We start from the raw sequence: 42334 nt of genomic DNA, 5'->3' as shown, positions 1-42334 counted from the left end.
ATATTATACAGGAACAGAACTTAAACCTACCAAAGAAGAGCTTGGAAAACTTGTAATTTCTAATGTAAACCTTGCAGTTGGTTCTGAAACCTTAAAAGATGACGAATGGGAAATTACAGGATATTCAAATAATGTTGAAGCTTCCAAATATGACAAAAATGGTGACATTACAACCTACGGATATGTCGAAATTAAAGTAAAAGGTGATTCTTCCTACGCAGGTCAGACTTATAAAGTTCCATTTGAAATTAAGCCATTAATTGTATCTGCTGATTCTGTGACTGTACCAAAAACAGTTACATACAATAAAGGAAATGGTCCGGCAAGTGATTACAAAGTTCAGTTAGTTGTAACAGCAAAAGATAGAACCGGAAAAATCGTTAAAGGCTTAAGTGCGGATGATTATTCTATAAAATATGAATATGAAGATGGTTATAGCGATGTTCCTAAAAACAACGTCGGTCAGAACGAACTTCATGATTTTATTAAAGCTACTATTACTATTAAAAATCCTAACTTTGCCGGTGATAAGGGTGCTAATACAGTAGTTGAAATGCCTCAAACAACTAGCGCTGATAAATGGACAGAGATTGTTGAAAAAGCAGTTACAAATGATATGATCAAGATCAATCCATCCAGCTATGTATATACCGGCGGTAATATCACCCCTACATATACAGTACTCGATGGAGCAATTGCTCTGTATGATAAAGTTGATTATGGTGATAAAGGTGAATACGAGCAGGTAAGCATCACAAATAATAAAGAAGTCGGAACTGGTACAGTAACTGTAAAAGGTGTTACAGGAAAATATTCCGGAACTGCATCTGCTAACTTTACAATCACACCTGCAAATACATCTGATGTAAAAGTTACATTTTATAAAGATGATGAATGCCAGTACACTGGAAGACAGGTTAGACCGCGTACATTCAAAGCTACATTAAATGGCAATGATGTCACCAACCAGTTTGAGATTGTAAGCTACGGTGAAAATGTTTCCGGAAAAGGAACTGTTGTATTAAAACCGGTTGATGGAAATAAGAATTTCACAGGTTCCAACATTACAGTAGACTTTAACATCATCAAAGAATATGTAAACGCAGACTTAAATGTATTTAATTCCAATGGTGTAAATGTTACTGTAGCTAATTCAGTATCTAATGTAAAGGGCTATAAAGTAACTGATGAAAAAGCAATAAACTATTCCGGAGATTCCTTTGACTTTGATGGAACCGCTAAGACATTTGCAAGTGAAGTACTGAAAAATATTTCCAAGACAGATGCCAATGGTAGCACAACAGCAGTTTCAAAAGCAAAAGAGTCTGATTTCGAAATTAAATATGTAGATAATATTTCTGGTAAAAATACAGGAATGAAAGACAGCAGTAATAATAGTTATAATATTGCATATGTATATGTTGTTGCAAAAGATGGTACTGGTTATACAGGAACAAAGTCTTTCACAACAGCTGATGGAACAACCATTAAAGGTGTTGTTGATTATGTAGCATTTGCCATTAAGAATGTAAAATTCGTAAAGCAGAACGTCTATGTTCAGAATGCAACTTATGCAGGAGGACTTCCGGTTAAGCCAAGCGTACTCGTTCAGATTAACGGAAATACTCTTGTTGAAGGTAAAGATTATACCCTTACCTTAAAGGCAAATGGTCATAATGATCCAAGTGGTGTTAATTTTGTAAATGTTACAGACGGTAAAGTTTACAAAGTAGAAGTTACCGGTATCAATGGATATACTGGTTCTTCAGAAACTGATCTCGCATGGGGCATTGACAAGAAAGATATCAAAGACTGCGATGTTAAGGTTACAAATGGTGTCGTAACTGTCATGAACGGATATATTCCTGTTCCAACCACAGAATATACATCTAAGAACAACGGAGACGGAACCTACACAGTAACAGCTAACAGCACTTCTAAAAACTACACAGGTTCTAAGTCTGTTAAAGCTGATGGAAAAGCCGCAGACGAAAAACCAGATGCTCCAATGATCAGCAGCGTTAAAGTTGTTGGAAACAAAGCAACAGCAATCCTTTCCGGTGATTCCGAAGGTGCTGGCAGGTTATGACTATGTAATCTCTACAGATCGTGACTGCATCACAAACAAAGACTACGATTCCGTAAACAAGAACCAGGTTCAGACTTCTACTACATTCAAATATGTACAGCAGGGAACCTACTATGCATACTGCCACGCTTGGAAACGTGACGCAAACGGTAAGAAAGTATTCAGCGACTGGTCTAATGCATATCCATTCGTTGTATCCGCAATCACACCGGACGCTCCAGTTATCACAAACGTAACAGTAAGCGGATCTACTATTAAAGTAACATACAAAGCAGCTGCAAATGCAACTGGTTACGACGTAGTACTTGGAACAGATTCCAAGAAAGAAAACGGTGAGACACGTCCATACCACTATGGCGATCACAAAGTACTGAACCTCAAAGAAGGTACAGTAACAGCAACATTCAAGAACGTACCAAAGGGAACATGGGTAGTTGGAATGCATGCATTCAACAGAACATCCGAAGACGGAAAGAAAGTCTTCAGCCCATGGTCAAACCTGAAAAAGGCTACTGTTAAATAATCCATTTGGGTAATTAATACAGATTCCTAAAAAGAAGGCTCCGGTCATTGCGACCGGAGTCTTTCTTTATCGGCAATTTTGCACGCTAAATCAACATAATCTGTCATGGACGCTGTGAAAGTTGTGTGCTATATTGAGTATATAGGAATGCTCCAGACAGCTGTTCCTGTCTGAATCGTTCAGTTAACACTAACATACACTTTTAGGAGGGAAAAAGAATGAAGAAAACAAGCAAAAAATTACTCTCTTTTTTACTGGCGTTTGGAATGATCATTGCCATGTTTGCAGTGACCTCTGCTACAGGTTGGGCGGCAGATGAACATGTTCCTGCATCGGCAACCTTAGTTGCCTATCCGAAGCCGGCAACAGAATCCCTGGCTTCCTTATCGTCCAAAGTTTCCGGACTAAAATCAAGTAATAAGGCAGTTGTCACTGTCAAACTGTCAAAATCCACCTACGGCACTTCACAGACATACTATACGATTCTGGCAGTCCCAAAGAAAGCCGGTACAGCTACTGTTTCTTTTAAATGTCAGGGTAAAACATATAAAATAAAGGTAACTGTTAAAAAATATGTAAATCCTGTTAAATCAGTAAAGATCGGCGCAACTACTGTTCCAGGTTCCAGATTTAAATCTTCTTCTGAAACAAGTCTCAGCTACGCAAAATTTGCCGGAAAGAAAGTAAAAACAACGGTTACTCTTGCAAAAGGATGGAAGCTTGACAAACTGTACATATATAGTGGAAATAATCCTGTGAATGGCAGTATGAAACCAGCGATCGAATACCTGCAAAAAGGATGGATGCGCAGTGAATCCGTGGCAAACGGAAGCAAGATCCCGGTAGCGGGAGGCAAAGGTTTCAGGATCATGTTTACTGCAGTTAATTCTAAAACCGGTATCAAAGAACGTATAACTATCGAACTTAGATAAAGGGGAAAAGAGGGCTCTGACAGATGAAAAAGAAATTATTAGTTTTATTGCTGACTTCTTCCATGATTTTAATGAATTTTGCTCCTGCATATGGTGCAGGTGATTTTACTGACTCGGATAATGTAACAGCTGTAGAAAATCCAGGTTCATCTGATGTTGATGCGATTCCTGACATGGGTAATGCGGTAAACGACGAGATGAGTTTTTCTCCTGAGGAATTCGATAACAATGGAGAGTTCAATGACACTGAAGATGAGTTTACTTCGGAACAGACAGACGATGATTTCTTTTCGGATGAAAAGGAAATGCCTTCTGTTCAGGAGGGGGACACGTTGGTTGCAAATGCAGGTCAGGGAATAACAGCTGGTACTTCCACATATTCCTCAAAGTCTTCCTTTGGCCGAAGAAAGGCTCTTTCCCAGCTTCAGGGTATGGGAATCAACAGCGGATCTTACAGCTGGAACTGGGCAAATCCTGAATATACTTCCTATTATACAGATGAGGCAGGAAATCTTCACATTGTTGCCTGGAAAGATCAGACTTTATACGATGCTGTCTGCAATTCCGATCTTAATGTTACCAATGTAACAACAGTAAAGCTTCCGCTTCCATTGTGGGGAGGATTCTATGCTGCACCAGACGGGAACTTTTATGTTGCAGCAGGGCAGAAGAATCTGAACGAAGACAACAGCATAACGGCTGTCCGAATCCTTAAATACAGCCGTGCCTGGAAACTGCTTGGTGCAACGGACATTGGTGGCGGATATACAAATATGTTTGAAGGAATCTACATTCCTTTTGACGCTGCTTCCCTGCGCATGACCCAGATCGGTTCTACCCTGATCGTCCATACAGGACGGGAAATGTATGGGATGGAAGGGATACATCATCAGAGTGATATCACTTTTGTCATTAACACTCAGGATATGACACTTATTAATTCAGATATGCCTTATTGCAGCCATTCCTTTAACCAGTTTGTTGTAAATGACGGCTCTCATGTGTATTTTCTGGATCATGGGGATGCCTATTACAGAGGTCTGATCCTGTCCTCCTTCTCCGCATATTCCGGTGGATATATTGCCCAGGATCATGCTGTAAATATCTTTCCTTTTATGGGGGCTACAGGTGATAATTATACCGGATGCGAGGTAACCGGATTTTCTCTGGCAGGAAATAATCTGATCACAGTAGGCAAGTCTGTTCCCCATGGTTTTGCTGTGAATGGACAGACCGGATATGAGAATCTTAACAAAAATATCTTTATGATAATCACAGATAAGAACAGTATGGCTTCCAGATTTATCTGGCTCACTCAGTATTCACCGTCAGGAGCAGAAATAACTCTGACAGAACCAAAACTTATCCCCGTAGGAAATAATCAGTACGCAGTCCTTTTCTCAGAGGAAACCTCAGAACAGAGTATTCTGCATTATCTCCTTATGGATGCTTCCGAAAACGTAATATTATCCAAGTTATACAAGAATGTAACGATCCAGACGGATTCACAGCCGATCTTATGGGGACGTAATATTGTATGGGTATCCGGAAATTATGATAACGGCAACTATGACAGTTCCCGCACATACCTGTATGAAATCCCCGTAGTGACAACTCCACTTAATGGAATTGCTCTGAACCAGACAAATCTGACAATTGACGAAGGAAATACACAAAAACTCACACCTTCCTTTACACCATCTAACTCTGATGATGTAAAAGATGTGGTCTGGACAAGCAGTAATCCTGGGGTTGCGTCTGTCTCAGAGGATGGAACCATTCAGGGGAACGGTTATGGTCAGGCAGTAATCACTGCTTCTGCCGGAGATTTTCAGACCCAGTGTCAGGTGACGGTAAAGGTATCTGAGAACAACACACCACTGACAAAACCTGTGCTGAAACTTTCCCAGAAATCTGCAGATCAAATACATTTAACCTGGAAAAAGGTTCCGGGTGCCAAAGGATACCAGATTTACTGCAAGACAGATTCCCAGTCTTCTTATAAGCGGATAAAAACCCTGAAAACAGGAGCTGTCAGTTTCGATGCAGCTGTAGTACCGGGCGTAACCTATTCATTTAAAGTCCGTGCTTATGGAACCAACGCAAGTGGAAAAAACAAATATTCTAAATTTTCAGCGGTGAAATCAAGAAAAGCTGCTGTCCCGGCTCCATCTAAAGTTTCATGTAAAATGAGTAACGGTGGTACAGAGGTTTCCTGGACAAAAGTAGCCGGTGCTTCCGGATATGTAATTTACCGCAATGGTTCTGCAGCCAAAACAGTGAAATCCTCTGTCTCAACCTGGAAAGACACAAAAGCTTATGATTCCCAGACAGGCATGTACTGGGTTTATAACTATTATGTAAAAGCTTTTAAGACAGTAAACGGTAAGCGAATATACAGTAAGCCCACAAAAACGATAAATCTTTACTCGTAAATTATAAAACTACAAAAAGCACTATCACTTTAGTAAATAAAGTATAAAACAGGGCAGTCTCATCGGCAAAATCTTTGCCGGGAGGCTGCCCTGAGTATTTGTCTTATTTCACTTCTACTAATTCAATCTTGAAGTTAAGTTCTTTTCCAGCCATTTCGTGGTTTGCATCAAATGTAATGTTTTTCTCATCTTTAGCTGTCACTTTAACAGGGAATGGCTGACCGAACTGATTTGACAGATATACCTGCTGGCCAACTGTCAGATCTTCGGAACCTGGAAGCTGGGCGATTTCCATAGTGAAGATAGCGTTTGGATCTGCCATACCGTATGCTTCTTCAGGCATAAGGTGAACATCAATGATCTGACCAACTTCCATGTCAGCTACAGCAGCATCAAACCCTCTGATCATCTGGCCTGCACCGCAGATGAATTCCAGCGGTTCGCCACGGTCGTAAGAAGAATCAAACTGTGTTCCGTCATTGAAAGTTCCTCTGTAATGTGTGCGGCAGGTTTTTCCTACATTGCGTCCTGTAAGCTGTGGCTGTGATCCGCCACATCCACCGCATCCGCCACCGCAGCTGTCTCCACAGGAGTGTCCCTCCTCATGGCTGCCACAGGAATGACCTTCTTCATGATGGTGATGGTCGCAGTTAGCTCCGGAAGACACTAATTCACCTTTTAAATAGCTTTCAACTGCCTGATCAGTATTTCCCTGGGCTCCGGCGCATAATTCGATTCCTGCCTCTGTGAGAGCTGTCTGAGCACCACCGCCGATGCCACCGCAGATCAGAACATTTACACCCTGCTCAGCAAGCAGACCTGCAAGTGCACCATGTCCTGTACCGTTAGAACCGATCACTTCACTGGAAACTACTTTGTTGTCTTCCACTTCATAAACTTTAAAAGACTCTGTTTTTCCAAAATGCTGAAAAATCTCTCCATTATCATATGTTACTGCAATTTTCATTTGAAAAATCCTCCAAATTATTTTTTATACCCATTCAGTCCAGTATAAACTGTCTGCGACACAAAAGCAAGGCTATTTGATCAGGTAATTCTCAATTCCATTTGCAATTCCCCGTACCATTTTTTTCTGATAAGAACTCTGTTGCATACGGCGGTCTTCGGAAGGATTACTCATATATCCCATCTCGATAATCGTTGTCGGAACTTTGCTCCAGTTATTTCCGGTCATAGAGTCTGTTTCCCAGACGTATTCTTTTCTGCATCCTGTAGCTGACACATATGCATTGAGCACAGCCTCAGAAAGAGCTTTGTTTTTTCTGTACATAGATGAAATATAAGGACTGTTTCTGGTTGTACAGATAGTCAGTGCTCCACTGATAGAGGAATTATCACTTCCATTGGCATGGATACGGATATACGCATTCGCGTTTGCCTTATTTGCCACTTTTGCGCGGTCAATACAGCTGAGAGCTACTTTACTGTTGGTTCGGGTCATTATTACCTTAAAACCTCTTTTCTGAAGAAGGGTTCTTAGCTGAAGACCAATGCTCAGGTTGAGCTTATATTCCTCCACACCTGTAGCAACACCCTGGGTTCCGGACGTATCTTTCTCTTTCAGCTGGCTGGAATCAGGCCCAAGAGGTTCATAGCCACCGGCAACAACAGCAGAATGCCCCGGATCCAGTACAATAACAGGAGTCCAGACACCTTTACTGTTGATCTTTCGTCTATTTACAGTCTGATTGATACGCATTCTTCCAGTCTGTTTGCCAAAATATCTGAAACGATTATGAATACGGTGCCATCCTGTAAGCATGGTACCGTCTGCTGCAAAACAGTAATAATACTTGCCGATTTTGTGCAGGTCTGTCAGCTTTTTGCCATTCTTATAATAGTATTTTTTTCCACCGAAGGTTTTCCATCCGGTGAAAGTACTGCTGACAGATGCTGCCTGGACATCTGTAAAATTTACAGAAGGTAAGGCTGTGACCAGGAGAAGAATGCACAAGAGCCAGATAAAACATGATTTTCTTTTCTTCATACGTGACTTCCTTTCATATAGAGATGTTTTGAGTAATGGTTTTCTGTATGTTGATTATATCATGTAATTGTCTGGGAGTGTGGAAAAAAGTTCCTAAAAAGAAAGACTCCGGTCGCAATGACCGGGCCTTCTTTTTAGGAATCTGTATTAATTACCCAAATGGATTATTTAACAGTAGCCTTTTTCAGGTTTGACCATGGGCTGAAGACTTTCTTTCCGTCTTCGGATGTTCTGTTGAATGCATGCATTCCAACTACCCATGTTCCCTTTGGTACGTTCTTGAATGTTGCTGTTACTGTACCTTCTTTGAGGTTCAGTTTCTTGTGATTGCCATACTGGTATGGACGTGTCTCACCGTTTTCTTTCTTGGAGCCAGTTCCCAGTACTACATCGTAACCAGTTGCATTTGCAGCTGCTTTGTATGTTACTTTGATAGTAGATCCGCTTACTTTAACGTTTGTGATAACTGGAGCATCCGGTGTGATTGCGGATACAACGAATGGGTATGCGTTTGACCAGTCGCTGAATACTTTCTTACCGTTCTCATCACGTTTCCAAGCGTGGCAGTATGCGTAGTAGGTTCCCTGCTGTACATATTTGAATGTAGTAGAGGTCTGAACCTGATTCTTGTTTACGGAATCATAATCTTTGTTTGTGATGCAGTCGCGGTCTGTAGAGATTACTTAGTCGTAACCTGCAGCACCTTCGGAAGCACCAGAAAGGATTACAGTCGCTTTGTTGCCAACAACTTTAACACTGCTGATCATTAGAGCATCTGGTTTTTTATTTTCAGCTTTACCTTCTGCCTGTACAGTCTTTGAACCAGTATAGTTCTTAGATGTAGATTTGGCAGCTACTGTATAAGTATCATCACTATTCTTTGTAACTGTATATTCAGATACTGGAACTTTGATAGTATCATTAATTACAGTTGCTACACCATCTTTAATAGTAACATCATAATTAGCAATTGTCTGTTTGTCAATACCCCATTTATCCAGATCACTTGCATTAATTGTACCAGAAACGGATACAATACCAGTAAATTCGGCAGATTCAGAAACTGAAACATCAACACTGAGATCATCAGATTCAACAACTGCCTGAGCCATTGGAGCTTCTGTTGTTTCTTCTTCAATAGCTGGAGTTTCTATTGTATTATCGCTAAATTCAGTAACCGGAGCTTCAGTAGCTACAGCAGCATCAAAATCATCACTGAACTCAGCAGCCCATACCGGCACATTAGAAGTAGCAAGCATTGCAACAACAAGTGACATACTTAATGTCTTTTTTGCCACGCCCTTCTTTGTGTTTTTAATCTTTGTCATGATTATAGTTCCCCTTTGGGTAGTGGATAGGTTAATTTTTGATTAAAAAGCACATTCTCTGATTAGAAATTCATGCACGACCCTGAAAAAATAGTTATTTATAACTGCCTTTTTTACGTATTAGAGCGGTATTTTTGTAGTTATATGCTCTTTTACAGCTGACGAAATAAAAAAAAGAACAAATTAAACAAATCGACTCTGCACTTTTCAGATTTTTAATAATTTTTATAGTTCCTTTCGTGGAAACAAGGTAATAATTATGCTATATTGATAACAGAAATAAATCAACGGGAGGTGCTGGATACGGCGGAAAAAAATAAGATCAAACCAGATACCATACTGAAGAACTTCTGGAGAGACAACAGACATTTTGCGGATCTGTTCAATGCAGTATTTTTTAACGGGGAACAGGTGCTGAAGCCGCAGGATCTTACAGAAGCAGATACGGATGTTTCCTCCATGCTGAAATTTAATGGTCATGCGGAAACAGTACAGAAGATCCTGGATGTTGTAAAGAAGACGGCATATGGTGTGGACTTTGTTCTCTGGGGACTGGAAAATCAGGCAAAGATCCACTATGCGATGCCGCTGCGCCATATGGTTGGAGATGCATTTTCTTACATGAAAGAATATGATGAGATTGCAGCAGTAAATAAGAAAAACGGGGATTTCCATTCAGCGGATGAATTCCTGTCAGGTTTTAAGAAGACCGACCGGCTGCATCCGGTGATTAGTCTGTGTGTATATTATGGAGAAAGTGAATGGGATGGTCCGTTTTCCCTGAAGGATATGCTGGAGATCCCCGAAAAGATAGAATCACTGGTATCTGATTACCGTATGAACCTGGTACAGGTAAGATCAAGTGGAGAACTATGTTTCAGCGATCCGGACGTAAATATGGTGTTTGACGTGAGCCGCTTGATCTATGCCAGGGATTATACGAAGATCAATGAAGTTTACAGGGATCATAATATTCCGGCAGATCTTGGACTTGTGATAGGAGCCATTACAGAATCACAGAAACTGATTGACCATGCTTTGGAATCGGAGCAGAAAGGGGGACAGATCAATATGTGTAATGCATTGGAAGAGTTAAGACAGGAAGGTGTTGAAGAAGGTCGACAGGAAGGTCGACAGGAAGGCCGTCAGGAAGGCAGATGGGAAGGTATCCTTGAAGGCATTCGTGCGACTGTAAGGACCTGCAGGAATTTTAATATAAGTGAGACAGATACAGTCAGAAACATCATGAATGAATTTTCCCTGTCACAGGAAGAGGCTGTTAATTATGTAAAAAAATACTGGTAAATGGAAAACTCTATCAGGAAGAGCCTTAACAATGCGTAAAAAGTTTTCAGCCATATCAGAGAGATATGGCTGAAGATGTTTTTTCTTCGTTTCCGAAGATGTGAAAGCGAGAAGAACTATCGGCCGGAGTCTGCTTTTGCCTGTTGTATCTGCCACGTTCTATATGCAAAATACCGCATATAAAGGCACGATCTGATAAGCTTCTTTTTGCCTGAAGTCTTCGGCAGAGATTAAATACATTTGCGTGGGTGCAGGAGAGAGAGAAGATTTATTCAGCTGCATAAGGTTCCTGCATTTCTGATGTGGGGTGGTGCGGTAGTCTATGGCAATAAAATGACTGTTTTTGGACAGTAAAAAGGGAACTTCCGCCTGGTTGCCGCTGGACCAGTAGGAGAGGGCATAGCCATTCCGGATAAAGTGCTGTGCCAGAAAGGTTTCGATACAGGCTGTACCGGCGGTGGTTTCTTCTCCTGACAGAAGCTGGAAGGCAGGGATTTTCAGTATGCATGAGCATAATCCGGTGTCAACAGGATACAGATGTAAGGAGCTTTTGCTAGGTGTCAGGTACCAGCAGGAGCTTCTTTTCTTTTTTGTATTCCATAATGGCAGCAGGCATTCCGCCGATGATCAGATAGAGACGGAACTGTGACAGGGCTTTTTCGTGGAGTTTCTTTCCCATTGAGCTGAAATCGGAGAAATGATTGCGGATTTCTCTTGTAAGGGCAAACTCAGCATTGGCCCACAGAAATTCTTCAAAATCCAGTGGATACAGAGTCAGGATATCAAAGTCGTGGACGGAGAAAGAATCAGAGTTAACCACACCTTTATAGATAGAGGCAATGTTAAATATCTGCATTGTGTTTGCGCAGCTGGAACGTGAGACTATTCAGAAGCGTGTCAGCGACGCATATTATTCCAGAAGTCAGAAAGGTTTTCGCATGGGCGGCAAGCCTCCTTATGGTTATCGGCTTGAGGAGATTCTGATGGAGGGAATCCATACAAAGAAGCTTGTGGAAGAACCCGGGGAAGCGGCAATTGTGCGGGAAATTTTTGATATGTACGAACAACCGGACACTTCTTATGGGGATATCACCAGATATTATGCAGAAAAGGGGGTGCAGTTCTACGGAAAGGAACTGATACGTTCCATGCTGGCCCAGCTTTTGAGAAATCCGGTATATGTGCGGGCTGATATGGATGTGTACCGTTTTTTCAGGAGCCATGGAACCAATATAGTAAGCAGTCCGGAGCAGTTTGACGGGATTCATGGATGTTATCTTTATCAGGGGCGGGATGCGCAGACAGATAAGCTGCAGAATCTTAAGGGACATATGCTGGTGGTGGCACCTCATGAGGGGCTTGTGTCTTCGGAGCAGTGGCTGAACTGCAGGATCAAGCTTATGAGAAATAAAACGATTCAGGCCAACCGGAAAGCTGTGAATACATGGCTGGCAGGGAAAGTGAAATGTGGCAATTGCGGATACGCACTTATGAGTATTAAAATACAGTCCGGTAAACAGTACCTGAGATGTACGAAGCGTCTGAACAACAAAGCCTGCCCGGGGTGCGGGAAGGTTTATACTGAAGATGTGGAGAATTATGTATATAAAGAGATGGTACGTAAGCTGCGCGAAGGACAGTCTCCTGCCGCTTATACGAAGTTAAATGAAAATCCGCAGGTAAAGCAGATTTACAGGGAGATTGAGGAAATGGAAAAGGAGATTTCTCTGCTTGTGGATTCTCTGGCAGGTGCCGGAGAAACACTGACAGATTATATTAATCAGAGAGTGGAAGAAATAGACCAGATGCATCAGTTAAAGCTGGAGAAATTATCGGTGCTTGCGGAGAATCATGCGACACCGGAGCAGATGGAAAAGGTAGCATCTAATATAAGTCTGTGGGGAGAGATTGATTTTGAGGAGAAGAGGTTTACAGTTGATAAGATGATCAGGTCACTTAAGGTATTTCCCGGATCAGTCCAGATACAATGGAAATTCTGATATATAACAGTCCGGCAGAGCGTAAATTTTTGTTTCTACGCTCTGTCGGACTATTGATGGTCTTATTATTTTTCAGTCAGTGGTTTGTTCTTTATAAGCATTTCGCGAATTACGTTTTGCGTATATTCTCCGACATGCCTCTTATCTTCTTTGCTCAGTTCATCCGGATAGATCGGCTTACCGTATTCTACTACAACTTTTGCAGGAGATATCTTCGGGAAGTGTGCCTCGAAAATGTTGGCTGAATTGCTGATCGCAATTGGGATGATCGGGCAATTGGCCTTGGTAGCGATTTTGAAGCTTCCTTCATGGAAGGGAAGCATGTCCAGCTCATCTTTATTTCTGTTTCGGGTTCCTTCCGGGAAAATACAGATGGAAATTCCGGATTTTACTTTGTCTACTGCGGTCAGGATCGTTTTGAGTCCCTGTTTGATGTCTTTCCTGTCAAGGAAGAGACAGTGGAGATAACGCATCCATGTGGAAAGAAGAGGAATTTTCTCCATCTCTTTTTTGGCAATGTAGCCTGTACGGATCGGACAGCGGGAGTAAGTAAGAAGTATGTCGAAGTAGCTTCTGTGGTTGCCGATATAAAGTACAGGTGTGTCCTTTGGCACATTTTCTTCTCCGATCACAGTAATCTTTGCACCGGTGATCTTAAGGATAAATCGGAATACTGCCTGGATGATCCTAAGGGAGCTGATATCCTTCTTTTCAGGAGAAAATCTGCCGATGATCCATTCGACCAGCAGGATGGGGATGGACAGGATCAGGTATCCGATCACAACAATACAGACGAGGATAAATCGTATCATTCGTTAATTCCTTTCCGGGCATTATATAATGCTGATGCCCATATATAAGTATAGAAGTTATTATAAGGAATTATGAGATATCCTGCAAGAAATAAATCATAGTATAATGATTTTTTGGCATTAAATAAAGCACTCAGGACAGGATTCTTTCCTGCAGAAAAGCAGTTATTGTCGGATATATAGCATGGAGTATGGTAATAACAGGGCTGTATCCGGCATAGAATATTTAGCGAAGAATGAGCAGGGGTGCATTATGGGCAAAAGGACAGGAGGACTGCTCTGTGTGTTGCTGTTGGCTCTTTTGCCGGCGGGCTGTCAGTTTATCAGGATTGAGGAGGGCGAACGTACACCTCTGGAATATACGATCGTAAAGCAGGAGGAAATTCCGGAAGAGATTTCAGAACTGATGGAACAGAAGAAAAAAGAAAGTATTTCAGATGACCTATCAGGTGGGAGATATAAGGTATCTGATGAAGGGATATGGAGAGCAGCTTACAGGAGGGTACAGTATTCAGGTGGAGGAGGTTTCCGAATCAGAGAACGCAGTATTCTGCAAGACAAGGCTGATAGGTCCGGAGAAAGCGGATGCAGGCAGTGAACCGTCTTATCCCTGTATTGTCCTGAAAATCAGAGAAACAGAGAAACCGATAGAATTTTTGGGTTTTATTATAAAGTAAACAGAGAAAGGAAGGAAGCAGGTTGGAATTAAAAAAAGAAAGTATTCAGATGCTGCGGATCAAAAATAAAGCGGCAGCGCAGGCGACTTTTGACGAGGACTATAATGTGCCCGATGTGAAACCGGATATCGGGAGACTGGTGCAGAGCAAAGCGGATGTTTCCATGGAGGAGGTGCGGCTGAGTGAAGGAAGAGCGCTTCTTAAAGGGACATTAAATGCAGATTTGCTTTATGTGGGGGAAAAAGAGGGCAGGATTTACAGCCTTTCTGCGAAGCTTCCGCTGGATGAGATGATTAATCTGGAGGGAATCGAAGGGGGAGATAAGCTGTGTCTGAAATGGGAGATTGAGGATCTCAGTGTTCATATGATCCATTCCAGAAAACTGAATATTAAAGCAATTGTAACTTTTTATGCAGTGGTAGATGAACTGGCAGTCGTTGAACTTCCGGTTTCCGCAGAGGATCAGGAAGTCTCTGTGAAAACGGAGAAAGTCCGGCTTATGAGTCTTCGTGTACATAAAAAAGATACCCTGCGCATTAAGGATGATATTACTCTTGCGTCAAACAGACCGAATGTAGAAAACCTTCTGTGGTATATGGCTGAACCGAGGAATCTGGACCTGCGGCCGGGAGAGAACAAACTCCGGGTGAAAGGAGAGCTTGCAGTTTTTCTTCTGTATACAGGGTATGAAGAGGAGAATCCACCTCAGTGGTTGGAGTATACCATGCCTTTTTCCAATGAGATGGAATGCAGTGGCTGTATGGAAGATCTGATCCCACATATTGAGGTGTCTCTTCTTCATCAGGGGATAGAGGTAAAGCCTGATCCGGATGGTGAAGAACGTATCCTGCAGGTGGATGTGGTACTGGAATTAAATATGAAAATGTACAGGGAAGAGGAGCATGAACTTCTTCTTGATGCATACAGCCCACACAAAGAATGTGTTCTTCATCGGAAAAAGGAAATGTTGGAAAGTCTTCTGGTACGGAATTTTTCCAGGTGTCGTCTGACAGACCGGATAGAAGTTAAGGAGAGTCAGGGAAAAGTTTTGCAGCTTTGCCACAGCAGCGGTAAGGTAAAAGTAGATAAGACCAGGATTACGGATAAGGGAATTGTGGCAGAAGGAATTGTGGCACTCAAGATCCTGTATATTATTGGAAATGATGAAATGCCGTTTTATTCTATGGATGCCATGCTTCCGTTTACCCATCTGATCGAGGCAGAAGAGATCGGGAAGGATTGCACATATTTACTTCAGGCTGACCTTGAACAGCTTTCCACTGCAATGGCAGATGGGGATGAGATTGAAGTCAAGGCGGCGGTGGGACTGAATGTGCTTGTGTTCAGACAGTGGGAAGAGCAGCTTATTGAATCTGTGGAAGAACAGCCGCTGGATCGTAAGAAACTGGAAAGTATGCCGGGAATTACGGTCTATATTGTAAAGGCCGGAGATACTCTGTGGGATATTGCAAAGAAATTTTATACAACTGTGGATGAGATTTCGGGTGTGAACAGTCTTACGGAAAAAGAGGTAAAGCCGGGGCAGTCGTTAATTCTTGTCAGGCAGGGATGATAATGAAAAAAATTTCCAGAAAAAATGAAAACTCCTATATTGAAAACTAAAAAAAAATGATTTAAAATATGCACAAAGAGTTTTATTGTATACAAAGTACAAATATAATTGCGAAAGTACAGTTATATACGGATGATATTGCTGGAAACGGAGGATTTTATGCGTTTACGTGCATTGGCGAAGATAAATCTGGGACTGGATATTCTCAGAAAGAGAGAGGATGGCTATCATGAAGTCCGGATGATCATGCAGACGATACAGATGTATGATGTTCTGGAGATGAAGAGGGTGAGGAAGCCGGGGATTTCCCTGTCTGTCAATTATTCCTATATTCCGAATGATGAACGAAATCTGGTGTATAAGGCGGCGAAGCTTCTGATGGATGAATTTCAGGTTAAGGGTGGTGTGGATATCCATCTTGAGAAATTTATTCCTGTGGCAGCAGGTATGGCAGGCGGAAGCTCGGATGCGGCAGCTGCACTGGTGGGGATCAACCGGCTTTTTAAACTGGGACTGAGCCAGAAGGAGCTGATGGATCGTGCTGTGAATATCGGGGCAGATGTTCCGTACTGTGTGATGAGAGGAACTGCCCTGGCAGAGGGAATCGGGGAGAAACTGACCAGAATCACTCAGGTGCCGGATTGTTTTGTACTGATCGGTAAGCCCGGAATCAATGTTTCCACCAAAGCTGCCTATGAGAGCCTTCAGCTGGATAAGATTTCTTCTCATCCGGATATTGACGGGATGATGGGAGATATAGAACGTGGAGATCTTCTGGCAATGACACAGAAGATGGGAAATGTTTTTGAGCCGGGAATTATAGAGAAATATCCTGTAATTGGCGAAATCAAAGCACTGATGGAGAGTCATGGTGCGTTAAAGGCGATGATGAGTGGAAGTGGTCCTACAGTGTTCGGAATCTTTGATGATCGTGAGAAGATGGAGGCGGCAGCAGAGGTTCTCAGAGAGAGCCGGCTGGCGAAGACGGTTTTTGCCACAGAAGTAACGAAAGCAGGAGGGAATACAAATGACAAGTGATTTTTCAGTAAATATGAATGAATATCTTCCATTAAGGGATGTGGTTTTTAATACGCTGCGTCAGGCAATCCTGAAGGGCGAACTGAAACCTGGTGAGAGACTGATGGAGATTGCGCTGGCAGAGAGACTTGGCGTGAGCAGAACTCCTATCAGAGAGGCAATGCGTAAGCTGGAGCAGGAAGGTCTGGTAGTGATGATCCCGAGACGTGGTGCCCAGGTTGCCAATATCACAGAGAAGGATCTGAATGATGTTCTGGAGGTTCGTATTGCTCTTGAGAATGTAGCTATTGAGAAAGCATGTGCCCGTATGACTGAAGAAGAAATGAGGAGACTCTGGCTTGCTGCCAAGGAGTTTGAACATACGATCGCAGAGGGAAATCTTGTTAAGCTTGCGGAGGCTGACGTTGCATTCCATGAGGTTATTTATCAGGCTTCTGATAATAAGAGGCTGATCCAGGTACTCAACAATATGCGTGAGCAGATTTATCGTTATCGTGTAGAATATCTGAAAGAAGGTGAAACACGAGATGTTCTGGTGAAGGAACATGAGGAACTGACAAAGGCGATCAGAGAGCGCGACGTGGAACGCGCGAAACAGCTTTCTTTCCAGCATATCGAGAATCAGAGAATGGCTATCATGCGTTCTATTGAGGCTGAGGATGCAGAACGTGAGCGCGTAGAGAAAGAGAAATCCAGGGGACACAGATAAGAATGGTATAATATCTGAATATCGGGAAATTCTAAGAGAGGTAGGATGCCTCTCTTTTTTTGCGCATCCATGTATGTAAGTGGGTTTATGAATATTGCCGACTGGCAACAGATCTGTCTGGTACATCGAAAACGATGTACCGGTATGAAACGAGGTGGGAAATTATTGAAGAAGCTGGAAGAATCCCGGAAAGTATCTGCAAATCTGAGGGAGAATGAGAAATATCTGCGAAGCAGGCTGGAAAATTGCAGTGATATTCTGATCCGTCCCATGCGGCTGGGAGATAAACATAAGGTGGACTGCCTTATGGTCTATATAGAAGTTGCGGTTTCCAACATGATGCTGGATGATTCTGCTCTTGGAAAGATGATCAATCATTTCTGGGAGATTTCGCCGGAGGATATTCAGGAATTTGTCAGGCATAACAGTCTTGGGATCGCAGATGTAAAGAAACTGGAGAATCTTGACGAGTCCATAGATGCCATGCTTGCAGGGAATGCAGTGTTTTTCATAGATGGATATGACAAGGCGATGAAAATCTCCAGCAAAGGTTATCCATCCACAGGTGTGATGGAGGCAGAATCGGAAAAGGTGCTGCGGGGTTCCAGGGAAGGATTTTCGGACAGTGTGAAAAGTAACAGTGCACTGATAAGAAAAAGGCTTCGTGATACCAGACTCAAGGTGGAAGAATATAAAATCGGTGTGCGCTCTCATACCTTAACGCAGGTGTTATACATGGATGACCTGGTACATGAGGGACTTCTGGAAGAAGTGAAGGAACGGCTGGAAGAATTTCAGATTGACGGAATCCTTGACAGCGGTATGCTTGAACAGCTGACAGAAGATGTGTGGTATTCTCCTTTTCCTCAGTATCAGACAACGGAACGTCCGGATCGTGCTGTGCAGGAAATCCTGAAAGGTAAGGTTGTGATTCTGTGTGATAATTCTCCGGAAGCATTGATCCTTCCGGGAAATTTTAGCAGTTTCATGGAGAGCAGCGAGGACTGGTATCACAGGTTCGAGATGGCTTCCTTTCTCAGAATACTGCGATATCTGGCTGTGATCATGGCGACTGTTCTGCCGGGACTTTACCTGGCAGTGATACGTTTCCATACACAGATTCTGCCATCTGCACTGATACTGTCTTTTGCGGAGGCGAGGGAAGGAGTGCCCTTTTCCAGTGTGGTGGAACTGATTTTTCTGGAACTGGCTTTTGAACTGATTCGGGAGGCTGGGGTGAGAGTTCCGGGATCTCTGGGAAATGCTATTGGCATTGTTGGCGGATTGGTGATCGGACAGGCAGCGGTAGAGGCAAATCTTGTGAGTCCGATCGTGGTGATGATCGTGGCGTTGACTGCGCTTGGCTCTATGACTGTTCCAAATGAAGAGTTTGCAGCAGCATTTCGGCTGGTGAAGTATGGGTTTCTGATCCTGGGAGGTTATCTGGGAATTTACGGAATCGTGCTGGGAGTATATCTGGTTATAGGGCACCTGGCAGGCCTGATAAGTTTTGGTATTCCTTATCTGGTTCCTTTTATAAAGAAAGAACAGAAGGGCAGCAGAGGAGAAGGGGTTCTGAGAGTTCCGCTGCGCAAGAGGGTATTACGACCGCTTTATGCAAGAGAGGAGCAGAAGATCCGTTTGAAGAGAAAGGAGTCCGGTTCATGAGATTTGCAGAGAATAACAGAATTTCCCACAGGCAGCTGTACAGGCAGATGATACTGGCATTACTGGCACCATTTATGCTCTGCGTTTTCGGAAAGGGTGGAATGAACGGAATCAGTGCAGTGGCGGGAATGATTTTTGCGCTGATACTGCTTGGATTTTATGTAATCTGGCTGATACGACTGACACCTTCATTTGAAGATCCGGTAAAGTCTGCAGGTGTTTTTGCGGGAAGGCTGATCGGGATTTTTTTTCTGATCTATGTGTTGATGGCGGGAGGATATCTGCTGGCACTTCTCAGGAGGCTGGTTCCTGTAAAGCTGATTACAGGAGTATCCGGCCGATGGATTGCATTCTGGGCGGTTCTGGTATGTTCTGTCGGAACCTGCAAAGGTGTACAGAGAAGAGGAAGAATGGCGGAAGTATCAGGTGGTCTGCTTCTTGGTGGGATTATGATAATGATGATACTTTGTGTGCCACAGGCAAAAACGGAATATCTCATGGGAGAAATCCGGTGGGAGGAGCTTACAGTGAGAAGTGTCAGTCAGTCTTTTTATGGAACTCTGTGTGCTTTTTCGCCGGTTGCATTGCTGCCATTTCTGTTGGGAAATGTGGAGAAATACGGAAGTGCGGGAAAGACGGTGGCAGGAGGGATCCTGACACTTGGCGGGATTCTTATTGGAATGGAGCTTCTGCTTCCGGCAGTTCTGGGATATGACAGGGTAGCGGCGGAAAGTTATCCGGTCCTGCCTCTGCTGGCAGGCGCAGATCTTCCGGGAAATGTACTGGCCAGATTTGACATCCTGTGGATGGGATTTCTGCTTTACAGCCTACTTTTTGCAATAGGGAGTCTGCTGTATTATGGAAATCAGATTATCGGGAAATCTCATCCTGGTAGGGGGAGGTTCTGGCTTCCGGCACTGGTTTTCCTGATTTCGCTTCTGGAAGAAGAGGGAAAAGGAATACTGGATTATTTTGGATGGTGTCTGGCGTATATTTTCGTTCCGGGAATTCTCATCTGTCAGTTTTATATGTTTATCAGAGGAAAGGGACACCGCAGGAAGCAGAGGAAAAGGGCAGTCGGTGTGGTGACCGGGATTTTGTCAGTCAGTCTTTTTATGAGTGGATGTGGTGCGGCTGTGGAACCGGAGAAGAGAATGTATCCTATGGCACTTGGCGTGGATGCCTCAGAAGAAGGAATCTGTCTTACCTATGGGATGCCGGATCTTTCTGAGAGTACGGGGCAGGGAAAAGAGGAAGAAGATGGCGGTTCCCGGGTTCTGCAGATCAGTGGTGCTGATTTCACCCGGATTGAAAAAATGTATGATCAGTCACAGGAAAAACTTCTTGATATGGGGCATCTGCAGGTTCTGGTCATGGGGAGAACACTGGTGGAGGACGGAAGATGGAGAATGGTGCTAGATTATCTGAAACAGGAGATTTTTGTGGGGGAAGATCTTTATGTGTTTGAAGCGGAGGACGCAGGGGAGATCCTGAACTGGCATGGAGAGGATAATTCATCAGCAGGAGAATATATTACAGGACTGATCCGAAACAGAATGTCAGGAGGAAATATTACGGCTGTGACACTCAGAGAGCTTTTCTATGAAAAATATAAAGAAGATAAAATCCTGCGACTTCCGATTGTGAAGATCAGAAATGGAAGTCTGGAAGTGGAAGTATAAATCAGGAAAATATTGGCATAATCCAAATATTAAAGTGCTGCCTGGAAATTCCATATAAAATAAGAAAATATATAGGAAAATAACAAAGGCAGATATGGTAACTGATAAGATATAACAGGAGAGAGGGACAATGATGAATAAAAAAAGTAAGAACAGAAAATTAAGAAGAAAACTGTCGTTTGTTCTGTTCGTGGCAGCTGTTGGTGTTCTTATGATGAGAGCAATGCCGGGAATGTCCGGGAAGATAGCAAAAATCGCTGAAAGACGACAGGAACAGACTGCAGTTACTGCATGGTGGGGGACATTGTACCCGAAATTCTGCTTCTCGCAGTTCCCTGAGGAAAATAAAGGACAGAAAGATGACATAAAGATATCCTTCTGGCTTGCACAGGCTCTTGATTGGTGATAGAATAGTGAGACAATCAATAGAGATGGAGAATAGAAATCAATGAAAATAGACAGAGAGGCACCGATAGGAGTATTTGATTCCGGTGTGGGAGGACTGACTGTTGCGCGTGAGATCATGCGTAATCTTCCTTCAGAAAAAATCGTATATTTTGGTGATACGGCGAGAGTGCCTTACGGAAGTAAATCGAAGGAAACTATCATCCGGTATTCCCGGCAGATCATTCGTTTTCTTCAGCAGCAGCAGGTAAAGGCGATTGTGGTTGCATGTAATACAGCCAGCGCTTTTGCCCTGGATGCAGTGAGGGATGAGTTTGACATTCCCATCATTGGCGTGATAGAACCGGGGGCTAAAGTGGCGGCTGCCCAGACCAGAAATAAGAGGGTAGGAATCATTGGTACTGTTGGAACTGTAGGAAGTGGGATACATGCAGAGTATCTGAAGCATCTGGATCCGGAGATCACTGTTTTCGGCAAAGCATGTCCGCTGTTTGTGCCACTGGTAGAAGAAGGGTGGCTTCATGATCCGGTGACTGATGAGGTCGCTGCCAGATATCTGAAGGAACTTCAGGATAAGCAGGTGGATACACTGATATTGGGATGTACTCATTATCCATTGCTTCGTTCCACCATCAGAAAGATCATGGGAGACGGAGTATGTCTGGTGAATCCGGCTTATGAAACCGCACTGGAGCTGGGAAGGCTTCTGGAGGAAAAAGGACTTGCCGGTGAAGGTACAGAGAAGAATGAATTTCCGTATCGCTTCTATGTGAGTGATCTGGCAGATGAGTTTAAGGCATTTGCCAATTCGATTCTTCCATATGATGTGGAGATGACGAAAAAAATAGATATTGAGAAGTATTAAAAACAGCAGATTGCTGAATGGTTATAATATAGATACATAAAAACAGGTTTTGAACAGTATAAAAACAGGAGTATGAGAAGAATGGATAAAGAAGTGCTGATTCATGTAAGGGGACTTCAGACAATGGATGCAGACGGTGAACAGGAACCTCTGGAGATTGTTGTACCGGGACAGTATTATTTCCGGAACGGAAGTCATTATCTGCGCTATGAGGAAGTCATGGAGGATTTTGCAGAACCTACCGTCAATTACATAAAAATTTCCCAGAAGGGAATGGAGGTCCGCAAGAAAGGTGTGGTCAATGTTCATATGGTTTTTGAACAGGGTAAGAAGAATATGACTTACTATACCACTCCCTATGGAACTATTGAAATGGGGATTGCGGCGACGAATCTGAATCTGCAGGAGAGTGATGGCGGTCTTGACATGAAAGTGGATTATGCGCTTGATATGAACCAGGAGCATGTGGCAGACTGTTATCTTGCGATTAAGGCACAGCCAAAGGACTGTAAGAATTTTACAATTTGATTAGATCTGGTAAGTTCTCTGCTTCGTTGCAGATATCTGTCTGATCCAAACAGAAAAAGGTCAGTGATCTGTGTGTATGGATGACACGATTCACTGACCTTTAGTTTATATGTCTGACTGCATTTATCTGGCAGTTTTGTCTTTCTTGAATTTTGCAAAGAAACCTTTCTTTTTGGGAGCCGGTGTCTGAAGGGAACCGCGGATTCCTTTTACGCCTACAATATAAAGACCGCTTACTTCGGCTTTGATTTCTTTCTTAAGCGGGATCAGGTCGAAAACCTTCTCATCTGCGATCATGATCGCAATCTTTGGTCCGATTTTAGCTTTAACGATTGGAAGCTTGGAACGGCGCATAAGTTTAGGTGTCTGTTCAATTACCATCTGAGGAAGTCCGGATTCTTTCAGTGGCATCCTCTTTTTATCGATAACCAGCATGGAAACGGTTTGTTTAGTTGCTTCAATCTGAGCCTGCTGTTCTTCCTGTTTCTTCTGGGCTTTTTTTCCGAAGAAATATAAACCGATCAGTGCAGCGATCAGGATAACAAGAATGACCAGAAGGACTATTGTTACTGTACTCATTTGCATCCTCCCTAATGTATGTGTTTTCACAGGGACTGTTGGTACGGACAGTCCATTGCATAAAAATTATTTTATCATTAAATAAGGTAAAACGCAATTGCAAAAAAAGAATTAATGGATGGAAAGCGGTAGAAATTTACATTATGAAAGGTTATAATTGTAGAAAAACTGTAATGCGACAATATTTGCCGGAGCGAACAGTAGTGGGAAATATGCGGAACAGTTAAAGCCATTTTTACAGGATGGAATCATGATGTGTGGTTATAATATATGTAACGGGAATTGTGGAGTTATTTTGTGACAGAATAATTTGTGAGTAAAAAACGGATATGATAAAAAGGAGAAAAGCATGAGCGAATTAAAGCCCGACTCTGAGAAGAAAGAGGAGCGACTTTCAGATAAGGAAAAAGTAAATACAGAAAAGACAAATGCAGAAGAACTAAATGCAGAAGAACCAAATGCAGAAGAACTAAATGCAGAAGAACTAAATGCAGAAGAACCAAATGCAGAAAAACCAAATACAGAAGAGATAAACGAAGAACCTCCGGCAGCAAGCGAGGACGAAGATTTCTTTTTTGATGATAATAAAGCTTATGAAGCCCGTAGGGCAGCCAGACTGGAACGCCGCAATAAACTTCGCCGCAGAAAAAAAAGACTGCGTATCGCAGGCTGCATAGTGGTGGTGGCGGCCGCTGCAATTGGGATTGGAATAGGATTTTATGGGGAAGAACTGCAGAATTTTGTCAGTGAGCAGCAGGTTAAGATTGCGCAGATGGTGAAATCTGCAGACAGGAAAACAGAAGAAGAAAAAACAGCTCAGCAGACAAATGCAGAGGCAGAAGCTGAGAATGCGGTGACACCTGAAGTTCAGGATACGGATGGACTGAGTGAAGAGGACAAAACTCTTTACAGGCAGGCAAAGTATGCTGCAAAACAGTATGATTATGATAAAGCCATAAGTATGCTGCAAAACAGTGAGACTTATCAGACAAGTGAGAAGTTTCAGCATGCGGTTAAGGTTTATCAGAAAAAGAAGGAATCCTGCGTTTCCTGGCCGTTAGACCAGGTGACACACGTCTTTTATCATACTCTGATCAAAGATACCGGTAAGGCTTTTGACGGGGATTACAAGTCAGGAGATTACGATCAGGTTATGACAACGATTGATGAATTTAACCAGATTACTCAGAGTATGTATGATAAGGGATATGTCATGGTCAGCATTTATGATATGGCGACTGCGGATGAGAATGGGAATATGAATGCAGGGGAGATTCTCCTTCCTCCGGGTAAAGTACCGTTTGTGCTTTCGCAGGATGATGTGTGTTATTATCATTATATGGACGGGGACGGATTTGCAACCAAACTTATCGTAGATGAGGAAGGAAAAATCCGCAATGAATATGTGGAAGATGATGGCAGTATTTCTGTAGGCGATTATGATATGGTTCCTCTGATCGATCGTTTTGTAGAGGAACATCCTGATTTTTCTTACAGAGGTGCTAAAGGAATTGTTGCCCTTACCGGTTACAATGGAATTCTTGGTTATCGCACAGACAGCAGTTATGAAACCCGTCCGGATGATCTGGATGCAGATAAAGTAAAATGGCTGGATGAGCATCCGGATTTTAATCTGAATACAGAGAGAGAAAATGCAGCCAGAGTAGCGCAGGCTATGAAAGATGAAGGCTGGCTGTTTGCAAGCCACACATGGGGACATCAGAATGTAAGTCAGATCAGTTTGGAGAGATTACAGGCAGATACACAGAAGTTTAAAGAGAATGTTGATCCTCTGATAGGCGGAACAGATATTATTATTTTTGCATTTGGAGCAGATCTTACCAGTGTTGAAGATTATTCGGGGGAGAAGTTCGAATATCTTAAGAGCCAGGGCTATAATTATTACTGTAATGTGGATTCAAGCCAGTATTTTGTGCAGATCCGCAGTAATTATTTCCGGCAGGGAAGAAGAAATCTGGACGGATACAGAATGTACTATAATCCGGAACTTCTCTCAGATCTGTTTGATGCACAGTCTGTGTTTGATTCTTCCAGACCGGTGCCGGTTCCAACTATGGGGTGAGTATGATCTCTGTGCATAACTGAAAGGGGACAATATATGAGAAAAAGGATAGCATGTGTAACAGCAGCTATTTTGAGTATTTCGTTAGGAGTAAGCGGATGTGGGCTCATTCCGTTTGAACAGGATATTCCATTTCTGAGTTCCAGAGCTGAAAATGCGGAAACTGAGAAAAAAACAGAACAGCAGACAATTGATGAACAGGATGCTGATACAGAGAAAAGTACAGAAGATACACAGCAGGATGATGGTCTGAATGAGGGAGAGCAGACTGACAACGAAGATACAGAAGAGGCAGATGAGAAACAGGAAAATCCTATGGAGCAGGCAGCGCTTATGGCTGTACAGTATGATTATGATGGCGCCATAGAACTGCTTAAGAGTCAGCCGGATTACGAAAGTAATACGGATATGCAGAGTGCAGTTTCGGATTACGAAAATACGAAAGCCACCTGTACAGAATATCCGCTGGAGCAGATCACGCACGTGTTCTTCCATACACTGATCAAAGACACTGCCAGAGCATTTGACGGGGATTCAGACAGTAATGGATATAACCAGTATATGACAACAATTGATGAGTTTAACAAAATCATACAGAGTATGTATGATAAGGGATATGTCATGGTCAGTCCGCACGACATGGCGGTTATCAATGAGGACGGAACTATGTCCAGAGGCAGTATTATGCTGCCGCCGGGAAAAATTCCATTTGTGCTTTCTCAGGATGATGTAAGTTATTATCACTATATGGACGGAGATGGTTTCGCATCGAAACTTGTAGTGGATTCCAATGGTGAGGTTAAGAACGAATATATTGAGGATGACGGAAGTGTTTCCACAGGGGATTATGATATGGTTCCGCTGATCGATACTTTTGTAAAAGAACATCCGGATTTTTCCTATCATGGAAGAAAGGGAATCCTTGCAATGACAGGTTATGACGGTGTTCTGGGATATCGTACGGATATTGCATATAAGACCGGAAAAAAACTGCAGGATGATCAGAAAAAATTCCTGAAAGATCATCCGGATTTTAACTATAAGCAGGAAGTGAAAAATGCAAAAAAGGTAGCTAAGGCTATGAAGGCAGAAGGCTGGGAATTTGCAAGTCATACATGGGGACATAAGGATGTGGCTGCCACTTCTCTGGATGATCTGAAAAGAGATGATAAAAAATGGAAGAAATATGTGGCTCCCATACTTGGAGAAACAGATATGATCATTTTTGCATTTGGTGCGGATATCGGAAGCTGGGAAGGATATTCGGCAGACAATGAGAAATATGAGTTTTATAAGAGTCAGGGATACCGCTATTTCTGTAATGTAGATTCCAGTCAGTATTTTGTACAGATTACAGATGATTATTTTCGACAGGGAAGAAGAAATCTGGATGGATACAGAATGTATTATAATCCGGAAATGCTCAGTGATCTTTTTGATGTATCGGAAGTATGGGATTCTTCAAGACCAACTCCGGTACCTGGAATGTAGAAGGGAGTATTGATTATTATGAAGAAAAAAATATATCTTGCCATGCTTGCAGTTTGTTTTGCACTGACAGCATCTGCGTGTGGTGATGGCGGTGCTGTTATCACAGACGGTACAAAGACAGAAGGAGCTGCTGACGGGAAGAAAGCAGAGACAGGAACTACGCGGCTTGTTTCTGTTGAGAATGTAGAGAAATATATTACGATTGGAGAATATAAAGGACTGACTCTGGACAATACGGTAGATGCGATCACTGACGATGATGTACAGGCTCAGATCGATGAGAATCTGAAAGATAAGGCAGAACCTGTATCTGATGCAGCAAAAGAAGGGGATTTGGTGACTGTAAATTATACAGGCACTAAAGACGGACAGACTTTTGACGGTGGTACTGCCAATAATTATGACTTTGTGATCGGCGATGGACAGATGTTTGAGGAGTTTGAAAATGGTGTGATCGGGATGAAAAAGGGTGACACAAAAGAGATTAAAATTGATTTCCCGTCAGACTATGCAGACGAAACTCTGGCAGGTAAGGAAGTTATATACAAGGTTACGGTGCAGAACGTGCGGCGTGAAGGAGAACTTACAGATGAATGGGTTGCAAAGAACACAGATTATACAACAGTAGATGATTATCGTGAGAGTATTCGCAGTGAGCTTGAGAAAAACGCAAAGGAATCTGCGCAGGAGGTTCTTAAGAATACTGCATGGAGTACAGTGCTTGAGAACTCTGAGGTAAAAGAATACCCACAGGAAGATGTGGATAAGGCTGTTTCTGAATTTAAGAAGAGCATGGAAGTTTATGCAAAACAGGCAGACATGACTCTGGAAGAGTTTACAGACAGTCAGGGTATTTCGCAGGATGATTTTGATGAACAATGTCAGCAGTATGCAGAGGGTAAGGTTAAGCAGAACCTGATCGTGCAGGGGATTATGGATGCAGAGGGACTGTCACTTGACGACAAAGAGAGCCTTCAGCTGCAGGATAAACTGGTAGAACAGATGGGTGTTTCCAGTATTGCAGAGCTGGTTGGAACTTACGGACAGGATTATGTAGATGAATCAGTCGGACTTCTCAGAGTGGAGGAGTTCATTATAAAAAATGCGAGTGTGAGTGAGAAAGTCGCAAACGGTGATGTGCTGGCAGATGATGCAGATGCTGCGGCAGAAAATGCAGAACAGGACAGTGATCAGAATGTATCAAATGAAGATACTGATGATTCCGGACAGGACAATTCAGATGTAGATGAGAATCTGGAAGAGGAATTAGGTACGGAAGATGTTGATCAGAGTGAATAATTGGCATTGTATTTACCTGATAAATGAGTTATGATTATTGATAAAAGTGGATTACTCCGTACTGTGATGTACGCTGTCAGGGACTAATTAACAAAAAGAAGCGGGGAAAGGAAACCATGGATAAGAGGGTGTTGCGCGAAAGAATGCGCAGAAAAAAACGCCAGATGATGATCAGGCATTATACAAAGATCGGACTTTGTGTTATTGGCATGATTCTGGCGGTGGTGTTTGTGGTGAGAGGAATTATTATTCCGATCGCACATCATGTAGCCGGAGGCGGAAGCAGTGATCAGACTGTACAGGCTCAGGCAGATACAGAGGAAGTTCAGGCAAATTCCGATGCTGCGGTGAGACAGCCATTGAAAGGTAAATCAGATACAGATAAGGTTGCCGCGATGACAGCCGGATGGCATGAGGATGCTAACGGAAAGTGGTATCAGAATACAGATGGTACATATTTTTCAAATGGATTTCAGGATATAGATGGTGTTACCTATTCTTTTGACGAAAACGGATATATACAGACAGGATGGGTAGAAAAGGGAGTGAAGGATTATTACTTTAATGAAGACGGATCTTATGATCCGAGTAAGGTACGTCCTATGCTGGCACTGACTTTTGATGATGGTCCGGGAGAGTATACAGATGAACTGCTGGATTGTCTGGAACAGAATAATGCTCATGCAACATTCTTTATGCTTGGTCAGAATGTCAGTTCATATCCGGATGCGCCAAAACGTATGCTGGAACTTGGCTGTGAGATTGGAAGTCATTCCTGGGATCATACACAGTTGACGACAATTGATCTTGACGCAGTTGCAAAGCAGTTCTCTGATACAGATGATGCATTGATTCAGGCATGTGGCCAGGCTGCGAGTGTGGCACGTGCACCTTACGGGGACGGAAATTCAGATATTTATAATACTGTAAATAAGCCGTTCTTTATGTGGTCACTGGACACAGAAGACTGGAAACTTTTGGATGCAGATGCAGATTACAGTGCAGTAATGAATGGAGATCTGACAGATGGAACTATCATCCTGATGCATGATATTCATGAGCCATCTGTAAAGGCTGCTCTGAGACTGATACCGGATCTTATTGCACAGGGATATAAACTTGTAACGGTAAGTGAGATGGCAGAAGCCAAGAATGTGACCTTACAGAATGCATGTTATGTGGATTTCTGGCCGAGCACACTCAGTAATGGAGGTGTGCCGGGATATCAGGGCGGTTCTGATGCAGCAGCTTCCACAGACGGAACAGATGGTACATCTGATGCAAGTGCAGACTCTTCTGACGGAAGCACAGATTCCTCAGATGGAAGCGGGGATTATTCGGATGGAAGTTCAGACGATGGAAGTTATGATGATGGAAGTTCGGATGACGGAAGTTATGATGATGGAAGTTCAGATGATTCGGAAGATTACAGCGATGATTCTGTAGATTACGGAGATGGAACGGAATAAAAAACATATGCAATCCTGCAGTGTGGATCATACAGAAGAATTATGAATATACGAAAGAGCAAAGAAGAGAGCAATGGTACTTCTTTGCTCTTTATGTTTCTTACAAAAAACACATAAAATATATGAAAAAATTGTTAAATATACACATATTTTTAATTGACGTATGGAATGTCCGTTGGTATAATAAGGCTTATAGAATGACTAAAAGTCAGTTCGTATTCCTGATTGAACTTGCTGTAAGATAGTTACTGTTCATACGCCAAAATTCCATTGCCGCAGGCAATCTGGAATGAATTTTGGCTACGTTACTGAGAAGAGAGTGAACAGCAATGTAAGAGATTCTGTTACGGCATTATTTTATGGAATCAGTATCTGTAAAAAAGATAGAAACCGAAGTTAAGGGAGGACTCCAGATGGGTGTGAGTATGAAATTTACGGATTTGGATCAATATTTATTTGGACAGGGAACCAATTATGAAGTATATAAGAAACTGGGTGCCCATCCGACTACATACAGACGAAAAAAGGGTGTATATTTTGCGGTCTGGGCGCCGAATGCACAGTCTGTTTCTGTAATCGGTGAATTTAATGACTGGGAGGAAGAAGCAAACCCGATGGAGAAGGTTGGTCCGATCGGTGTTTATGAGGTATTTATTCCGGGGGCAAAGATCGGACAGCTGTATAAATTCTTTATCGTGGGTGCGCATGGAGAGAAGCTTTATAAGGCAGATCCCTATGCAAATGAAGCTGAACTCCGTCCGGGTACAGCCTCCAGGATCACAGATATCACAGACTATAAATGGAAGGATGCCACATGGATCAAGAACAGAGAGAAGTTTGATGAGCAGGTAGAGCCTATGGCAATCTATGAGGTTCATCCGGGTTCATGGAAGAAGCATCCGCAGTCAGAGGAAAATGAAAAAGGATTTTATAACTATAGAGAATTTGCACATGCCCTGGCAGCTTATGTGAAGGAAATGGGATATACCCATGTAGAGCTTATGGGAATCGCAGAGCATCCTTTTGACGGTTCCTGGGGATATCAGGTGACCGGATATTATGCACCGACTTCCAGATATGGAACGCCGCAGGATTTCAAGTATATGGTGGATTATTTACATCAGAATAAGATTGGAGTTATCCTTGACTGGGTACCTGCACATTTCCCGAAAGATGCCCATGGTCTTGCGAACTTTGACGGAACCGCAGTGTATGAGCACGCTGATCCGAGACAGGGAGAACATCCGGACTGGGGTACCAAGATTTATAATTACGGACGCCCGGAGGTTAAGAACTTTCTGATCGCAAATGCCCTTTACTGGGTGGAGGAGTGCCACGTAGACGGACTTCGTGTGGATGCTGTTGCTTCCATGCTTTATCTTGATTATGGTAAGAAGGATGGAGAATGGATCGCAAATAAATATGGCGGAAATCAGAATCTGGAGGCTATTGAATTCTTTAAGCATCTGAATACAGTAGTTCTTGGAAGGAATCATGGAACTGTGATGATCGCTGAGGAATCTACTGCATGGCCGATGGTTACAGGGGATGCAGAGAAGGACGGACTTGGTTTTAGTCTGAAGTGGAATATGGGATGGATGAATGACTTCCTGGAATATATGAAGCTGGATCCGTATTTCCGTAAATTTAATCATAATAAGATGACTTTCTCCATGTCATATGCATACAGTGAGAGATATGTATTAGTTCTTTCTCATGATGAGGTGGTTCATCTGAAATGCTCCATGCTTGAGAAGATGCCGGGAGAGTTACCGGACAAATTCAGGAATTTAAAGGCTGCCTATTCATTTATGAACTGCCATCCGGGTAAGAAGCTTCTGTTCATGGGACAGGAATTCGGACAGCTTCGTGAATGGAGTGAGGAGAGAGAACTTGACTGGTTCCTTCTGAATGAAGAGCCACACAAGGAACTTCAGAATTATGTGCATGATCTCCTGACTATTTATAAGAAATATCCGGCACTTTATGCCGGTGATAATAATCCGGAAGGATTTGAGTGGATCAATGCGGATGACGGGGACAGAAGTATTTTCAGCTTTGTGAGAAAGTCTCCTACAAAGAGAAACAATATTCTTTACATAGCTAACTTTACACCTGTTGACCGTCCGGATTACAGGGTTGGTGTTCCGAAGAAAAAACAGTACAAGCTGATTATGGACGAGAATGGACTTCTGGAGCAGCCAAAGACATTTAAGGCAGTGAAACAGGAATGTGATAACAGAGAGTTTTCCTTCGCATATCCGTTGCCGGCTTATGGGGTTGCGATTTTTACATATTAATTTTGAGGGATGATTTCAGGGTATATGTGAATATCTGAGAGAATTATTGTCAGGGGCATGTTATTTATTTGACAATATTGCAGGGTAAGCCCGATAATATATGAAAAATTCGTGAAATATAAATAATTGCTTTTGAAATTTATCTGCGTTATAATTATCGCGAACACAAGGAATAGAGAGAATAATGGTTTCCATGTTGAAAGGAGAATGAACATGAAAGTATCTAACATTAAAGACATCGATAAATTTTTTTCTGTAGTTGACAGTTGCGAAGGCAGAGTAGAATTAGTAACAGGCGAAGGTGACAGACTGAACCTTAAATCTAAATTATCCCAGTATGTATCTCTGGCAAACATTTTCTCAGGCGGAGAGATTCCGGAACTTGAGATCGTTGCTTATGAGAAAGACGATATTGATAAATTAATGAGCTTTATGATCAACGGTTGATCATTAGTGTATACAGGCGGGGGCATGATAGTGAATCATGCCCCTTTCTTTGATGTGAACAGGCAGGTTGTTCTGAAGGTATTGAACAGCTGCAGGATATCTGTAAACCAGGGGGCACAAGTGTTTCCTGGTCAAAATGCGTTGATGGCAGACTTGAATACATTGGACATCTTATGTATAATGAGTACGTTACAGGCAAATATATAAACAGACAGATAATGATGGCAGTTCCAAAAGTTATTCTGTTTGTTCATAAAAATGGCAGAATATAAAAAATGACGGCTATATGGCAGTTATTCAGAAATATAAATTTTAACGAAGAGGAGAAATAAGACAATGGCAACTAAGATTGATATTATTTCCGGTTTCCTTGGAGCCGGTAAAACTACATTGATTAAGAAACTTCTGAAAGAGGCTTATGCAGATGAGCAGGTTGTACTGATCGAGAACGAATTTGGTGAGATTGGTATTGACGGTGGTTTCCTGAAGGAAGCGGGAATTCAGATCCGCGAAATGAATTCCGGATGTATCTGCTGTTCATTAGTGGGAGATTTCGGCACTTCTCTGAAAGAGGTTGTGGACAAATATCATCCGGACAGAATCCTGATCGAGCCATCAGGTGTTGGTAAACTTTCAGATGTTATCAAGGCAGTACAGGGTGTTCAGGGAGATGTGGATATCGTTCTGAACAGCTATACAACTGTAGTTGATGCAAAGAAGTGCAAAATGTATATGAGAAACTTTGGTGAGTTCTTTGATAATCAGGTTGAATATGCAGGTGCGATCATCATGAGCCGTACAGATATCATTGATGAAAAGAAAGCACAGCAGGCAATGGAACTTCTTCGTGGAATTAATGCGAAAGCTGCTATCATCACCACTCCGATTGAGAAACTGGACGGAAAGAAAATCCTTGAGGTTATGGAGAAACCGGTATCTCTTGAGGAAGAACTGATGTCTGAGGAAGAGGTATGCCCGGAGTGCGGACATGTACATGAACATGGAGAGCATCATCATCACGATCACGACCATGATCATGAATGTGGCTGTGGACATGATCACGAAGAACATGAACATCATCACCATGACCACGACCATGAATGCGGCTGTGGACATGATCATGAGGAACATGAGCATCATCACCACGATCACGACCATGAATGCGGCTGCGGACATGATCATCATGATCATCACCATCATCACGCAGATGAGGTATTTACAAGCTGGGGACGTGAGACGATCAGGAAATACACAAGAGAAGGTCTTGAGAAGATGCTTGAGGCTCTTTCCGCTTCTGAAGATTACGGTATTATTCTTCGTGCAAAGGGAATGCTTCCTGCAGAAGACGGAACATGGATTTATTTTGACATGGTTCCGGAGGAAACAGAGATCCGTGAAGGTGCACCGGAATACACAGGCCGTCTCTGCGTGATCGGCTCTAAACTGAAAGAAGATAAACTTGCAGAATTATTCGGGCTTGCATAATGATCATGAGGAAGCAGCGATTTATGGCAATCCTCTAAAATACTGCATTTGGATTTAGCTCATCGGAGCATGAAATCCTGTGTCATAGATGCGAGACTGAACGATTTCGGCAGATAATAACAGAATCAGAATAAAGATAAAGGAATAAATTATATGATGGATGATATCAGAGTTCCCATTTATTTGGTTACGGGATTCCTGGAAAGCGGAAAGACTACTTTCCTGGATTTTACATTGCAGCAGGAGTATTTTGCCATTGACGGCAAAACTCTGTTGATCCTTTGCGAAGAAGGCGAAGAAGAATATGATATGGATAAACTGAAACTTACAAACACAGTTGTGGAAGTGATCGAGGATGAAGAAGATCTGACACCACAGCGTCTGGCTGCCATGGATATCATCCATCAGCCGGAGCGTGTTGTGATCGAGTACAACGGAATGTGGCTTGTAAGTAAGTTTGAGCAGATGGAGCTTCCGGAAGGCTGGGGCATTGAGCAGGAGATTACCTGTGTGGATGCAACTACTTATCAGGTTTATATGGCAAACATGAAATCTCTGTTCATGGATATGATCAGAAATACAGATATGGTTGTATTTAACCGCTGTAAAGAGGGAGATCCGCTTCCTGCATACAGACGAGGGATTAAGGTTGCAAATCAGAGTGCAGAGGTTATCTTTGAAAATGAAGAGGGCGAGATGGATGACATTTTCCAGGATGAGATGCCGTTTGATATCAATGCACCGATCATTGAGATTCCACCGGAAGATTATGGTATCTGGTTTGTGGATGCCATGGATAATCCGGATAAATATGTAGACAAAATTGTCCGCTTTAAAGGACGTGTCATGAAACCACGTGGAATGGGAAGTAAATTCTTTGTTCCGGGACGTGTGGCAATGACCTGCTGCGCAGATGATACCACTTTCCTTGGATACGTGTGCAGAAGCGATTATGCACCGCATATCAAAGAGGGCAGCTGGGTAGAAGTAACAGCGAAGGTCGCATTTGAGAACCGTACAGAATATCAGGGTGAGGGCATTGTTCTTTATGCAAGTGATGTGAAAGAATGCGAGCCGCTTAAGGAAGAGATGGTATATTTTAATTAATTATCTTAGAGCGTGTCTGAAAAATCATTCCCGCAAGATGTGCGTCACAATTTGCAGGATTGGTTTTTTGAACACACTTTAGAGGATGTAAAAAAATAAATTTGACATCAGAACAGGTATGGTAATTCCGGAAAATGGTGTTAAATTAAGCAGGAGACACATATATGTATTTAGTAGTTGGCCTGGGAAATCCCGGGAAACAGTATGAAGCAACACGCCACAATATGGGATTTGATACCGTTGACCGTCTGGTAGAGGATTACAATGTCCCTCAGGGTGGTGTGAAATTTAATGCCATGTACGGTAAAACTATGATCGGCGGAGAGAAAGTGATTCTTATGAAGCCGCTTTCTTTTATGAACCTGAGTGGCGGTCCTGTTCGTGAGATGGCGAATTATTTTAAAATTGATCCGGAATCAGAGCTTATTGTTATTTATGATGATATTGATCTGGAGCCCGGGCAGCTTCGCATCCGCAAGCAGGGAAGTGCGGGTGGACATAACGGGATCAAAGATATTATCCGCCAGCTTGGCACAGAGAAATTTCTCCGTATCAAAGTAGGAGTTGGTGCAAAGCCGAAGGGATGGGATCTGGCAGATCATGTACTTGGCAGATTTTCCACAGAAGACAGGAAACTTGTGGATGAAGCAATAGCAAAGGCGGCAAAGGCTGTGGATATCATAATCTCACAGGGTACAGATGCAGCCATGAACGAATATAACAGAAAAGTACCTGTACAGAAATAAGCAGACAGGAAACAGATGATTGTTCAGCAAAAGGTATAGAAAGCGGTAACTGGAAACAGAAGCCGCTTTTATTACGTCGAAGGATCATGAGGGGTGAAGATGAAAGCATTTTTAACACCTCTGCAGGGGCTTGCAGAGTTTGAACAGATTAAAGAAAAAAGCAAAACGAATAAGGGAATCCTGCAGGTTTCGGGGTGTATGGAATCGCAGAAACCTCATCTGATGTACGGACTTTCCGGGATTGCACCTTATCGTCTGATCCTGGCGGAGGACGAACGCCGCGCCAGAGAAATTTATGAAGATTACAGATTTTATGACAGAAAAGTGTATTCTTATCCTGCGAAAGATCTTCTGTTCTTTCAGGCAGATATCCATGGAAATCTGCTGATACGTCAGAGGATGAAGGTCATTAAGGCGTTACTGGAAGAGAAAGAACTGACAGTTGTTACAAGTATTGACGGATGTATGGATTTTCTGGAATCTCTGGAAAAGATAAAAGAACAGCTGATTCATTACGAAAGTGACAGCGCCGTAGACACAGAACAGCTGAAGAACCAGCTGGTGGCTTTAGGTTACGAGCGGGTAGGACAGGTGGAAATGCCGGGGCAGTTCTCTGTGCGTGGCGGTATTGTGGATATTTACTGTCTCACTGAGGAAAATCCATGGAGAATCGAGCTTTGGGGAGATGAGATTGATTCTATCCGGAGTTTTGATCCGGAGAGTCAGCGTTCTCTGGAAAATCTGGAAGAACTTACGATCTATCCGGCGGTGGAGCATATAGGGGACAAGGATATGGTTTCCTTCCTGGATTATTTTCCGGAGGAAAGAACCATAATCTTTCTGGATGAACCAAACCGACTGACTGAGAAAGGCGGGGCTGTAGAAGAAGAGTACAGACAGAGCCGTATGCACAGAGAGGAAAAAGGCAGCCGGAATCTGCCGGAAAACTGGCTTTGTTCTTTTGAACAGCTTCAAAAAGAACTGAATAAACGCAATTGTATTTCTGTATGTGCGCTGGAACCGAAACAGGCAGGCTGGAAAGTGCGGGAGAAATTTTACCTGGAGGTAAAATCAATCAGCGCTTATAACAACAGTTTTGAACTTCTGGTAAAAGATCTTCATCAGTATAAGAAACAGGGATACAGGATCGCGTTGCTTTCCGGTTCCCGCACAAGGGCCGAGAGGCTGGCAAAGGATCTTCAGGAAGAGGGACTGGCAGCCTTTTATGGACAAGATTATGACAGGGAGATCTGTCCGGGCGAGATCATGGTGGTTTATGGCCATGCAAAGAAGGGCTTTGAATACCCGTTGATCAAGTTTGCGGTAATGACAGAATCTGACATTTTTGGACAGGAACAGAAGAAGAAAAAGAAGAAAAAAAATTACAGTGGAAGCCGTATTCAGGATTTTGCGGAGCTTTCTATCGGCGATTTTGTTGTCCATGAAAAGCATGGTCTTGGTATTTACCGAGGAATTGAAAAAGTTGAAGTAGACAGGATCGTTAAAGATTATATTAAAATTGAATACAGAGGCGGAAGCAATCTCTATATTCCTGCTACTCAGCTTGACTGTCTGCAGAAATATTCAGGGGCAGATGCTGCAAAGGCTCCGAAGCTGAACAAACTTGGTACTCAGGAGTGGAATAAAACAAAGAGCAAGGTTCGTGGGGCAGTTAAAAATATTGCAAAAGAATTGGTAGAGCTCTATGCAGTGCGTCAGGAAAAGGAAGGATATGTCTGTGGTCCTGATACTGTATGGCAGAGAGAATTTGAAGAAATGTTTCCATATGAAGAGACAGAGGATCAGCTCAGTGCTATTGAGGATGCCAAACGTGATATGGAGAGTACCAGGATTATGGACCGGCTTATCTGCGGGGATGTGGGATACGGCAAAACAGAAGTGGCGCTGCGTGCCGCATTTAAGGAAGTACAGGAGAGCAGACAGGTAGCTTATCTTGCACCTACAACGATCCTTGCGCAGCAGATTTATAATACCTTTGTGCAGAGGATGAAGGAATTTCCGGTACGTGTGGAACTGTTGTGCAGATTCCGGACCCCGGCACAACAGAAGAAGGCAATCGAAGATCTGAAAAAAGGTCAGGTGGATGTGATCATTGGAACGCACAGAATCCTTTCCAAAGACGTACAGTTCAAAAATCTTGGCCTGTTGATCGTTGATGAGGAACAGCGGTTTGGAGTTACGCATAAGGAAAAAATCAAGCAGTTAAAGAAGGATGTGGATGTCCTTACACTGACTGCAACGCCCATTCCCCGTACTCTTCATATGAGCCTGATCGGAATCCGGGATATGAGTGTCCTGGAGGAACCTCCTATGGACAGAATGCCGATCCAGACATATGTTATGGAATATGATGAAGAGACAGTCCGAGAGGCTATCAACAGGGAATTGCGCAGAGGCGGACAGGTTTATTATGTTTATAATCGAGTGACGGATATTGCAGATGTTGCCCTGCGTATTGCGAAGCTGGTGCCGGACGCAAGGGTGGATTTTGCTCATGGCCAGATGAGTGAGAGGGAACTGGAGAATGTGATGTATTCCTTTGTAAACGGGGATATTGATGTGCTGGTTTCCACCACGATCATTGAGACAGGGCTGGATATTTCCAATGTAAATACTATGATTATCCATGATTCAGACAGATACGGGCTTTCTCAGCTTTATCAGCTTCGGGGAAGGATCGGGCGTTCCAACAGAACTGCCTATGCGTTTCTGATGTACAGAAAGAATGTGATGCTGAAGGAGACGGCTGAGAAGCGTCTGGCTGCGATCCGCGAGTATACGGATCTGGGAAGCGGATTTAAGATTGCAATGAGAGATCTGGAACTTCGAGGTGCCGGAAATCTGCTGGGTGCGCAGCAACATGGACATATGAATGCGGTTGGATATGATCTTTATTGTAAGATGCTCAATGAAGCAGTGAAAGAGGCGAAGGGTATCCATACAATGGAGGATTTCGAGACATCAGTTGATCTGAATGTTGATGCGTATATTCCTGATTCCTACATCAGTAATGAATTTCAGAAGCTGGATATTTATAAAAGAATTGCGGGGATTGAGACACAACAGGATTATGATGATATGCTGGAAGAACTTCTGGACCGTTTCGGAGAACCCGGAAAGGCAGTGCTGAATCTTCTGGCGATTGCGAAGTTAAAGGCGATTGCTCATCAGGGGTACGTAACGGAAATAAAGCAGACTGGAAAAATAGTCCGGTTTACCCTTTATGAGAAAGCAAGGCTGAATACAGAAGGCTTTCCGGCTCTTATGCAGAAATACAGAAGAGGTCTGCAGTTTAAGAATGAGCAGGAACCGAAATTTATCCTGGAACCACAGGGGAATCTGATCCTGGCATTGACGGAATTTGCAGAGGAACTTAAGAGCATGGCGGAAAATATGTGAAATATACTACATATTTTTCGATTTGCCTTGCCCTTCGCAGGAAAAAAGTTTATACTCTAATAACAGTACATTCTGGGAAAGTGGTATGGAAGAAAGACCAGATTGATAATATGGAGGAAGAAATGAAAAAAATGGTAAAGAGAACAGCCGTTGTGACACTGGCAGGTGTGATGTCAGTTGGTATGCTTTCCGGCTGTGGAAGTAAAACATTAGATGGAACAAAGACAGTGGCTACTGTTGACGGAACAGATATTCCGCTTGGAGTTGTAAGTCTTTATGCCCGCGAACAACAACAGCAGACAACAACCATGTATTTAAATTATATGGGAAGTGCAGATAATATCTGGGATCAGACAGCAGGTGATGATTCAGATGAGACTTATGGTGATCAGGCAGTGACAAGCAGTCTGGAGTCTGTTGAGAAGATGTATATTCTCAAAGAGAAGGCTGCGGATTATAACGTAGAGCTTACAGATGATGATGAAACAGCGATCGCAGATGCAGCATCACAGTTTATGGCTGCAAACAGTGAAGAGACAATTAAGGAACTTGCGGTAACGGAAGATCAGGTAAAAACACTTCTGGAGCTTCAGACAATTCAGAAGAAGATGTATGATCCGGTTGTAGCAGAAGGAAAGATCACAGTTTCTGATGATGAAGCGAATCAGACAACCTTCACTTATGTAAGTATCTCTACAAGCGGTGATGATATAACTGATGAGGAGAAAAAGACTAAGAAAGAACAGGCTCAGGAGATTCTGGATAAGATGAAAGAGGATCCTACAGCAGACATGAGTGAGATTGCCAAAGGTGTAGATGACAGTTATTCTGCAGTACAGGGTAATTTTACAACAAAAGAGAGCGAAGACGAGGATGAAGATTCCGGCAGCGAGGCATATCCGGATGAGGTTCTGAAGGTTCTGAGAGGACTGAAAGACGGAGAAGTTGCAGACAATATTATTGAGACTGACACAGGATATTATGTAGTAAGACTTGACAAGATCAATGATGAAGATGCCACAGCTTCCAAGCGAGAATCTCTTCAGAATTCCAAAGAAAGTACCTATTTTACAGATACAACTGCTAAATGGCTGGATGAGGCAGATGTAAAGGCGGTTAAGAAAGTCCTTAAGACACTTAAGATCACTGACAAACATACCTTCATGGCGCCGACTCCTACTCCGGTTCCGGAAACACCGACACCTGAAGTGACAGAAGAGGCAACTCCAACACCGGAAACAGAGGAAGTTACAGAAACACCTGCAGCAGAAGATACAGATGTGACTGAGACACCTGCGGCAGAGGAAGAAGCAGCAGAAACTACTGAAACACCGGAAGCAACACCGACAGAAGCAGCTAAATAAGAAAATCCGAACTGTCAGTAGCTTGCTGATAGGAATTGAGTATTGTAAATTAAAACAGCTATGATGAAAACCTGAGTGTTTTCACATAGCTGTTTTTAAGTTTAAATAAATCCGAAATCATTCTCCTAAATATGCAAAAATAACACAGATAAATAGAGATATGATAATACGTTATTTTGTATGTTCTGCTAAATGAGATGGAAATGCTTCAAAGCATTGGCAATTCCGTTGTCCTCTATATCGGTTGTCTGGTAAGTGCAGTGAGGCAGGATCAGGGGATCCGAGTCGCCCATTGCGATGCTGTTTCCGGCGAACTGCAGCATAAGAAGATCGTTCGTGCTGTCGCCGAATGCATAGGTGTCTTTGACCGGAACCCCAAGGCGGTCTGCCAGAAACCGGATTCCGGTTGCTTTGCTGAGATTTTTCTGAGTCAGTTCCCATGCCTTGTCTTCATGTATGAAACACAGAAAATGTTCATCTGCAAATTTGCGGAAAGTTTCCATATCAGAATCAGCAGACGGAAAAGCCAGAAACTTGTCAAATGTAAAATGGTTGTATGTTTCGGGCGGGTAGAGAGCCAGATCTTCTACTATAACTTCTGCTTTCAGCTTCTGAACAGTTTCAGGAACAGCACATGAACTGCTGTCATATAAAATCTTATCCGGGCGTTCAAAAAACGCAGGAATTCTGCATTCCCGCAGTAATTCTGTTGTTTTACGGCAAAGCGGATTTGGAATAGAACTGGAAAACAAAAGCTCTTCATTCATATAAATCTGGCTGCCGCATCCGCATACATAGCCGTCGAATCCCATTTCTTTAATGATTTCCGGAATCATTGTATAGGTACGTCCGGAATTGATGAAAAGGAGATGACCATTATAGCGGGCTTCTTTTAAAGCCTGTTTCGCACTGTCCGGAACTGTCCATGGGTAAGGGGTTAACAGGGTTTTGTCAATGTCAAAAAATAAGAGTTTACGATTATTCTCCATCAGATGTCTCCTCTGTCTCAGTATCTGTATTGTCATAAAATTCGTCATCAGAAGGATTTTCATTTCCTGTATGTACGCGGATTCCGTTCAGTTCAACTTCGCCTTCCATTGGAATCACAAGGCACTTGCGTCCGTCAATTACGCGTGTTTCCACAAGATCGGCACGTTCAGGATCTACGTGGACTACAACATCCGGGGTTTTGATCTCGAATCTTTTTGTATTGGTGATGTTGGAAGCAACCAGAGAGGATTTTTCCCCGGCTGTGATCTCGTATTGTTCATCAAATGACTGTAGTTTTTCATCTTCTACGCCGCATTCTTCAAAGAGGCGTTTTACCTCAGATTTGGTCAGAACTACAGGTTCCGGCTCATCCTTCTGTGATTCGATCAGGTCGTTTAATTTCTCGTGAATGCTTAATACAGTGTCATATCTGCAGTCGTCGCCCAGAGTATCTTCAACCAGTGCGTTAAAGGAATCACGCTGTCCTCCTGCAGAAAGAGGTGCTGTACATCCAAGCAGTTCATCGATAAAAATATCCCGAAGCTCGTTTGCATTTTTACTATAATAAAGGACACCATGGATGTCAGTGCTGCGGTCGTTAAACTGCGGGAAAAGGAAAGCAACATCCGGAAGTTCCACGATCCAGTCGCGGATACGGTCCTGAATGCTGTTGGTTTCGGCATTGTAGCAAAGACCTGCCTTAGAGAGTTTTACAGGACAGATACAGCACATGATGTGCTCATAAATCTCATCAGATGCATCAAACATTTCTGCACCGTCGGAAGATTTTCCGGGGATATCATATACTCCATGGATCAGGATGATGTAGTAGTTTTCGGGATAATCATAGTTTTCAATGATCTTATCGTAGAAACTTTCTACCAGTGCATCATCGGTCAGTTTGCTTTCTCTCAGTTTCATAAGAAAATGTTGAGTTCCACCCTCAGTTTCCTGCTCGAGAGGAAATTCCATGTTCA

Annotated in this window: 36 protein-coding genes (1 of these 36 cut by a window edge); 26 read left to right on the top strand and 10 right to left on the bottom strand. The window is 42.8% G+C overall.

What is annotated here, in order from left to right; all coding sequences use genetic code 11:
- The 4 genes from AC075L_RS00240 to AC075L_RS00225 all read left to right on the top strand — a co-directional run.
- Positions 1 to 2089 (top strand): hypothetical protein (locus AC075L_RS00240; protein ID WP_476386997.1); only part of this gene is annotated, 2089 nt, incomplete at its 5' end.
- On the top strand, positions 2061 to 2612 hold the full coding sequence (locus AC075L_RS00235) for a hypothetical protein (RefSeq protein WP_476386996.1): 552 nt from the start codon (positions 2061 to 2063) through the stop codon (positions 2610 to 2612). The genes AC075L_RS00240 and AC075L_RS00235, both read left to right, overlap by 29 nt.
- 218 nt (positions 2613 to 2830) lie before the next feature.
- A complete protein-coding gene (locus AC075L_RS00230) occupies positions 2831 to 3544 on the top strand; it encodes a hypothetical protein (RefSeq protein WP_008707744.1) in 714 nt (237 codons plus the stop codon).
- A gap of 23 nt (positions 3545 to 3567) precedes the next feature.
- Entirely contained in the window at positions 3568 to 5979 is a 2412-nt protein-coding gene (locus AC075L_RS00225) for an Ig-like domain-containing protein (protein WP_118569858.1), read from the top strand.
- A 103-nt stretch (positions 5980 to 6082) separates the two neighbouring features.
- Here AC075L_RS00225 and AC075L_RS00220 read toward each other — a convergent pair whose 3' ends face one another.
- From AC075L_RS00220 to AC075L_RS00210, 3 genes are all read right to left on the bottom strand, one after another.
- A complete protein-coding gene (locus AC075L_RS00220) occupies positions 6083 to 6946 on the bottom strand; it encodes an FKBP-type peptidyl-prolyl cis-trans isomerase (RefSeq protein WP_022380208.1) in 864 nt (287 codons plus the stop codon).
- Positions 6947 to 7018: 72 nt separating this feature from the next.
- Positions 7019 to 7987 (bottom strand): N-acetylmuramoyl-L-alanine amidase, encoded by a 969-nt coding sequence (locus AC075L_RS00215; protein ID WP_476386995.1) that lies wholly within the window; start codon positions 7985 to 7987, stop codon positions 7019 to 7021.
- A 683-nt stretch (positions 7988 to 8670) separates the two neighbouring features.
- Entirely contained in the window at positions 8671 to 9315 is a 645-nt protein-coding gene (locus AC075L_RS00210) for a hypothetical protein (RefSeq protein ID WP_055060435.1), read from the bottom strand.
- A gap of 267 nt (positions 9316 to 9582) precedes the next feature.
- On the opposite strand from AC075L_RS00210, the gene AC075L_RS00205 reads away from it, so the two are divergent.
- Positions 9583 to 10620, top strand: a complete 1038-nt coding sequence (locus AC075L_RS00205; RefSeq protein WP_179962980.1) for an RpnC/YadD family protein — start codon at positions 9583 to 9585, stop codon at positions 10618 to 10620.
- A 159-nt stretch (positions 10621 to 10779) separates the two neighbouring features.
- Here the strand turns inward: AC075L_RS00205 and AC075L_RS00200 are convergent, their stop codons facing one another.
- Complete coding sequence (locus AC075L_RS00200; protein ID WP_226852700.1) at positions 10780 to 11184, bottom strand: DUF4143 domain-containing protein; 405 nt, start codon at positions 11182 to 11184, stop codon at positions 10780 to 10782.
- On the bottom strand, positions 11174 to 11476 hold the full coding sequence (locus tag AC075L_RS00195; protein ID WP_055060434.1) for a hypothetical protein: 303 nt from the start codon (positions 11474 to 11476) through the stop codon (positions 11174 to 11176). Before AC075L_RS00195 ends, AC075L_RS00200 begins: the two co-directional genes overlap by 11 nt.
- On the opposite strand from AC075L_RS00195, the gene AC075L_RS00190 reads away from it, so the two are divergent.
- Entirely contained in the window at positions 11460 to 12620 is a 1161-nt protein-coding gene (locus AC075L_RS00190) for a recombinase family protein (RefSeq protein WP_476386994.1), read from the top strand. The two genes, AC075L_RS00195 and AC075L_RS00190, sit on opposite strands and share 17 nt — an antisense overlap.
- Positions 12621 to 12685: 65 nt before the next feature.
- Here the strand turns inward: AC075L_RS00190 and AC075L_RS00185 are convergent, their stop codons facing one another.
- On the bottom strand, positions 12686 to 13432 hold the full coding sequence (locus tag AC075L_RS00185) for a lysophospholipid acyltransferase family protein (protein ID WP_022379927.1): 747 nt from the start codon (positions 13430 to 13432) through the stop codon (positions 12686 to 12688).
- A gap of 437 nt (positions 13433 to 13869) precedes the next feature.
- Here AC075L_RS00185 and AC075L_RS00180 point away from each other — a divergent pair, with 437 nt between their 5' ends.
- From AC075L_RS00180 to AC075L_RS00140, 9 genes are all read left to right on the top strand, one after another.
- Positions 13870 to 14109 carry a protease complex subunit PrcB family protein gene (locus tag AC075L_RS00180; protein ID WP_476386993.1) on the top strand — a complete coding sequence of 80 codons (240 nt, stop codon included), beginning with the start codon at positions 13870 to 13872 and terminating at the stop codon, positions 14107 to 14109.
- A gap of 22 nt (positions 14110 to 14131) precedes the next feature.
- The gene (locus tag AC075L_RS00175) at positions 14132 to 15682 is read left to right on the top strand and encodes a DUF3794 and LysM peptidoglycan-binding domain-containing protein (protein WP_055058670.1); all 1551 of its coding nucleotides are present in this window, start codon (positions 14132 to 14134) and stop codon (positions 15680 to 15682) included.
- Between the two features lie 159 nt (positions 15683 to 15841).
- Complete coding sequence (gene ispE / locus AC075L_RS00170) at positions 15842 to 16720, top strand: 4-(cytidine 5'-diphospho)-2-C-methyl-D-erythritol kinase (RefSeq protein WP_476386992.1); 879 nt, start codon at positions 15842 to 15844, stop codon at positions 16718 to 16720.
- On the top strand, positions 16710 to 17429 hold the full coding sequence (locus tag AC075L_RS00165) for a GntR family transcriptional regulator (RefSeq protein WP_476386991.1): 720 nt from the start codon (positions 16710 to 16712) through the stop codon (positions 17427 to 17429). Before ispE ends, AC075L_RS00165 begins: the two co-directional genes overlap by 11 nt.
- A gap of 144 nt (positions 17430 to 17573) precedes the next feature.
- Positions 17574 to 19097 (top strand): spore germination protein, encoded by a 1524-nt coding sequence (locus tag AC075L_RS00160; RefSeq protein ID WP_044956344.1) that lies wholly within the window; start codon positions 17574 to 17576, stop codon positions 19095 to 19097.
- The gene (locus AC075L_RS00155) at positions 19094 to 20779 is read left to right on the top strand and encodes a GerAB/ArcD/ProY family transporter (RefSeq protein WP_476386990.1); all 1686 of its coding nucleotides are present in this window, start codon (positions 19094 to 19096) and stop codon (positions 20777 to 20779) included. Before AC075L_RS00160 ends, AC075L_RS00155 begins: the two co-directional genes overlap by 4 nt.
- Before the next feature lie 130 nt (positions 20780 to 20909).
- Positions 20910 to 21185: a hypothetical protein gene (locus AC075L_RS00150; protein ID WP_055152768.1), complete on the top strand. Its 276-nt coding sequence runs from the start codon at positions 20910 to 20912 to the stop codon at positions 21183 to 21185.
- A gap of 42 nt (positions 21186 to 21227) precedes the next feature.
- Positions 21228 to 22049 carry a glutamate racemase gene (gene murI / locus AC075L_RS00145; RefSeq protein WP_008707727.1) on the top strand — a complete coding sequence of 274 codons (822 nt, stop codon included), beginning with the start codon at positions 21228 to 21230 and terminating at the stop codon, positions 22047 to 22049.
- An 81-nt stretch (positions 22050 to 22130) separates the two neighbouring features.
- Positions 22131 to 22577 carry a YwiB family protein gene (locus AC075L_RS00140; protein WP_173684612.1) on the top strand — a complete coding sequence of 149 codons (447 nt, stop codon included), beginning with the start codon at positions 22131 to 22133 and terminating at the stop codon, positions 22575 to 22577.
- A gap of 123 nt (positions 22578 to 22700) precedes the next feature.
- On the opposite strand, the gene AC075L_RS00135 is transcribed toward AC075L_RS00140, so the two are convergent.
- Entirely contained in the window at positions 22701 to 23156 is a 456-nt protein-coding gene (locus tag AC075L_RS00135; protein ID WP_022379933.1) for a hypothetical protein, read from the bottom strand.
- 349 nt (positions 23157 to 23505) lie between these two features.
- On the opposite strand from AC075L_RS00135, the gene AC075L_RS00130 reads away from it, so the two are divergent.
- The 8 genes from AC075L_RS00130 (at position 23506) to AC075L_RS00095 (ending at position 34837) form a co-directional block, all read left to right on the top strand.
- Positions 23506 to 25239, top strand: a complete 1734-nt coding sequence (locus AC075L_RS00130) for a polysaccharide deacetylase family protein (protein ID WP_320055381.1) — start codon at positions 23506 to 23508, stop codon at positions 25237 to 25239.
- A gap of 36 nt (positions 25240 to 25275) precedes the next feature.
- Positions 25276 to 26730, top strand: coding sequence for a polysaccharide deacetylase family protein (locus tag AC075L_RS00125; protein ID WP_055060426.1), 1455 nt, complete (start codon positions 25276 to 25278; stop codon positions 26728 to 26730).
- 18 nt (positions 26731 to 26748) lie between these two features.
- A complete protein-coding gene (gene tig / locus AC075L_RS00120; RefSeq protein WP_182437417.1) occupies positions 26749 to 28029 on the top strand; it encodes a trigger factor in 1281 nt (426 codons plus the stop codon).
- 116 nt (positions 28030 to 28145) lie between these two features.
- The gene (locus AC075L_RS00115; protein WP_118569741.1) at positions 28146 to 29498 is read left to right on the top strand and encodes a polysaccharide deacetylase family protein; all 1353 of its coding nucleotides are present in this window, start codon (positions 28146 to 28148) and stop codon (positions 29496 to 29498) included.
- Positions 29499 to 29911: 413 nt separating this feature from the next.
- Positions 29912 to 31798: a 1,4-alpha-glucan branching protein GlgB gene (gene glgB, locus AC075L_RS00110; RefSeq protein ID WP_118569745.1), complete on the top strand. Its 1887-nt coding sequence runs from the start codon at positions 29912 to 29914 to the stop codon at positions 31796 to 31798.
- A gap of 213 nt (positions 31799 to 32011) precedes the next feature.
- Entirely contained in the window at positions 32012 to 32245 is a 234-nt protein-coding gene (locus AC075L_RS00105) for a hypothetical protein (RefSeq protein ID WP_022379952.1), read from the top strand.
- Between the two features lie 336 nt (positions 32246 to 32581).
- The gene (locus tag AC075L_RS00100; RefSeq protein ID WP_118409593.1) at positions 32582 to 33730 is read left to right on the top strand and encodes a CobW family GTP-binding protein; all 1149 of its coding nucleotides are present in this window, start codon (positions 32582 to 32584) and stop codon (positions 33728 to 33730) included.
- A 156-nt stretch (positions 33731 to 33886) separates the two neighbouring features.
- A complete protein-coding gene (locus AC075L_RS00095; RefSeq protein WP_008707706.1) occupies positions 33887 to 34837 on the top strand; it encodes a TIGR03943 family putative permease subunit in 951 nt (316 codons plus the stop codon).
- Here AC075L_RS00095 and AC075L_RS00090 read toward each other — a convergent pair.
- Positions 34830 to 34934: a DUF6783 domain-containing protein gene (locus AC075L_RS00090; protein WP_420314528.1), complete on the bottom strand. Its 105-nt coding sequence runs from the start codon at positions 34932 to 34934 to the stop codon at positions 34830 to 34832. The genes AC075L_RS00095 and AC075L_RS00090 overlap by 8 nt on opposite strands.
- 67 nt (positions 34935 to 35001) lie before the next feature.
- Between AC075L_RS00090 and pth the strand changes: the two genes are divergently transcribed.
- From pth to AC075L_RS00075, 3 genes are all read left to right on the top strand, one after another.
- Positions 35002 to 35583: an aminoacyl-tRNA hydrolase gene (gene pth / locus AC075L_RS00085; protein WP_008707705.1), complete on the top strand. Its 582-nt coding sequence runs from the start codon at positions 35002 to 35004 to the stop codon at positions 35581 to 35583.
- A 99-nt stretch (positions 35584 to 35682) separates the two neighbouring features.
- Entirely contained in the window at positions 35683 to 39003 is a 3321-nt protein-coding gene (gene mfd / locus AC075L_RS00080; protein WP_118569738.1) for a transcription-repair coupling factor, read from the top strand.
- A 122-nt stretch (positions 39004 to 39125) separates the two neighbouring features.
- Positions 39126 to 40367 (top strand): peptidylprolyl isomerase, encoded by a 1242-nt coding sequence (locus tag AC075L_RS00075; protein WP_243100087.1) that lies wholly within the window; start codon positions 39126 to 39128, stop codon positions 40365 to 40367.
- A gap of 188 nt (positions 40368 to 40555) precedes the next feature.
- On the opposite strand, the gene AC075L_RS00070 is transcribed toward AC075L_RS00075, so the two are convergent.
- Entirely contained in the window at positions 40556 to 41356 is an 801-nt protein-coding gene (locus AC075L_RS00070) for an HAD family hydrolase (RefSeq protein ID WP_055058659.1), read from the bottom strand.
- Positions 41346 to 42334, bottom strand: the 3' portion of a protein-coding gene (locus tag AC075L_RS00065) for a DUF4317 domain-containing protein (RefSeq protein ID WP_022379957.1). It continues 208 nt past the right edge of the window; only the last 989 of its 1197 coding nucleotides appear in the window; its start codon lies off the right edge, out of view — the gene reads right to left on this strand; the stop codon is at positions 41346 to 41348. Before AC075L_RS00065 ends, AC075L_RS00070 begins: the two co-directional genes overlap by 11 nt.

The sequence above is a fragment of the Blautia sp. ZXY-1-B12 genome (assembly GCF_056339915.1).
This window is presented reverse-complemented; position numbering and strand designations above follow the sequence as displayed.

What these genes read in the sequence shown, in the direction of transcription:
- AC075L_RS00185 (WP_022379927.1), bottom strand. Translation starts at nt 13,432, where the DNA reads ATGATACGATTTATCCTCGTCTGTATTGTTGTGATCGGATACCTGATC.
- mfd (WP_118569738.1), top strand. Translation starts at nt 35,683, where the DNA reads ATGAAAGCATTTTTAACACCTCTGCAGGGGCTTGCAGAGTTTGAACAG.
- AC075L_RS00095 (WP_008707706.1), top strand. Translation starts at nt 33,887, where the DNA reads ATGGATGATATCAGAGTTCCCATTTATTTGGTTACGGGATTCCTGGAA.
- AC075L_RS00195 (WP_055060434.1), bottom strand. Translation starts at nt 11,476, where the DNA reads ATGCAGATATTTAACATTGCCTCTATCTATAAAGGTGTGGTTAACTCT.
- AC075L_RS00160 (WP_044956344.1), top strand. Translation starts at nt 17,574, where the DNA reads ATGAAACGAGGTGGGAAATTATTGAAGAAGCTGGAAGAATCCCGGAAA.
- AC075L_RS00075 (WP_243100087.1), top strand. Translation starts at nt 39,126, where the DNA reads ATGAAAAAAATGGTAAAGAGAACAGCCGTTGTGACACTGGCAGGTGTG.
- AC075L_RS00130 (WP_320055381.1), top strand. Translation starts at nt 23,506, where the DNA reads ATGAGCGAATTAAAGCCCGACTCTGAGAAGAAAGAGGAGCGACTTTCA.
- AC075L_RS00210 (WP_055060435.1), bottom strand. Translation starts at nt 9,315, where the DNA reads ATGACAAAGATTAAAAACACAAAGAAGGGCGTGGCAAAAAAGACATTA.
- AC075L_RS00070 (WP_055058659.1), bottom strand. Translation starts at nt 41,356, where the DNA reads ATGGAGAATAATCGTAAACTCTTATTTTTTGACATTGACAAAACCCTG.
- AC075L_RS00230 (WP_008707744.1), top strand. Translation starts at nt 2,831, where the DNA reads ATGAAGAAAACAAGCAAAAAATTACTCTCTTTTTTACTGGCGTTTGGA.
- pth (WP_008707705.1), top strand. Translation starts at nt 35,002, where the DNA reads ATGTATTTAGTAGTTGGCCTGGGAAATCCCGGGAAACAGTATGAAGCA.
- AC075L_RS00180 (WP_476386993.1), top strand. Translation starts at nt 13,870, where the DNA reads ATGACCTATCAGGTGGGAGATATAAGGTATCTGATGAAGGGATATGGA.
- ispE (WP_476386992.1), top strand. Translation starts at nt 15,842, where the DNA reads ATGCGTTTACGTGCATTGGCGAAGATAAATCTGGGACTGGATATTCTC.
- AC075L_RS00105 (WP_022379952.1), top strand. Translation starts at nt 32,012, where the DNA reads ATGAAAGTATCTAACATTAAAGACATCGATAAATTTTTTTCTGTAGTT.
- AC075L_RS00135 (WP_022379933.1), bottom strand. Translation starts at nt 23,156, where the DNA reads ATGAGTACAGTAACAATAGTCCTTCTGGTCATTCTTGTTATCCTGATC.
- AC075L_RS00115 (WP_118569741.1), top strand. Translation starts at nt 28,146, where the DNA reads ATGGATAAGAGGGTGTTGCGCGAAAGAATGCGCAGAAAAAAACGCCAG.
- AC075L_RS00220 (WP_022380208.1), bottom strand. Translation starts at nt 6,946, where the DNA reads ATGAAAATTGCAGTAACATATGATAATGGAGAGATTTTTCAGCATTTT.
- AC075L_RS00165 (WP_476386991.1), top strand. Translation starts at nt 16,710, where the DNA reads ATGACAAGTGATTTTTCAGTAAATATGAATGAATATCTTCCATTAAGG.
- AC075L_RS00100 (WP_118409593.1), top strand. Translation starts at nt 32,582, where the DNA reads ATGGCAACTAAGATTGATATTATTTCCGGTTTCCTTGGAGCCGGTAAA.
- AC075L_RS00140 (WP_173684612.1), top strand. Translation starts at nt 22,131, where the DNA reads ATGGATAAAGAAGTGCTGATTCATGTAAGGGGACTTCAGACAATGGAT.
- AC075L_RS00150 (WP_055152768.1), top strand. Translation starts at nt 20,910, where the DNA reads ATGATGAATAAAAAAAGTAAGAACAGAAAATTAAGAAGAAAACTGTCG.
- AC075L_RS00155 (WP_476386990.1), top strand. Translation starts at nt 19,094, where the DNA reads ATGAGATTTGCAGAGAATAACAGAATTTCCCACAGGCAGCTGTACAGG.
- AC075L_RS00190 (WP_476386994.1), top strand. Translation starts at nt 11,460, where the DNA reads ATGTTAAATATCTGCATTGTGTTTGCGCAGCTGGAACGTGAGACTATT.
- AC075L_RS00225 (WP_118569858.1), top strand. Translation starts at nt 3,568, where the DNA reads ATGAAAAAGAAATTATTAGTTTTATTGCTGACTTCTTCCATGATTTTA.
- glgB (WP_118569745.1), top strand. Translation starts at nt 29,912, where the DNA reads ATGGGTGTGAGTATGAAATTTACGGATTTGGATCAATATTTATTTGGA.
- AC075L_RS00215 (WP_476386995.1), bottom strand. Translation starts at nt 7,987, where the DNA reads ATGAAGAAAAGAAAATCATGTTTTATCTGGCTCTTGTGCATTCTTCTC.
- murI (WP_008707727.1), top strand. Translation starts at nt 21,228, where the DNA reads ATGAAAATAGACAGAGAGGCACCGATAGGAGTATTTGATTCCGGTGTG.
- tig (WP_182437417.1), top strand. Translation starts at nt 26,749, where the DNA reads ATGAAGAAAAAAATATATCTTGCCATGCTTGCAGTTTGTTTTGCACTG.
- AC075L_RS00125 (WP_055060426.1), top strand. Translation starts at nt 25,276, where the DNA reads ATGAGAAAAAGGATAGCATGTGTAACAGCAGCTATTTTGAGTATTTCG.